Here is a 55,735-nt window from a genome sequence, read left to right on the forward strand (position 1 = left end):
TGGCACCGTGCCTCCAGTCCGACACGTGGCGGGGCAGATGCGCACGTCCGAGGAGCGGGGCGAAGGCTCCTCAGCTGACGACGGCCCGCAGGGCCGGCAACTCGCGGTCGGTCTCGGCGACCTGCGTGAGCTTCATGGCGACCGGTCGGAGCGGCCGTGACATCAGCACCTTGTTCAGGAGCCCGCGGAGTGCGAGAGCGAGTCGGGACTGCGGGTACGCCAGGGCCTTGAGCCCACGAGGCAGATCCTGCACATCGTCGACCAGTGGGCGCATCCACGTCTCGTAGGCGGTCAACGCTGCCTCCTGGTCCTGCGTCGCGTCGGAGAGCTCGGCGGCCAGGACGTAGCCGGCGGTGAGCGCGAGCGAGGCGCCGCCGCCACCCATGGGCGTGACGCACCATCCGGCATCCCCGGCCATGACGACGTGGCCGCGGTGCCAGGTCCGCATCCGGATCTGCTGGAGCTGGTCGATGTAGACGTCGGGCGACGTGTCGAGCGCGTCCAGGACCCGCGGCGCCTCCCACCCGACTCCGTCGTACCGGCGCCGCACCGCCGCCAGTGTCTGCTCACGACTCAGACCGATGACGTCGTCCCCGGGAGAGTAGGCGAGGATCGCACGGGTGGTGCCGTACGGGTCAGGTCGGAGGTGGACCTGGCGCCCTCGGACGGCGTTGTGCCACCGCCAACGGTCGTCGTCGCCGTCGGTCCGTGGGATGGTCCCGAACACCATGGTGACGTCGAGGTCGCGCTGGTCGACGTCGTCCTGGTCGAAGACCATCGCACGGGTGCGGGACCGCACACCCTCGGCGATGACGAACAGGTCGGCACGCAGGCGCTGGCCCTTCGCGGTCGTCACGGCGACTCCCGCGGCGTCGTCGTCGACGTCGACAACGGTGTCGCCGTAGACGAACGAGACGCCGGGCGGCAGGTTGTCGAGGATCGTCCGAGCGAGGTCGCCGCGCAGGATCTCGAGTTCCGCTGTCGCACCGCCGGCCCCGTCGGAGGGCAGCTCAGCGGTGACTGTTCCACGCCCGTCGACGAGGACGGTGCCCGTCTCGGTGGTGTTCCGTGCCTTCACGGCGTCGAACAAGCCCATCTTGCGGAGCACGTCGCGCGCGACGCCCCGGACGTCGACGTTCTGTCCGCCGTCACGGAACGCAGCGGCTCGTTCGATGACCGTCACGTCCCATCCGGTCCGGCGGAGCCAGTAGGCGGTCGAGAGGCCAGCGATACTGGCTCCTGAGATGACAGCGGTGCGGTTTGCCATGGTGTTCCTCCGTTGCAAGCTTTACAATAAAGATACTACACAGTAAAGGAGTCTGATGGACGACGTGTTCGGGATGGAGTGGGACGCGCCTCAGGTCGAGGTGATGGAGGCGCTCCAGACATGGGCGGTGGCGTTCGCGGAGCTCAACCAGCTGATGTCCTCCTGGCTCGACCTGCCGACCACCGATGCGAACGCCCTCGGACAGGTGCTCTGGGCAGACTCGTCCGGCGACCCGCTGTCACCCGCCCGGCTCGGGCAGCGGATCGGGATGACCTCCGGATCCGTGACCGTCCTGCTGAACCGCTTGGAGTCGGCAGGTCTGGTCGCACGCAGCCGCGAGCACACGGACCGGCGCCGGGTGACGCTCCGTCCGACACCGGCGGCACGGGAGCGTGCGCGGGCGTTCACGGAGCGGTCGACCGCCGAGATCGCTGCCGCCCTGCAACAGGTGCCTGCAGCAGAGCTCGAGCACCACGCCGCGTTCATCCGCCGCATGGTCGGTGCCGCGTCGGATGCCGCGGACCGGCTCCGCGGATAGACGCCGTCGAGGTCCGTCGATCGAGGACTGGCCTTCTCGTCGGCCGATCGACCACCCCACAGCGATGCGGAGTGGGAAGTGTCTTGCTCGCGGCGTCGCCGTCTGCCAGCGTTGGCGCATGGGCGAGGACGTGACCACGCTGCGCCGAGTACCCGGGTTCCGCTCGTACTGGTCCGCCGCGACCGTCTCATCGTTCGGATCAGCAGTCAGCGCGGTCGCCGTACCGGTTCTCGTGGTGACCGTGCTGCACGCCAGCCCGTTCGAGGTGGGGCTGGTGAACGCTGCCCAGTTCCTCCCGTACGCGTTGTTCGGGCTGATCGTCGGCGCGTACGTCGATCGATTCCGGCGCAAGCCACTCCTGATCTGGGCGAGTGTCGGTCGTGGCGTGTGCCTGGGCGCGATCCCGGTGCTCTGGTTCACCGGGCTCTTGAACCTCTGGGTGACGGCGGCGGCGTTGTTCGTGTTCGGCATCCTGTCCGTCATCGGATTCGCCGCGACGCAGTCCCTCCTCCCTCGAATCGTCCCTCGCCCGCTCCTCCTGGCGGCGAATGCGCGGGTCGACCAGAGTGATGCGGCAGCGCAGACGGTGGGCCCGGCTCTCGGAGGTGTCCTGGTCAGCATCGTGACCGCGCCGGTCGCGATCGCCCTCGACGCGGTGAGCTACTTCATCGACGCCGTCCTCATCGCGCGCGTCCGCGTCATCGAGCAGACGCCAGCGCGCACGGCGGGTGCGCGGTTGCGGAGCGACATCGCCGACGGTCTGCGGTGGACGTACGGTCATGCGACGCTCGCACCGCTGGCGCTGTCGACACATCTCTGGTTCCTCGCCAACGCCGCCGGACTGACGGTGTTCGCGACACTCGCGCTCCGCACCTTCGCGCTCCCAGCGGCCGTGTACGGGGGCATCCTCGCCGTCAGCGGTGTCGCGATGCTCCTCGGCGCCACCGCTGCGCCGCGCCTCGGTACCCGCTTCGGTGCCGGCCGGACGATCATCGCCGCTCGAGCCGCGTACCCGGTCGCCTGGGCCGCCGTCACGCTCACGACGGTCGGCACCGGCACCGCAGGAACACCGGCGACTGTCGCGGTGTTGTTCGTCGCCTTCGCCGTGCACGGCGCTGCAGCGGGCTGCGAGAACGCGAACGAGATGAGTCTCCGCCAGACCGTCACACCCGACGCGCTGCTCGGTCGGATGAACGGCACGATGCGCAGCGCGAACAGGACCGTCGCGGCTGCAGGAGCAGTGGGCGGCGGCGCGCTCATGACCGTCGCTGGAGATGGCGTCGCGCTGCTCGCGGTGACGCTCGTGTTCGCCGGCGCCGTCGTCGTGGCGATGTGCTCACCACTCAGGACGATCGCCGTTCGGTAACGGGGAGCTCGAGCACCACGCCGCGTTCATCCGCCGCATGGTCGGTGCCGCGTCGGACGCTGCGGATCGGCTCCGCGGGTGAGACCCCGCGGACACTCGGCTGAACGGTCAGGCTGGTGCAGCCTGGCGGCTCACGGACCGCTTCGACACTCACTCGCTCCCCGGAACGCGCTCGGCGCTCAAGCGGGGGAAGAGCTGCTCGGCGGCTGTTCGGTGCACCTCGCCCAGTCGTTCTGCGCCGGGGCCGTCGTAGGTGTCCAGGTCGTGGTCGAAGCGGGCGCTCCAATCGGGGTGCGCGTAGGGGAAGTCGCTGCCGTAGAGGACATGGCCGGGTTCCGCGAACGCCAGCAGTGACGGCAGCGAGGCGGGAGACGCGGACAGTGCGGTGTCGAAGTAGAACTTCCGGAGGCCCGCCTGGATGCTCTCCGGCGTGGTGTCGGGGTTGAACATCGCGGCGGCGCTGAATCGACTGGCTGCGTACGGCAGGAACCCGCCGGCGTGGGAGAGGATGACGCGGAGGTTCGGGTACCGGTCGAACACGCCGTGCGCGACGAGGTCCACGGCGGTGCGGGTGGTGTCGAACGGGAAGTCCAGCAATGCAGTCGGCATCCCCGGCAGCTGGGTGATCGGTGGTGCGGTGGGGTGCACGAAGACCACGGCCGAGCGCGCGGCGAGTTCTGCCCAGAGCGGCTCGTACGCGGGGTCGCCGAGGTACCGTCCGTGCGCGTTCGACAGCAGGAGCACCCCGTCGGCGTGGAGTTCGTCGAGTGCTCGCACGGCCTCGGCGACGGCACCATCGAAGTCCGGCAACGGCAGCACCGCGAAGTGCCCGAACCGGTCCGGCGCCTCACGGACCAGCTCGGCCTGGTAGTCGTTCAGTTCGCGGGCGAGTTCCCGCGCCGCGGCGTCGTCACCGAAGTGCACGCCGGGTGCGCTGATCGAGAGCATTCCGGTCTCGATCCCCGCCTCGTCCATCATCTCGATCGCCGCTCGGGGGCTCCACTCCGGCATCAGCCAGCCACCGATGGCCCGAGGCCCTCGTCGCGGTGCGGTCCCGCCGCTTCCACCCCACGGGTCCCACTGCGCGGACCCTCCGGTCGCAGCCGGCGCATCCCCCGGGGCGCCGGCCCCCATCGCTTTCGATCCTGCCGCTGCCAGCGCCTCGAAGTAGCGGGGCGGGAGCAGGTGCTGGTGGACATCGATCTTTCCTGGCATGGTGCGGTCCTCCGATCGTCCTCAGCAATGAGGGCTGGTTGTCGTGTGCAGGAGTGGGTGCCTCGAGGGATCCCCGCCAGTCGAGGACCCCTGTTGCATTCAGGGCGTTGGGGTCAACGGCAGCAAGGCCGCGTTGGGCGTGACTGCAGCGGCCTCGAGGTGGGAGCCCGAGGGTCCGGCCGTCTGGCGGGGATCGTGCTCGGAGCGGAGGCCGCCCTTCGGTCGAGCCGCGGCTTCGCGTCGGTTCCGGATGAGCATCGCCGTCAGCGTGAGCAGGATGCCTGCCACGGCCCAGATGCTCAGCCGGATGATCGGGGCGGCGACCGCGGCGCCGTCGAAGTACTGGACGGACCGCAGCAGGTCGAGCGCGTCGCCCTGTGGGAAGACGTGGTAGAGCGTCTGGAAGAAGTCGTTGAGGACGTGGATCCCGAGCGGGCCACCGGACGACGTGTTCCCGAGGATCACCAGGGCGAGCGTCATCACCAGAGCCGCGATGGTTCCGCCGAGTGCTGCGACGCCCGTGACCGCTCCCCCGATGGCGAGTCCGGTCAGCCAGAGGGTCCCGAACACGGCCCAGGGGCCGACGGTCACCGCTCCGAGTGCGGAGTCGATCCACAGGGTGATCAGTCCGGCGAGGAGACCGGTGTAGAGCACGAGGACGATGCTGCGCTCGATGAACTTCGCCGCCGTGTCGACAGTGCCGAGGACGCGTCCGAACACCGTCGCACCGAGGGCGGCCCCCAGGCCGGCGAAGAGGATCGCGTAGAACTCGATCGATCCGACCGGGTCCTGCTTCGGCAGGGGTGCGAGGTCTGCGGCCGTGTTGGTGGTCCGCAGTTTCGCTGCGATCGAGTCACCGATACCGGAGATCGCCTGTCCGAGGCCACGGCCGCCGCCGCTGGCGATGTAGGTGGTGACGCCGGCGCCCTTCCCCGGAGCAGGTAACACGACAGCGCCGTCGACGTCGCGGTCGAGCACCGCGGTCCGCGCCTGCTGGTCAGAGGCCACGACGGTGAGGTCCAGCGATCCTTGCTGCTCGAGCGCGACGATCGCGTCAACGTCGCCGGTGACCGCGAGGTGCACGTTGTTCGGCGTCGGGTCGCCGAACGCGCTCGAGTAGCTCGTCAGCATCGCCATCGCGAGGAGCAGGATCGCGATCCCGCCGAGGATCACGTTCCGGTAGCGATGAGCCGATCCCGGCCCTTCGGAGTTCAGCGTTCCGCCCGCGACCGCCGCTTCGAAGGCCGGGTGCTGCGGGCCGTCTCGCCGGTCCGGTGCGGGTTCGGTCACGTGCGTCATGATGTCCTTTACAGTTGTCCAGTAGATGACGAACGTACATCAGAGCTCTCAGTCTGGCAAGATGGACGCATGACGGAGGGAACGCCCACGGCGGCACTCGCGAGCCAGCGGGTGGACCCGCGCATCACCCGCACCCGCGCCGCCCTGATCCGGGCGTTGACCGCACTCGTGTCCGAGGCGCCGAAGGGCGAGACGATCTCGATGAGTGCAGTGGCGCAGCGAGCTGGCTTGAGCAGGCAGGCGCTCCACAACCACTACAGCAACGTCGGTGACCTCGCGACAGATGTCTGGATCAGTCGACTCCTCGAAGACCATCTTCCCCTCGACGAGGGCGCGGCGAACCTCGCGCAGGCCCTCACCGACGCCGTTCGCGAACGCGGGATCGAACCGCTGCTCACCGCAGGACGATCGGATCGGGAGTTCTTCGACAAGCTCCGTGCCATCCCGCGCGGCGAGCGGGTCACCGAGGTGCTGGCTTCGGCGATGACGACGTGGCTGACGGAGTCCGATTGCGATGGCCCCCGACCGGTGGTCGCACTCAGCGGGGACGCCCGCACCTTCACGATCGGCGGCATGATCGCGCTGGTGTCGACGTGGCAGATGGCCGACGCACCGCCGAGCACCGCGCAGCAGGTCGCCACGCTCCGCACGTTCGCAGCCGCGGCAGCCGGTGCCCGCACCGACTGACGTGCAGAGCGCCACCATGCAGAGTTCGCGGCAGCCACCCGTCCAGGCCGGCCGGCCCGGACGGGTGTGTCGTCAGCCGTCGTAGGCGACGTAGTGCAGTTCGGCGTCCCGCCGCTCGTCATGGAGCTTCACGTACGACTGCGCGATGACCGCGGGCTCCGCATCCGGTCGCCCACCTCCGATCAGGGCGGTGATCGCGACGAAACCGACGTAGACACCCTTCTCCGCGACGGCGGCACCGAGGTTGAGGATCCAGTTCCGGAGCCCTGCGGCTGCGATGTTGACGTTCCCGCGGACCGGAGTCCGGGCGAGCGCACCACCACCGGTCGTCACGAGGACCGTGCCTGTGCCCGCGGCGATCATGTCGGGCAGCACCGCACCGACGGCCGCGATGGCGCCACCGAGGTAGAAGTCGATCTGTGGCTGCAGGTTGTCCATCGTCACGTCCACGGCATCGACCGACTCCAGTGCCCGATCCGCCGGCGAGTACTCGAGGACGTCGATCGGACCGAGCGACTCCCGGATCGACCGGAGTGCGCCTCGGATCGTGTCGGGCTCGCTGACGTCGGCGGTGAACCCGCGAGCCTGGATGCCCTCCGCGACGAGCGCACTCGCCAGGGCATCCACCTTCGCCTGGCTGCGGGCAACGAGCGCGACGTCGAAGCCCTTCTTCCCGAAGGCGCGAGCGATCTCGAGACCCAGTCCGGGTCCCGCGCCGATGATGGTGATGAGGGGCATGATGTGTCCTTTCGTGGCCCACCGCCGGGCCCTGCAAGCTGGTGCGGTAAGTTGAGAACGTCCTCAAATCCACTGCAGCATATGTTGAGACCGCCCTCAAGATCCTTCGGAGTCGCTGTGAGCACCCCACCCCGTCTGCGTCGAGACGCGCAGGCGAACCTCCAGAAGCTGCGCGCCGCCGCCATCGCCGTGTTCTCGCAGCGAGGATTGTCCGCTCCCCTGGAGGACATCGCCCGGGAAGCCGGCGTGAGCATCGGCACGCTCTACAACCGCGTCGGGTCGCGCGAAGAACTCATCGACGCCGTCGTGCCCGACATCGCAGGGGCAAAACTCAAGACCCTGCGAGACCGGACACTGTCGCAGGACAGTCCCCGTTCCCAGTTGGAGACCTTCATCGCCGAGATGATCGACCTCCAACGAAGCGACCCGGCCATGAACGACGCAATGCTGCGGCGCTACCCGGACGCCGTGCTCCTCATCAACGCTTGCGAACGATCCATGGCGCTCGGCGCCGAACTCGTCGCCAACGCACACAGCGCCGGAGTGCTCGCCGAGGACTTCACCACCGACGACCTGATGGCCGTCCTGTGGCTGGCCGGGATGGCCAGCCACGACCCTGCAGCCCCGGAAGGATGGCGTCACGTCGTGGACCGGAGCGTGTCCGCAGCCTGGCTTGCCTGAGGGTCATGCCACGGCGATCGTCACGGAGTACCACTGACCCACCGGGCAGCCGCCCCGTGTCGCGCGAAGCCGATCGCACCCTGACCGTTCACCTGATTGCCGACGGGAGCGCCCCGATCTGCCCGAGGATGCTGAGCACGTCCGGCTGGCCGACCTCGTCGACGATCAGTCCCTCGTCGAAACGGTAGAAGTTGCTCGCGTTCGCAACCACCGTCCTCCCCGTAGCGGGGACACCGAGGAACTCGCCGTCGTGCGTGCCGCGCAGTTCGAAACATGCTGCGACTTCGTCGCCCTCGACGACGATCCGGTCGGTGCTCCACTGGATGTCGGAGAACGCGCCCCGCATGATCGTCAGGATCTGCATGTACCCCGGCAGCCCGCGCAGCGGCTCGGGCGAGAACGGCGTCAAGAACGCCGCTTCGGGTGCGATGACCGTCTCACCGATGGACGGGTCGGCGCTGTTGATGAAGTCGACGAATCGCAGGAAGGAGAGGCGTGTGTCTGTGGTCATGGACAACTACTTTACATAGCAAGTAGATGCCGTAGAGTCGAAGCATGAGCACGGACCTCGCACCCCTCCCTGGAATCGACGCCCCGGATGACCGGGCTGGGCGAGCGGCGCGTCTGCGGGAGTACTTCGCCGCGCTGGTGCGGCACGAGACCGACGTGTGGAACGCGGTCGAGAAGCGGATGCGGGGCGAGGGCGTGCTGAGCCTGGCCCGACTGGAGGTGTTGCGGATCGTCCAGGCAGCCCCATCGGGCGCCCGGGTGCAGGACGTCGCGACCGGCGTCGGGACGTCGATCGCTGCAGCCAGTCGCTTGCTCGACCGGCTCGCCGCCGATGGTTTCCTCGAACGTTCGACGGACCCGGACGATCGGCGCAGTGTCCGGAGCGTGCTCTCGTCCCAGGGGAGAGACGCCTTCGCCCTCGCGGACGAGCGGTTCGACCAAGCGCTGGACGCCGTGCTCTCGGATGCCGATGCCGCGGCGATCGCAGACGGCATCGCGGCACTCGAGCGCCTGCAGTCGACGTTGGAGGCAAGGCGATGACGGCGACCATGCGGGCCGTCGTGATCGACGCACCCGGTGGCCCCGACGTGTTGCACCTCCGTGAGCTGCCGGTCCCGATCCCAGGCCCGGGCCAGGTGCTGATCCGTGTGGAAGCGTTCGGGCTCAACCGGTCCGAGCTGCACTTCCGCCGCGGCATGGGCCATTCCGGGACCTTGCCACGGGTGCCCGGGATCGAAGCCGTCGGGACCGTGGAGGCAGCCCCGGGTGGAGAGTACCCCGCCGGTACCCAAGTAGCCGGACTGATGGGCGGGATGGGTCGCGACTTCGACGGGGGCTACGCCGAGTACACCGTCGTTCCGGCCAGCAGCGTCGTGCCGTTCCGGAGCAGCCTCGACTGGTCCGTGCTCGGCGCCGTCCCCGAGATGCTGCAGACCGCACACGGGTCGCTCACCGTGGGCGTCGGTGCCCGCCGGGGCGACACGATCCTGATCCGCGGTGGCACGTCGTCGATCGGCCTGGCGTGCATCGTGCTGGCGAAGCAGCAGGGCATGACCGTCATCGCAACCACTCGCAACCCGGACCGCGCCGAGCGACTGCACGCCACTGGTGCGGACCACGTCGTGGTGGACTCGGGCAGGATCGCCGACACGGTCCGTCGAATCGTGCCGGACGGCGTCAACGGAGCGGTCGAGTTGATCGGCACCGGCACGCTGCCCGACACACTCCGGGCGACAGCCGTCCACGGCACCGTGTCGTTCAGCGGGATGCTCTCCGACGTCTGGACCATCCCCGACTTCTACCCGATGGCGGTGATCCCCAACGGGGTGCGCCTCACCGCGTACTCCGGCGAAGCGAGCGACCTGCCGGCATCGGTACTGCAGGCGTTCCTCGACACCGTCGCAGCCGGCACCGTGCAGGTCCCGATCGCGAAGGTGTACGCGCTCGAGGAGATCGTTCAGGCCCACCGCGACATGGAGGACGGGATCCGGTCAGGCAAGCTCGTCGTCACCATCCGATGATGGGCACGGACTCCCCAGGACCCCGCTCTCGGGGTGGAACCCGTTCGTCCTCGACAAGGGCTCCAGCCAGTGCAATTCAGGAAGGTCGGATGTCTCCTCGCAGCTACAAGACCACCTTGGCCATCCTCGGCCTGGTCAGTCTCCTGCTCGTGCCGTTCTTGGTGCAGGGCGCCCTGCCGGCGATGTACGGCACGGTCGCACTCGTCGTTGTCGTCGCCTGGCTGCTCTACGGCGTCGTCAGCTCGAAGCTGACCCGACGATCCGGGCCCAGCTAGGCAGGTCCCAGGGTGCTGCCGTGTCCGGCAGCACCGTCCGGTCACCTCCAGGTCAAGGGCTGTTCACCCGCTGGCACTAACTCTGCTGGTCGGACCGCCGCCCGAGGGTCCCGATACCGGAGGACCCATGAACACCCGCACCGCACTGTCCTGCGTTGCCGTCGCTGCCGTCGCCTCGCTGGTGTTCGCGACACCGGCGCACGCCGACGAGGCCAGCTTCACCAGCAGCAAGCAGCCCTACATCGCCCCCAGCCAGTCGGACATCGACGCCTACTCACCTGCCCCGACGGGCTACTCCCCCGTCGCCACGGAGTCGGTCGCCCGGCACGGTTCCCGGGGGCTCTCCGCGTACAAGTACGACGCGCTGCTGCACCGTCTCGCCGCGACCGCGCAGGCCGAGAACGGGTTCCTGACGCCTGCGATCGGGAAGGAGTTCTCCGCGAACCTCGACGCCATCACGGCGGCGAACGTCGCGAACGGCTACGGCATGCTCACCGGTCAGGGCGCAGCCCAGCACCAGGGCATCGGAGCGCGAGCCGCGCAGCGCAACAAGCAGCTGTTCGCCCGTGCGGCGAAGACGGGCGGGCGTGTCGTCGCCGAGACCTCTGGTGAGTCTCGCGCCACGGAGTCGGGCGAGAACTTCTTGCGGGGCTTCGGGGCCCCAGGTGTCAAGCTCGAACCGCGCCCCGACCTGCTCTACTTCCACGAGGTCGAGAACCCGGACGGCACCGACAAGGCCGAGGGGTCACCCGAGCGCAAGCGCGCCCAGGCGTACGAGGACTACATCGCCGCACAGACCGGTGACGGCGGCACGATCGCTGCGGCCTTGCAGTACATCGAGGCGAAGCCGCGATCGGTCCAGGCGGCGCAGGACCTGCTCTCCGGCATCTTCACGCCCGGGTTCATCGCCGAGATCGGCACCGACAAGAAACACGTCTGGTACAACACCGCCGACGGCTCCAAGGGCGGCGCGGTGGCGTGCGCGCCCGGCGCCGACACGAAGGCCGATCCCGATGCCTGCGGCGACCCGAAGAAGTCGATCAAGAGCACCGTCGATGCGGCGATGTCGCTCTACAACCTGTACATCATCGCGGCCGACATGCAAGTGGAGAACGTCGCTCCGCACCGGTTCGACTTCGCGCAGTACTTCGCTGGCCGGCCGGCGGATGCCGAGTGGTTCGCGTACTTGCTCGACGCCGAGGACTTCTACGAGAAGGGCCCGAGCCTCGCCGGGCACGACGAGACCTACTCGATCGCCGAGCCCCTGCTCGACGACTTCTTCGCCACGATCGACGCCCGCGTCGCCGGCGGCGACGTCGTCGCGACCTTCCGTTTCGCGCACGCGGAGACGATCATCCCGTTCGCGGCGCTGCTGCGGCTGCCGGGATCCACCGTCGCCGCGCCCGACAACGCTGCTCCGGCGTCCGACGCCGACGTCTACGGGTACGCCACCAACCCGTGGCGAGGTTCTGCGGTGACGCCGATGGCTGCGAACGTGCAGTGGGACGTCGTCTCGCGAGCAGGCATCGACCCCGCCACCGGAGCGGCCTACACGCCGCTCGTGCGCATGCTCTACAACGAGCGGGAGATCGCGTTCGCCCCCGGGTGCCGTGCAGTCGCTGCAGGGTCGCACTGGGTCAAGGAGACCGAGCTCAAGCACTGCCTGACCGGCACGGCGATGGCGGAGAGCCCGCTGATCGCTGCAGCCACGCCACGACCGACCGCGACGCCCACTGCGGAGCCCACGCCGACCCCGACGACGACGCCGGCGGTGACTCCGGCGACGCAGGGTGCCGGCACACCGACGGCCCGCGCGACGGGCACGCTGGCCGCGACCGGCGCACAGTCGCCTGCCGGACCGGCGTTGCTCGCGACGCTGCTCCTCCTGGCCGGTGCCGGGACCCTGGTGCTGCGTCGCCGCCGTCGCCTGCGTCGTCACACCGACTGACGCCGGCGCACCGCGCCAGCGGGGTGACGGCCGTGCCTGGAGGTGGGCCCCACGTCGGCAGCCGAGGGGCAGTGACTCGACCGAGCCGCGGACCTCGGCCACCAGTGACAGATGTCATGCCGGGATCGTGACGTCCGGCCGAGGCACCGCGCGCGCGGCTGCACGAGGGTGGGTCCCATGAACGACACACCGGTCATCCAGCTCCGCGACCTCCGCAAACGCTTCGGCGAGGTGGCTGCGGTCGACGGCGTCGACCTGACGATCCGTCCGGGCGAGGTCGTCGCCCTCCTCGGCCCGAACGGCGCCGGCAAGACCACGACGGTCGACCTCGCGCTCGGGCTGTCCGTGCCGACGAGCGGCGAAGCCCGGCTCTTCGGTGAGGAGCCCCGCGCCGCGGTGGTCACGGGGCGGGTCGGCGCGATGCTCCAGGGCGGCGCGCTCCTGCCGGACATGACGGTCCGGGACGCGGTCGCCCTGGTTGCTGCAGCGCACCGTCGTCCGATGTCGGTCGACGAGGCCCTCCGCCGTGCGCGCTGCACAGAGATCGCCGGCCGCCGGGTGAACAAGCTCTCCGGCGGTCAGCTGCAGCGGGCGAGGTTCGCGGTCGCCGTGGTCTCCGACCCCGACCTGCTGGTGCTCGACGAACCGACCGCGGCGATGGACGTCGAGGCCCGGCACACGTTCTGGTCCTCGATGCGCGAGTTCACCGACGCCGGGCGCACGGTCGTCTTCGCCACCCACTACCTCGACGAGGCCGACACCTTCGCCGACCGCATCGTCATCATGCGCGCCGGTCGGATCGTTGCCGACGGCACACCCGCCCAGATCAAGGCGATCACCGCCACGCGTGCGGTCCGGTTCTCCGGGGTCACCACCGACGCGCACGTCGCGTTGCGCGGTCTCCCCGGTGTCCGCAGCCTGGAGGCCCGGCACGACTCCGTCACACTCCGTTCGGACCGCAGCGACGACACCCTCCGGGCCCTGCTCACGTCGTTCCCGCAGGCGCACGACATCCAGGTGGTCGCCTCGACCATGGACGACGCCTTCCTCGCGCTCACTGCCGACCCCGCCACCACCGACACCGCTCCCGAAGGGATCCCCGCATGACCACCGTCACCGCGTCCGGCCGGATGCCGATCCGTTACGTCTACCTCGAGACGAAGCGGCAGCTCCGCAACGTCCGTGCGATGGTGTTCACCTTCGCCGTCCCGGTGATCATGCTGCTCGTCTTCGGTTCGGCCTTCGGCTCCCAGACCGACCCGACGACCCGTCTGCAGTACCTCGTCGTCACGACGCTGCAGATGGCCGCGTACGGTGCGATGATGGCCGCGCTCAGCCAGGCGTTCGCGATCGTCAACGAGCGATCGATCGGCTGGAACCGGCAGCTGCGGGTGACGCCGCTCTCCGGGTGGGGCTTCATGGTGTCGAAGGTGATCGCCGCGATGGCCTTCGCCGCGGTGTCGATCGTCATCACGGTGCTCGTCGCGACCGTCGGCATGCACGCCTCGCTCGACCCGCTGCGCTGGTTCGCCGCCGGGTTCGGCATCTGGTGCGGAGTGATCCCGTTCGCGCTCATCGCGATCCTGATCGGACAGTTCGCGAAGCCGTCCTTCGCGCAGCCGCTCTTCATGGTGGTGTTCATGGGCATGGCGATCCTCGGCGGTCTGTGGGTCCCGCTATCGGTGATGCCGGAGTGGATGGGGACCGTCGCGCACCTGCTGCCCTCGTACTGGTTGAACCGGATCGGACAGATGGGGGCCGGGGCCACCGGTTCCTCGGGCATGGTCGAACCCGCGATGGTCCTGGCGTGCTGGGCGATCGTGCTGGCCGCGGTGATCGTGTGGCGCTACCGCCGCGACGCTGCACGGCAGTGACCGACGGCCCTACGCTGGCACCGATGTCCGAGGCGACCAGCACGACCGACGCAAGTGGCACGGACGACGCGTCACGCGCCTCCCGGCCATCCCCACGCTCGTTCCCGTGGGCCGTCCCGCCGGGGGCCAGCGACGACGACATCCGCATCGGACGCCGTCGGTGGTACACCGGCGCGGTGTTCGCGCTCCTGTGGCAGGTGCTCGAGATCATCGCCGTCTGGACCGACGGACGGAGCCTCCGCGCGCACGTCGTCTCCTCCATCGCCCTCGCCGTCGTGTACGCGGCGTACCTGTTCGCACCGGAGCTGATGTGGCGACGGAACCTGCGCGAGCGGGTGCTCGTGCTGGCCGGGGTCGCGCTGCTCGCCGGGCTCCTGCTCCTCGTGGTCGGGCCGCTCGCGGTCTGGACCTGGCTGCTCATCGCTGCACTCTCCGGGTTCGTCGCCGAGCGGTTCTGGGTGGCCGCTGTCGTGGTGCTCGGGATCGTCGGCGCGCAGCTCCTCGTCGCCGTGAGCACGGGCTGGGGCAACGCCGTGGACAACGGCATCCTCTTCGCCCCCGTCATCACCGTGTCCGTCGGGGCGTCGATGCTGTTCTTCGGACGGCAACGCGAGGCGGAGCAACGGCTCGGGGTCGCGCAGGACGAGATCACCCGCCTCGCCGTCGTCGAGGAACGCGCCCGGTTCTCCCGCGACCTGCACGACGTGCTCGGCCACTCCCTGACCGTCGTCGCGATGAAGTCCGAGCTCGCCACGCGGTTGGTGGACGTCGACCCGGCCCGGGCGAAGACCGAGATGCAGGACGTCGAACGACTCTCCCGCGAAGCGCTGCAGGGGCTCCGACGCGCGGTCAGCGGCTACCGCGAGGCCGACCTCGACGCCGAACTCGTGTCGGCGCGAGCAGCACTCGAGGCCGCAGCCATCGACGCAGCACTCCCCCGGGACGCCGACGCAGCAGCCGATGACGTTCGGAGCCTCTTCGCGTGGGTCCTCCGAGAAGGCGTCACGAACATCGTCCGGCACGCCGCCGCGAGCCGGGTCCGCGTGACACTGACCCGGACTGCGCTGACGGTCGAGGACGACGGCACCGGGGTGCTCGCTCCCCCGTCGACCGCGGCCGTGCTCGGCGGGAACGGGCTCCGCGGCCTCAGGGAACGCGCGGAAGCCGTCGGAGCAGTCCTGACCACCGGCACGAGCGACCTGGGCGGATTCCTGCTCCGGGTCGAGAGGAGTCAACGATGACCGACGTGATCCGAGTGCTCATCGCCGACGACCAGGCGCTCGTCCGTGGCGCACTCGCCTCGCTGCTCTCGCTCGAACGGGACATCGCGGTCGTCGCCCAGGTGGCCCGTGGCGACGAAGTGCTCGACGCAGCACAGGCGTCCGGCGCCACGGTGGCCCTGCTCGACGTCGAGATGCCGGGGGCGGACGGCCTCACGGCGGCGTCGATCCTGGCTCGCGAGCTGCCGACCTGCCGCTCGCTCATCGTCACGACGTTCGGCCGACCCGGGTACCTCCGGCGAGCGCTCGAAGCCGGGGCAGCCGGGTTCGTCGTGAAGGACACCCCCGCCGAACACCTCGCCGATGCCGTGCGCCGTGTCGAGGGGGGTTTCCGTGTCGTCGACCCCGTGCTCGCCGCCGAGTCCCTCGCTGCCGGGCCCTCCCCGCTCAGCCCGCGGGAGACCGACGTGCTCATCGCCTTCCGCACGGCGCCGACCGTGGCCGGGGTCGCCGGCACGCTGCACCTGTCCGAGGGCACCGTGCGGAACCACCTGTCGTCCGCGATCGGGAAGACCGCGGCGCGCAACGCGACCGAGGCCCTGCGGATCGCGGCGGACAACGGCTGGCTGCTCGGCACGGGACGGCCCTGATCCGGTCGCGGAACGATCGGCGCTCGGTCCGGTCCTTCGCGGTTCGGCGGCGGTCGCAGGCGTCAGTCAGCCGATCGACGGAGCGGCTCCGCCTGTCGCTTCCCTGCCGATGCCCGCACGGACTCCTTCACCGCGGCGACGAAGGACGTCCGGGTGCGCTCGTCGAGCAGGTCGAGCGACAGGTACGGGTTGAGGTCTTCCAGCTCCACGAGGAGCAGTGCTCCGTCTCGGGTGCGGCAGGCGTCGACGCGTTGGACACCGTGCTCGATCGTGTTCCACGCGATGAACTGCTGCGCGAAGGCCCAGTCGTCATCGCTCGCGCGGTACTGCTGCAACTCCCACCGTTTCGTCGGGTCGGGAGCGTTGAGCGCGTACTGCGGGACGTGGTCCACGTAGTAGAAGGAGACTTCGTACTGGAAGTCGATGCGGGGTTGCACGAGCAGGTTGTCGTAGTGCAGCCCGGCGAGCTCGTCACGGCCCACGACTCTCAGCCCGATCGAGTCCGCACCCAGCTTCGGCTTCGCGATGTAGTCCGCGGTGTCCGGGAGCTGCGCGATGTCCGAGGCGGCATCGATCGTGGGGATGACCGGGTACCCGGCTCGGAACAGGTCGAGGAGGTACTGCTTCCCCCTCTGGTCAGCTCGTCCTGTCAGGTCCGTGAACACAGGGATCCCACGAGTCCGCGCGGCTTCGCGGAACGCATCGTACGCAGCCAGGTAGTGCAGCACGGGTCCACTGTTGCGCACCACGACGACGTCGAACGCGTCCATCAGGTGCTCGGCAGCCAGCGGTGGGCAGATCGCGACGTCGAACTCCGCGCTGAGCTCGCCGGAGAGGTAGATGTCCTCGTCGCAGTAGCGTCGGCCCTTCGCCTCGTACCCGAGGTCACTCACGTAGAGGACGCGAAGGCGCTGGCGCTCTCCGTTCATGCCCGTGCGTCTTCCGCGGGCGACGGACCTGGTCCACGTCCATCGATCAGCAGGCGCCAGCCGGGGGCGAGTGGGCCGTGTTCAGTGCGCATCAGGATCTCCGGGTCGGAACGGGTGGGGACGGGTGGGGACGGGTGGCGAAGGCAGTGGGGAGACGATCGTACGAGTCAAGGTGACCTGCCGCCCTGAGAAGCACCGCAGCCCTCACCGTGTGGATGGGGCTCGGGATCGTCTCGACAGGCAGCCGTGCGTCTGTTGCGAAGCCCTGTCCTCGGAATGTCGCCGCATGTGGTGGCTGGCTTCGAGCACCGGGACGCCGTTGTCGTCCTGCCAGCCACCCCCCGTACCAACGGAGCCCGCCGTGTCCGGGCGGAGGTCCGTTCGACAAGCTGCTCCCTTCCTGGCATGTTAACGACTGAAGGGCTGGATATCAGTTCTCGGGAAGGAGTGGGAAATGAGCAAGAACGATCACCGATCTCGGCGGGTTGCCGCTGGCTTCGCCGCTGTGGCTGTCGGCGGGGCGGTGTTCCTCGGCGCGATCCCCGCACAGGCGCAGGACGGCGTCGGGAGCGAGGGGGTCATCGGTGGATGGTCAGAGAGCACCGGGACCGTCGACGGCGCAGGAACCGGAATGTCGGTGTTGGCGGTGAACCACCGCGGTGCAGCGGAGAAGAAGACCATCAGTGGGACGACGCACAAGCGTTCGCATGGTTGGACGACCTGGGCAGGCGTGCAGCACTACACGCGTGCGCGGCTCGAGCACGGCAGCAGCATCATCGCTGACTCTGGCCGGAAGTGGGGCAAGTCCGGCACGGAAGCAGTGACCGTGTGGAAGCCGTACCGGCCGAACCGGCCCGGCAACGGTGTCGGTACAGCGAAGACCTACTACGGCAGGTGACGCATCGCAGCGGGTGCGAGCCGACGGCTCGCACCCGCTGCTGCGTGAGGAGAAGACGTGACGAAGCAACAGACCACGGCGATCGCGGGCCTGCTCCTGCTGGCCATGCTGCTGACGGTGTTGATCGGGGTGTTCGACGCTCGCCGAGGTGTCATCGCTTCTGAAGGCAACGATCTCCGCAGCGGTCAAAGCGTGTGGGTGAACGCGACACTCGACGAACTCATGCGTGCCCGGAACGCATTCGAACCGGGAACGAAGGTGTTCGTGCGCCTCGAGGGCGATGTCCGCGCCGTCGCAATGTTGTCGGGACGGTGGACAGATGTCCCGCTGCACGACGGGCACGCACTGACCGGGCGCCCCGGCGAGGCCCTCGCCGGGGCTGACGTTGCCGTCCGCGGTGACGACATCGTCGTCGATGGCAAGCCCTACGACGTGGTGGGCCGTCTCGGCGTCCGGGCCGACAGTCTGCTGTCCGATGACGTCATCGTCGCCGATCCGTCGCGGTTCTCGGCGTCACCACAGCGGCTCCTCCTGGACGGCCCGAGCAGTGTCCGCCACTACAGCGCAGAGTTCCCTGGCCGAAGTGTCGAGATCGTCGACGACGGCACGAACCGCAGGACGAACGTCGACGCCGTGTCTCCGGTTCTGGTCACGCTCGGCGTGCTCGTCGTCATGCTCATCGGCGTGGTCGCAGGCCTGCAAGCTGGGCGATGGGAACTCCGCACTGCCGCCGTCCGCTTCACCACGGGGATCCGACCGCTGAGCACCCTCCGCAGCGCGGCCACCAGAGTCAGCGTGATCACCATCGCCGCCTGTACGACCGCTCTCGCGGGCGCGGCAGCGGTCAGGCAGGCCACCCTCCTCGACCTCGACGTCACCACTGTGGTCGTCTCGGTCGGAACCGTCGTGCTTGCCGTGTCCGTCGCTTCGTTCTGGCAGGGAACCCGTCGATGGAACTGCTGAACGACCTCCGGTCCAACTGGACGATCATCGTCGCCAAGATCGTCCTGCTCGTGCTGCTCGCACTCTGCTGGTACAACGTGGCGTCCTTCACCCAGTCCACCTCGCAGGCCGTGGCCCAGGGCTTGTCCGCCGATGCCGACGTCGACCTCTACACGGTGGTCGACGATCTCGGCCCGGATGCTTTCGAGGCGATCCGGCGAGACGAGCACGCACTCGACGACGTCGCCTCGTTCGTCGACCGCATCGACGACGAGCCCGGGTTCGACTTCATCTCCTCGTACGACCAGCCCGTCACCGTTCAGGACTTCCGCGGCGACGACCGCTTCGACGTCGGCTACGGCACCGAGTACACGCTCAACGGGAAGTACCAGGACGAGTCCGGCCGGAGCGTTCAGGACATCAAGTCCATCCAGCTCAACGAGAACGCGTACGAGTTCGCGGGGCTCTCCGTGCAGGACGGCAAGCCCATCGAGTGGAACGTTGTCGACTGGGGATCCGGTCGGATCCCGGTGCTGCTCGGCAACGAGTACCGCGGCGTGTACGAGCTCGGGGAGCGATTCACCGGAGCGGTCATCCTGCAGGAGCAGGAGCTCGAAGTCGTCGGTTTCCTCGAACCGGACAGTGCCATGTACTTCCGCGGTGAGGCAAACCACTACCTCGACGACACCGTCATCGTGCCCTACCCGCCAACACTCGCCGGACTCGACCGAGCAGCACTCGACCGGCTGGATCCCGAGCTGTTCGGACGCCTGGCGTTCCAGGTGCTCAACGCCGATCTCGCCGTCGATCACAGCCTCGATTTCGGGGACGTCGTCGCGCGTCTCGACGCGATCGGAGACGACACCGGCTTCCGGTCGTACACGTTGCTCGGAGTACCGGCCTACCTCGTGCAGCTCTCCCTCGTTCGCCAGCTCATCCAGGACAACCTGGTGCTCGTCACCGCGCTGCTGGTCGCCCTCACCGCTGGCGTGGGCATCATCACGGCGTTCCTCAACCGACTCCTGCATCACCGTCGAACGCCAGTGGCGCGGGTGCACCATCTTCTCGGGAGGAGCCCGAGTGCCACGAACCGGCTGTTCCGCGCAAGCCGCCTCACCGAGTTCACCGCGGCGCTCGGGCTGTTCCTCGCGACCAGCGCACTGCTCCCCAACGACAGCGAGATGGCTCGACTCGGCGCCGGCACCGCCCTGCTCCTCTGGTGCGTGGCGGACGGCGCACTCGGCCGGCGAGCCATCCGCATCGAACTGACCGCCCAACAGCGAAGAGGTACCTCACGATGATCGTGCTGCGTGACGTCTCGAAGACCATCACCGAGCCCGACGGATCGATCCGAGCACTGTTCGACCGGCTCGACTTCGACCTTCGCGACGACGATCGATCCGTGGCCATCACGGGGCGCAGCGGATCCGGCAAGAGCACGCTGCTCCGGATCCTCGCCGGACTCGACACCGACTTCGGCGGGACCTACGAGCACGACGGCCACGTGCTCGAGCGCACCGCACGGAGGATGGCGGAGCACCGACTCCGACACATCGGCATCGTCACCCAGGACCACAGCCTCCTCGGCGACCGCAGCGTGCTCGACAACGTCCGGCTCGGCGTTCCTGCTCGCGCTGACTCCACCGCCCGAGCACATGAGGCGCTCGACGCGGTCGGCATCAGCCACCTCGCTGGCAAGCGCCCACGACGACTGTCAGGAGGAGAAGCGCAGCGCGTCGCGATCGCTCGAGCCATCGCGAAGCGCCCTGCCGTCGTCCTCGCCGATGAGCCCACCGGCGCACTGGACGAGACGACCGAAGACGACGTGCTCGCCCTCTTCGACCGGCTGCAGCAAGCAGGAACCAAGTTCGTGATCGTCACCCACAGTGAGCGCGTTGCACAGCGATGCGAACGGCAACTCCAGCTGCACCACGAACGACTCATCGCGCGCGGCGCGTGACGGACGGGAGGCCGGCCCCACCAGCCGGTACCGGCGCACCGCGCCAGCGGGGTGACGGCCGAGCTTGGAGGTGGGCCCCACCAGCCGGTACCGGCGCACCGCGCCAGCGGGGTGACGGCCGAGCCTGGAGGTGGGCCCCACCCGCCGGTACCGGCGCACCGCGCCAGCGGGGTGACGGCCGAGCCTGGAGGGACGGTGCCAGCTGGCACCGGGCCTCCCGTCCGTCAGCGGTTGCGCTCCGAATCCCCGATCACGCGTGCGCAGTACGTTCGCGGCTGGAGAACTCGGCGAACATCTCCCGTTTCGCTGCGTGCGAGTCAGCCTCGAGCTCGAGTCCCTCCACGTTGACCGGTGCCTGATCGGCTACCGGACCAGCGCGCGTTCGTAGAGGCTGGAAGCGAGTTGCCGCCCACCGTCGGGGGCGCTGACCGTCACGTCGCGGACGTGCCGGAACCCCTGCTGTTCGTAGAAGCGCCGCAATCCGGGGTTGTCAGTCGCGCAATCCAGCCGCACGAGGGCCGCCCCGCGCCCGGCGGCTCGCTCTCCTACCCACACCAGCAGTCGCTGCCCCAGCCGACTGCCACGATGCGTCTGCGCCACGACCAGCCGGTGCACGTACACAGCGGGATCGTCCTCCACGCCCCACGTCTCGGAGTCCGAGTCGGACACCGTGACCATCGCCACGATCACCCGGTCCTGACGCACGACGAAGAGGTTCCCCTGCTCTGCGGCGCGCAGCAGAACCGCGTCCGGCACCCGGTCCTGCCACTGGTAGATCCCACGCGAGCGGAGCCACAGCCTCGCACCGTCGATGAGCACCTGAGCCGAAGGAACATCCGCGGCCGTGGCCGCTTCGACCGCCAACACGTCTTGATCCACGAGACGACGCTACGGGCTGACCTCAGCGGACACGAGCGGAAGTGGGCCTGATCCGGCATCCTCGTCTCGTGGAGTTCTCATGGTGGACGTGGTGGGGGCTCCTGCTCATCGCGCTGACGGGGCTCGGGCTGATCGGGCGCGCTGCTGTCGTCTCCTGCTGATCCCGTGGGTCATCGCACTCGACAGCTGACTGCAGACACACCGAGATCGGCTCGGTCGATGAGCGGCTGCCGGACGGCCGTGGGGCTGGTCGGCCCCGGGAGCGTCAGAAGAACATGCGCCCCCGCGCGATGTCCGACTCGGCCTGCCGAAGAGCCTCCGCGACTTCGGGGTCTGTCCCCTCGAACTCCGCCGCCCGAGAGCCGAAGTTGGTGTACCGGTGCATGACGAACCACAGCACGAGGAGCGCCGCCAAGACCACGCCGGTTCCGATCCACCACCACATGGGGGCAGCGTACGTGCGACCGACAGCGGGGGCAAGCGCTGCGATACGCCGTTGCAGGATCGGCGATCGGGGAGCTCCCGCGGGTTCGTACCTGAAGCGCTCGTCTACGCTGGGCTCCTCACGAGGGGGATGCAGTGGGTTTCGGAAGATCTGTGGTGCTGGCCAGCTTGGCGACTGCGAGCGCCATCGTGCTTGCTGGGTGCGCAGCGTTCCCTCCAGCTCCGAGCACGGTGGGCTCCGACTGGCCGAGCACCGGGGTGCCATCCGCCGTGCGATGGCCGTCCGACTGGGTCGACAGCCTGTCCGGTGATTCCGAAGCCGTGGGCGGTCCGATCGTCGGGCTCCGCCTTGAGTACGGAGCGGAGCACTGGGTCTGGCGGATCCGCAGCACCGACCCGGGAAAGACCGACGCCCTCGGCGAGTCCAACGCAGAACCGACCAGCGGTGTCGAGGCGCTCGTCGACGCCACGGACCTGAGCCTCGTGCGGCGACACGAGGTCACCCTGACCAAGGCTGAAGCCACGGGGACGGACACCAGCTACTACGACGCCGTGAAGGCCTCGGGTGAGGAGTGGCCCGGCCCACGACTGGTCGAGCTGGTGCGCGTCGTCGACGACGGCCGGCCGACGTGGCGCGTCACGACGTACGACACCGAGGACGGCCACCTCGCCCCGCGGACGCTCTGAGCACGCGCGCTGATCGATCTCGGGTGCGGAACCGAGTCGCTCACCCGATCAGCGCCGATGCCGCCGTCATGACTGGCAACAGCGGCCGTCGTCATCCGAGGCGAGAGCCTGCTCGTCATCGATTGATTGCAGGACGGTCGAAACTACTGGGTGATTCCCCGCACGAGCGCGGAACGCTGCCGCCGTCCCGGCCGGACTGATCCGGCTTCCGGAGGACGCGTCCCGCGCTCGCCAGTACCGCCTACCGAACGCCGTACACGACGTGGTCGTCGAGGTACTGCCAGACCGTTCCGACCTCGGCGAACCCAGCGCTGCGGAGCGACTCGATGTGGAAGCCGAGCGTCACCTTCGGCGGCGCTTCGTGGAGTTCCGCGCCCCACACCGCGTCGCGTCGCGCGATCGCTTCGGCGTACCGCGGCGTCTCCGCCACCGCTGCCCACCACGCGTCCCACGTGTCCGCGCCGGCCGCGAAACCATCTCGCTGCGTCACGGCGTCATCGCGCGCTGCGATGGCGGCCAGGGTGCTCTCGTCCCGCTGGTAGGACAGGTGGTCACCGTTGAGCAGGATGCCACCGGCGCGGAGGAGGTCCGCGGTCCGTCGGTGGACATCGACGAGCGTGCCCGGCTGGAGCCAGTGCAGGGCAGTCGAACTCACCACGGCGTCGAACGGTGCGTCCGCGATCGCAGGGTGCTCCGCCCAGCGCCGATCGGCGAGGTCGACCTCCGCGATCACGAGCCGACGGTCGGCGGCGGCGAGGTCCGCGGCGATGGCCAGGAGCGCTGGATCCTTGTCCGCCACCACTGCCGTGGCGCCAGGGACCGCGGCGAGGACTGCTTCCGCGAGCGCTCCGGTTCCGCCCGCGAGGTCGAGGATCCGCGGCGCGGTCGTCTCGGCGCAGACGTCGGCGACCACGCGGGCGATCGTGGCGAACCGCTCAGCCCGGTGCCGGATGTACGCGGTCTGCTGAGCATCCCACCGGGTCGCCAGGTCACGTGCCCGCGCGGTGTCGGCCTCGGTGGCGATCGGTGTGGTGGTTGTCGTCTCGGTCATGGGGTGGTTCCTTCCAGAGGGGCGAGTGGGACGGCCGGTGGTGCTGGCAGGCGGAATGTGAGGTGGATGTCACCGTCAGGGTCGTCGCGACGGGTGGTGTGGACGTCGTAGACCGAATCCAGGAGCGCGGGGCGGAGGACATCGGCGGGTGGGCCGGAGCCGACGACGCGGCCCGCGGCGAGGATCACCAGGTGGTCGCAGACGCGGGCGGCGGCCTCGAGGTCGTGCAGGACGACGACGACGGTCGGTGCGATGTGCGGCAGGAGTTCGAGGACTTCGAGCCGGTGTCGCAGGTCGAGGTGGTTGGTGGGTTCGTCGAGGAGGACATGGTCGGCACCGTGAGCGATCGCGCGGGCGAGGCCGACCCGCTGGAGTTCGCCGCCGGAGAGTGCGGCCAGGGAGTCGCCGGCTCGGTGCGTCAGTGCGACCGCGTCGAGGGCTGCCGCCACACGCTCGTCGGGGTCGACACCGTCGCCGCGGCCCGGGCCGACCTGGGCGAGGCCGCCGAGCGCGACCTCGTCCGCCACGGTGAGCGCCGGGTCCGGGTCGAGTCGCTGCGCCACGCTCGCGACGCGTTGCGCGATCCACCGGCGTGACCGGTGCCGGACATCCTGTCCGTCGATCTCGACACGGCCTTCCTGGATGGGGACGGCTCGGAGGAGCGCGCGGATCAGGGTGGTCTTGCCACTGCCGTTCGGGCCGACGATCCCGGTCACGGAGCCCGTCGGCGCATCCAGGTCGACGGTGTCCAGGAGCAGCCGCCGTCCGGCGCGCACCGTCACCGCGTGTGCGCGGATCACCGCAGTGCGTCGAGCTGCCGTGTGAGTTCAGCCGGGCCCGAGACCGACAGGGTCGAGGGCGGATCGGTGAACGGGAAGCGGAGTGCGACGATCCGGTGGTGGCGCACCGCGGAGAGGCCCGATGTACCCGGCGCCGTCAGGAAGCTGTCGATGGTGTCCTGCGCCGTGCCGCTCGAGTAGAGCAGGACGATCGTCTGCGGGTCGCGGGAGATGATGTCCTCGACACCTGCATCGAAGACGCGCTCGTGCGAGTCGGCGTACACGTTGCGCAGTCCGACCGCTCGGAACACCGGCGTCACCATGCTCGGACCGCCGTACGGCGAGAGGACGCTGCCGCCGGAGGACACGTAGAGGGCAGCGGCTGTTCCTCTGTCCTTCGGGGACTGCGTCGCGAGCGTGGCACGGCCCGAATCGATCGCATCGGAGGCCAGCGCCGGTTCGCCGAGCACTGTGCCGAGTGTCCGCAGTTCGCTCCAGACACGGCCGAACGTCGCCGTCCGGCTCAGGTCGGGACCGGGGTTCGCGCAGTACGCCGACGGGGTGTAGAGCGGGATCCCGGCAGCCTGGAGCGCGTCTCGGTCGACGGCGTTCGCGGGTGCGATCACCAGGTCCGGCTTCGCGCCGAGCAAGCTCTCCTGGGACACGACGGAGCCGCCTGTCGACGTCTGCTTCGTCGAGAGGGCGTGGAGGTCTGCGAGCTCGCGGTAGGTCTGCTTCGTGTAGAGGTCCGGAGCCAGCGGTGCGGTGACACCGACGATCCGGTCCACGGCGTGGAGCGCTTCGAGGTTCGGGAGTTCGTCGTTGTTCACGAGCACGATGCGTCGCGGGGTCGCGGTGATCGTCACCTGGGATCCGCAGTTCTGGATCGTGACGGGGAAGTGCGTGCCACCGCTCGAGCTCGTGCGCGGGTTCGGCTCGGTGGCTCCGGACGATGTCGTGCAGGCGCTCAGGCTGAGCACGGCGACGGTCGCCAGCAGACCGATCGCTGCTGCGACCGTGGTGGACCGGGTTCGGGTTCTCATGTGGGGCTTTCCGGTGGGGTGCGATGGACCGTGGGGTGGAAGGTCAGGGGGCTGTTGCGGGGGCGGTGCGACGCAGGAGGACCAACAGGAAGGGCGCACCGAGCACCCCGGTTACGACCCCGACGGGGATCTCCTGGGGCGCGAACGCGATGCGGGCCACGGTGTCAGCGATGACGAGCAGGGACCCACCGAGCAACGCCGACACCGGGAGCACCGCTCGGTGTCGTCCGCCGACGAGTCGGCGTGCCAGGTGCGGCACGACGAGACCGATGAAACCGACGCCGCCGACAGCCGCGACGATGACGCCGACCATCGCGGACACTGCGACCATCAGGCCGAGTCGCGCGCGTTCCGGGTCGATGCCCGCTGACCGGGCGGAATCGTCTCCGGAAGCGAGCGCGTCGATGAAGGGTGCGATCACCACGAGCGCGACCAGTCCGACACCACCCGTGATCGCCGCGGCGGCCAGGGCGATCGGCTGCACCGACGTGAGCGAACCCAGGAGCCAGAACAAGACCGACCGGGCGGCCTCCGGAGAGTCGCTCCAGAAGACGAGGAAGCTCGTCGCCGCGTTCAGGGCGTACCCGACCGCCAAACCGGCGAGCACGAGCCGAAGCGGCCCCCGACGGCTCGCGGTCCCGGCCAAGGCCACAACCAGGAGAACGGCACCGATCGCGCCCGCGAGCGCCGCACCGGAGAACACCAACGCGCTCCCCGACCCGATGACGAGCACCACGAGGGCGACGCCGGTACTGGCGCCGGAGTTGATGCCGAGCAGGTACGGATCGGCGAGGCTGTTCCGGACGAGCGCCTGCAGGACAGCTCCGGCCACAGCCAGCACGGCGCCGGCGATGATCCCCATCACGACGCGGGGTGCCCGCGTGCCCCACACGATCTCATCCGCCGACGCAGACCAGTGGCCCGCGCGGGCCCCGCTGACGTGCTCGACCAGGATGCCGATGACGTGCGTCGGTGCGATCGGCACCGGACCGATCATCATCGCTGCGACGGCGACCAGGGCGAGCACCACGGCGAGCAACGCGATCCGCACGGCCGCACGTCGACGGGCTCGACGCATCAGGCACAGGACCGCATCGATCCTGCCCGACCGCGACGGCGCCGGGAGGACCGTCGAGAACCGATCGGGCATGCGACTCCTTAGTGATAACGAGTCTCATTACTAGCAGGTCGGCCAGGGTCTCACCAAGTCCTCGACGGTGCCGACGGACGCCCTGCGGCCGCCCCCAGCACAACGTGCTGGGGCACACGCGGGCACCGACAGTGATGGCGGGTCCGAGAACTGATCGGGTCGGAACGATCCCTGGATGAGACAGCGGTCTTCCGGCCAGCGCAATGCGACTCGACTGAGCGAGAATCCCTCACTGCTCGACTCGCACCGACGGTCCGGTCGTCTCGTTGTTCCTTGCCCCGGCTCGCCGGGACGAGGTCGATCCCAACGGAAGAAGCCCACCGAGATCCTCGGTGGGCTTCTTCCGTTGTGTCAGACACGTTTCGGTCGGGCTGACAGGATTTGAACCTGCGACCCCTTGACCCCCAGTCAAGTGCGCTACCAAGCTGCGCCACAGCCCGCGAGTTCCGGAGAACCCAGGACCCCGGAGGATCCTCGCCCGCGTCCGACCGGAGCGCGAGCGACCGGTCCAGCATAGCGGACGTCAGCCCCCCTCCGTGCCACGGCGAGTCGCAGCAACGCGACCCGAACGACACGCTCAGCCCGGCCGCACCACCTCACGCCGCGCCGCCAACCACGGCAACCCGAGCCCCACGAGCAACCCACCGGCCCCGTCTGCCGCCAGGTCCCCGATCGTGTCGTCGTACCCGACGAAGATCTTCGCGTCGACGAAGTTGTGCCCGAGCCACTCCCCCATCTCCCAGACCGCCCCGACCGCGAGTCCCGCACACAGCGCGAGCACCGCGACGACCACCCGTCGCTCCCCGTGCGGGGCCGGCACAGCACGCAGGTCGGCACCGATGACGTACAGCACGGCCGCGAGCAGCCCGGTCAGCACGACGTGCATGAACTTGTCCCACAGGAAGACGGTCGTGTACCACTCGAGCACGCTCGACCACCCGGCGACGAGCACGAGCACGCACACCGCCAGGTCGAAGACGGGTCGCAGCCCGAGCATGCGCGGCACCACGACCCCGAGCAGCGCGAGCGCCATGACCGGGAACGCCGTCCCACCCCACCCGACACTCGCCACGACGACGCTCACGAGCGTCAGGGCGCGCACGACGTCGGCCACCAGGAACCGCGGCCGCAGGAAGGTCGACCCGAGCGCCCGGATCACGACGCCCACCGGACGACCGCGTGCACGGCGGCGTGGTCGGACGGCCACACGCCGCCCGGCCGCCGCACGTCGACCGCGACGCGGTCCACGGCCGCCCCAGTGGTCACGAGCACCCCGTCGATCCGCCGACCACCAACGCGCGGACTCCCGTAGTGCGGGTACGTCCCGTACGGCTCACCCACCTGCCTGGAGGCCCGCCCCCAGCTGTCCTCGACCCCCGCCTCCGCCAGGGCTCGCCACGGTGCGGAACCGGCGGGGCTGTTCCAGTCGGCCATGACCACGGCGGGCAGGCCGCGCTGCCGGACGATCCGGCCGAGCAGTTCGGCGGAGCGGAGTCGGGCCCACGACGAGGCGACGTCGAGGTGGGTGGCGATCGCCAGGAACCGGACGCCGGTCGCGCGGTCGTCGACCACGGCTCCGACGGCGTGCCGAGGGAAGGACGTGGCCCACGACCGCGAGCCGGGGCGGTGGGGTCTGCGGGAGAGCGCCCAGGTGCGGCGCTCGACGACGTCGAGGCGGGAGCGGTCGAGGAACAGGCCGACCTGTTCACCACCGCCGCGTGCTCCTCGCCCGGCCAGGACGGGCTCCCAACCCGACCCCAGGCCGGACGTCAGGTCGTCTGCCTGCGCGGGGAGGGCCTCCTGGACGGCGAGGACGGTGGGCGCTTCGGACGTGACGAGCGCGAGGACGGCGTCACGGCGGCGCTCCCAGGCGTCCGGGTGGGTCGACCGTCGCGGCACGCGGCGACGCACGTTGAGCGTCATGCAGTGCACCTCGGGCGACCGGACCGGTCCGATGAGCGGGCGGTCGTCGGGGTGGTGGGGCATGCATCCCTTCTACGAGACGACACCCGTCGGATTCTCAGGGACCTCTCCGCCTGGCTCGTAGGGTGGCCCGATGCGTTCTCGTTCCACCCCTCGTGTCCTCGTCGCGATCGCCGTCTCCGGCCTGCTGCTCGGAGCCGCCGGGTGCACGTCGAGCGAACCGGACACGAGCCGCCCGACCCTGGCGAAGGCCTCCGCCGACACCGTCACGGTGGCCGACGCTGCGGACGCCGCAGCGCGGTCGGTCCGGGTCAGCAAGGCGCTGTTCGCCAGCGCTCCGGGCGCGGTCGTCGCCCCGGCCGACGACGCCGACGGGATCCGCGACGCAGCGAAGACCGCGGCGAGCGCCCACGTCCCGGTGCTGCTGACGACCAAGAACAAGGACGCTGCCGTCGCCCGCGAGCTCGACCGGCTCGGTGCCGGCTGGTACCAGGCCGAGGGCGACGTGTCGCTCGACACGGACATCGAACAGCGGCAGGCGCCGGACGGCGGTGACGCGCCGGAGTCGACCGGGGCCTCCCGGCAGGCGACCGTGGTTGTGGCGGACACGCGTGCGGACGCTGCTGCCGTAGCAACCGCGAAGGCCGCCGGTGCGCGGGTCGTGACCATGCCGAAGGGCGTGACCGACCCGGCTGCCGCACCCGACGTGGTGACGGCGCTGCACGAGCGGGCGAAGCACCCGACGGTCCTGGTCGGTGCGGCGTTCGACGCCCTGCCGGACCCGGATTGGACGGTGCGGGCGGCCGAGGGCGGGTTCCAGCTGCGGAACGGCGGCCAGCGGCCGTTCGACGGGCACCGGTACGTCGCGCTGTACGGGGCCCCCGGGGCGCCGGCGCTGGGAGTGCTCGGCGAGCAGGGGCCGAAGCAGACCGTGCAGCGGGCCGAGCAGGTCGCGAAGCCGTACCGGGCCGAGTCCGACGAGCTGGTGACGCCCGCGATGGAGGTCATCGCGACCGTCGCCGCCGGGGACGCCGGCGCCGACGGCGACTACTCGACCGAACTGCCGGTCTCGACGCTCGAGCCCTACGTCGAGGCCGCCCACGATGCGGACATGCCGGTCATCATCGACCTGCAGCCCGGGCGGTCGGACTTCTTGTCGCAGGCGAAGAAGTACGAGTCGTTGCTGAAGCAGCCCGGTGTGTGGCTGGCGCTCGACCCGGAGTGGCGGCTCACGAAGGACCAGGTACCCCTGCAGCAGATCGGCAGCGTGTCGGCGTCCGAGGTGAACAAGGTCTCGTCGTGGCTGGCTGCGCTGGTCAAGCAGGAAGGGCTGCCGCCGAAGGCCCTGGTGCTGCACCAGTTCCGGCTGTCGATGATCCAGGACCGCTCAGCACTGCAGACCCACCCGGAGCTCGACATGCTCGTGCACGTCGACGGGCAGGGGTCGCAGCCGGACAAGCAGGCGACGTGGAAGGCGCTGCACCAGGGCGCGCCCGAGGGGCTGCACTGGGGCTGGAAGAACTTCACCGACGAGGACACGCCCATGCTGACGCCCGCGCAGACCATGCGGGACGTGCGGCCGACGCCGTCGCTGATCACGTACCAGTAGGGCCCGGTTGGTCCGGTTGTCCACAGCCGGGAGTCGCGACCCGCGTTTCGTCGGTCGGTGCTGACAGCATGGGGGCATGTCTGGTCTTGGTGTCGGGTCCACTGCGTCGTCTTCTGTCTCCCCCTCTGCGGACATCGCCGCCGAGGCGCAGCAGGCGCTCGCTGCGCTCACGGGGCGCCCCGACGCGGTGTTCCACCCCGGCCAGCTCGAGGCGATCTCCGCGCTGGTGGAGCACCGGCAGCGTGCCCTCGTCGTCCAGCGCACCGGCTGGGGCAAGTCGGCGGTGTACTTCCTGGCGACGCTGCTGCTGCGCCGACGCGGGGGCGGCCCGACGGTCCTGGTGTCGCCGCTGCTCGCCCTGATGCGCGACCAGGTCGCCGCTGCCGCGCGGGCCGGGGTCCGTGCGGTGTCGATCAACTCCGCGAACGCGCACGAGTGGGGTGAGACCCAGGCTGCCCTCGCCCGTGACGAGGTCGACGTGCTCCTCGTCTCCCCCGAGCGCTTGAACAACCCGAAGTTCCGCGACGAGCAGATGCCGACCCTGATCGCCCGGATGGGCATGCTCGTGGTCGACGAAGCGCACTGCATCTCGGACTGGGGCCACGACTTCCGGCCGGACTACCGGCGTCTGGCCGAGCTCATCCGGTCGCTCCCCCACGGCGTCCCCGTCCTGGCCACCACCGCGACGGCGAACGAGCGCGTGGTCGAGGACGTCGCCGAGCAGCTGACCGCCGGCCCGGCCGACCCGGTGTTCACGATCCGTGGGTCCCTGGCCCGCAAGTCCCTGCGCCTCGGCGTGCTGACGCTGCCCGATGCCCGGCAGCGGCTGGGGTGGCTCCTCGCCCACCTCGGCGACCTGCCCGGCAGCGGCATCATCTACACGCTCACGGTCTCGGCGGCCGAGGACATCGCCCGGCTGCTGCGCGACAACGGGTACGCCGTCCGCGCGTACACCGGGCGCACCGACACCGACGAGCGCGAGCAGCTCGAACAGCAACTCAAGGGCAACGAGCTGAAGGCCCTCGTCGCCACGAGTGCGCTCGGCATGGGGTTCGACAAGCCCGACCTGGGGTTCGTCGTGCACGTCGGCGCTCCGTCGTCGCCCGTCGCCTACTACCAGCAGATCGGTCGCGCGGGTCGTGCGACCGACAACGCCGACGTCCTGCTCCTGCCCGGGCGCGAGGACCGCGAGATCTGGCAGTACTTCGCCAGTGCCTCGATGCCGACCGAAGCCCGTGCCGCCGCCGTGCTGGGCGCCCTGTCGACCGACACCGCGATGTCCACCGTGGCGCTCGAGGGCCTGGTCGACATCAAGCGCTCCACCCTCGAACTCCTGCTCAAGGTGCTCGACGTCGACGGCGCCGTCCGACGCGTCACCGGCGGCTGGGTGTCGACCGGACAGCCGTGGGAGTACGACGCACCCCGGTACGAACGCGTCGCCGCGGCCCGTGCTGCCGAGGCCGCGTCGATGCTCGACTACGAGTCCACCTCGGCCTGCCGCATGCAGCTGCTGCAGCAGGACCTCGACGACCCCTCGGCCGAGCCCTGCGGCCGATGCGACAACTGCGCCGGGGCGTGGTTCCCGACCGCCGTGTCCGACACCGACTCGTCCGGGGCGGCGGCCGCGCTCGACAAGGTCGGCGTCGAGATCGCCCCGCGTGCCCAGTGGCCCTCGGGGATGTCGTCGCTCGGTGTCTCGGTGCGGGGCAAGATCGGTCCAGACGAGCTCGTGCAGCCCGGCCGTGCGGTGGCGCGTCTGACCGACCTCGGCTGGGGTGGTCCCCTGCGTGCACTGTTCGCGCCGTCCACCCCTGATGCACCGATCTCGCGCGAGCTCGTCGACGGCTGCGTCCGGGCGCTCAAGGACTGGCCGTGGGAGACCCGGCCGACCGGCGTCGTGGCGATGTCCTCGCGGTCACGGCCCGAGCTGGTGGGGTCCCTCGCCCAGGCGCTGTCCACGATCGGGCGGCTGCAGTTCCTCGGCACGCTCGGCCGTGCCGGCGGGACCCCTCGCGGCGACGGTGCGACGAACAGCGCCTACCGGTTGTCCGGCGTGTGGGACACCTTCGTGGTCGATCCGTCGCTCGCCGCCGCCCTGCAGTCGCACGAGGGCCCGGTGCTGCTCGTGGACGACCTGGTCGACAGCCGGTGGACGATGACCGTCGCCGGCCGGGAGCTCCGGCGCGCCGGGGCCTCCGCCGTGCTCCCGTTCGCCCTGGCCACGGTGGCGTAGCCCCCGCACCTGTTTTGCGACAGTCCACGTGTCGATCGACCCGTGGGTTGTCGCACACCTGGTCCGGCATCCACCGGAAACCGCTCCGGCGCGCAGCGGTCAGGACCCGCTCGACCCCAGTCCTGCGGCGAGCCACGACGAGAACACGCCGACGAAGAGGTCGAGCAGCAGCGCCCCACCCGCGACGAACAGTCCGGCGGCGGCCAGTCCGACGACGAACGCCCGCTGCGCACGGCCGACGATGAGCGCCACGAGGGTCATCACGAGGGCGACCAACGCCACGAACCCCGAGACCAACCACCACGCGAAGGAACCGCTGCTGGTGAACATGCTGACCAGTGCTCCGACGTTCCACAGCCCGGCTCCGAGCGCCACGACCGAGGGCACCACGAGCAACCACTGACCAGCCGAGTTCTCGCGCACCAGCCCATCGTGCCATGACGGTGCGCCACGGCGGCCGACGGCAGCCTCAGCGCCGCGCGGGCTTCGGGAACGTGGCCCGCATGTGGTCGCTCGTCAGCACGTCGCCGATGCCGACCATCAGCACCGAGAACAGGATCTGCTCGATGACCATCCAGAACGGGTAGAGCCCGGGGATCGCCGCGACGATCAGCGTCACGATCGGGAAGATCCGGCTGAACAACCGCAGCCGCTGGTACGCCCAGTAGTACCCGAGCTGCGCCCGCCAGGCGAACACGTAGAGCGTCAAGGTGATCAGCAGCACCACGGTGGACCGGAACCACACCGCCCACGACAGGGACTCCCCGGCGCGGGTCAGCAGCACGGCGACCACGATGGCGGTGAGGCCGACGACCGTCTCCGCGACGAGCAGCCACCGGATCCACCGGAACGAACGCACCGTGTCCGGGTGTTCGAGCATGTCCTCGCGGATCACGTACCCGGACTGCCGGCCTCCGGCCAACCGGTCGAGCCGAAGACGGCACCACACACGGTCGGCGAGCACACCGAGTCCGTCGTTCTGCTGCGTCACCAGTACATCGTGCCCCATCCCGAGGCCGACAGGAGACGCAGCCCCGAGCGGGGACGGCTCAGTCGGACGGGACGAGTGCCGCGCCGCCCAGCACGGTGCCGGTCCCGGCGTCGAGCAGGACCAGGGAGCGGACCTCGTCGGGCAGCGTCCACGGCTCGCCGAGCACGACGGTCAGCCCCTGTTCGACCCCGTCGGCCTGGAACAGGTCGTAGGACTCCCCGACCGGCGTCCACATCGGCTTCGAGCCACCGCGCACCGTCCCCGCGGACAGCACGACGTCGACCGGGCCGTCCCCACCGGTCTCCAGGTGGTCGATCTCCACCGCGAGGGTCTCGTCGCCCGTGTTCGCGGTGATCCGGACGTGCCCGGAGGCAGCCGCCCCGATGCCGACGATGTCACCGGAGACCGGCGGGACGCGCCGCCACCACGGGTCGATGGGTGAGCCGTCGACCGGACGGACGGGCTCAGGCTCGATCGGCTCCCCGAGGGCGTCGGACGGCTGCAGCCGGACGTCGGGCGACTGCGCCGGCTCGGGGCCCACTGCGTCGGCACGGGTGACCGGTTCGCCGTCGTCCGGTGCGTGCGAGCTCGTCCACAGGGACACCGAACCCACGACGACCACCCCGACGAGGACACCCACCAGGGCGAGCCGACGTCGGTCGGCTGCCCACCGCCCGGTACCCACGCCCCCATGATGCCGCACCGGCGCGCCGGACCGGCCCCGGGCCTCCAGGCCGACCGCGGACGCGAACGCAGAACGCGCCCCGACGGATCGGGGCGCGTTCTGCGTGACGGGTGGGGAGGCTCAGCGCTTCCGGCGCTCGCGCACCCGCATGTTGACGTTGATCGGCGTGCCGGAGAAGCCCCAGACCTCGCGGAGTCGACGCGTGATGAAGCGTCGGTACTGCGGGTCGAGGAACGCCGACGTGAAGAGCACGAAGGTCGGCGGCTGGCTCGACGCCTGGGTGCCGAACAGGATGCGGGGCTGCTTGCCGCCGCGCACGGGGTGGGGGTGCTCCTGCACGAGCTCGGCGATGAAGGCGTTGACCTTGCCGGTCGGGATGCGGGTGTCCCACGACTCGAGGGCGGTCTCGAGCGCCGGCACGAGCTTCTCGAGGTGACGGCCGGTGCGGGCCGAGATGTTCACGCGCGGGGCCCAGGCGACGTGCGCCAGGTCCTGCTCGATCTCGCGCTCCAGGTAGCGGCGGCGTTCGTCGTCGAGCAGGTCCCACTTGTTGTAGGCCAGCACGAGGGCGCGGCCGGACTCGAGGACGAGGTCGATGATGCGCAGGTCCTGCACGGACACCGGCTCGGTGACGTCGAGGACGACGACGGCGACCTCGGCCTTCTCGAGCGCGGCGGTGGTGCGGAGCGACGCGTAGAAGTCCGCGCCCTGCTGCATGTGGACGCGCTTGCGGATGCCGGCGGTGTCGACGAAGCGCCACACCTTGCCGCCGAGCTCGATCTGCTCGTCCACCGGGTCGCGGGTGGTGCCGGCGATGTCGTTCACGACGACCCGCTCTTCACCGGCGGCCTTGTTGAGCAGCGAGCTCTTGCCGACGTTCGGGCGGCCGAGGATGGCCACGCGGCGGGGGCCACCGACCTCCTGCTTGGCGACGGCCGAGGTGTCGGGGAGCGTCTTGATGATCAGGTCGAGCAGGTCCGCGACGCCGCGGCCGTGCAGGGCGGACACCGGGTGCGGCTCGCCGAGGCCCAGGTTCCAGAGCTCGGAGGCTTCGAGTTCACGGCGCTCGTCGTCGGCCTTGTTCGCGACGACGATGACGGGGCGGTCGGTGCCGCGGAGCATCTTCACGACGTGCTCGTCGGTGGCGGTGATGCCGACCGTGACGTCCACCACGAACAGCACGGCGTCGGCGAGGTCGATCGCGACCTCGGCCTGGGCGGCGACGGAGGCGTTGATGCCCTCGGCGCCGGGCTCCCAGCCGCCGGTGTCGACGAGCGTGAAGCGCTTGTCGTTCCAGTCGGCCTTGTAGCTGACGCGGTCGCGGGTGACCCCGGGGACGTCCTGCACGACGGCTTCACGGCGACCGAGGATGCGGTTGACGAGCGCCGACTTGCCGACGTTCGGGCGACCGACGATCGCGAGCACCGGGTAGGCCGGCAGGTAGTGGACGCCGTCTTCGCCGATCTGGCCCGCTTCGAGCAGGGCGAGGTCCTCGTCCTCGAGGTCGTACTCTTCGAGGCCGGCGCGGAGCGCGGTGGCACGCTGCTCGGCCTCTGCCTCGTCGAGTCCGGCGAGACGCTCGCCGAGGGCGTCGTCGTACTCCGGGAAGTCGTCGTTGTCAGGATTGTCCAGCTGAGCCATCTTGTGTTCCTCGCGAGCGGCCGGGGCCGCGGTGTCGGTGGCCGTTGCCGGCCGGGCCGGGGGTCCGGCCGTGGTTGACCGTCCCGCCGGAGCGTTCTGGTCTGCGTCAGTGCGTGAGCGGCCCGCCGAGGCGGTCCGGTCTGCGTCAGTGCGTGGCCGCGCGGGCCAGGTCGACGACCGCCTGCACGGTCTGGTCGAAGTCGAGGTCGGTGGAGTCGAGCGTCGTGACGCCGTCGGCGGCGTTCATGAAGTCGACGACCTTCGCGTCCGCCGCGTCGCGACGAGCGAGTGCTGCGGAGGTCTCGGCGGCCGACTGGGTCGTGACCTCTGCCGAGCGTCGGGCCATTCTAACGGACTCGTCGGCCGTCAGCAGGATCCGGACTTCGGCGTCGGGTGCGACGACCGTGGTGATGTCCCGGCCCTCGGTGATGATGCCGGGGGCGTCGGTCTTCCGCATGACGGTGCGGAACAGCTGGACCAGGCGCTTCCGGACGTCCGGGAGCTTCGCGATGTGGGCCACCGCGCCGGTGACGTCGGGGGTGCGGATGGCCTCGGTCACGTCGGTCTCCCCCACCTTGACGTAGTAGTCGTCGGGGTCGGTGCCGATGGCGTAGTCGAAGGTGTCCCAGCTGGCCAGGACCGCCGCGGCGTCGTCGAGGTCGACCCGCTGCTGCAGGGCGTGCCACGCGAGTGCACGGTAGGCGGCGCCGGTGTCCTGGTAGCCGTAGCCCAGGGCGCGGGCGGCCGCACGGGAGACGCTCGACTTGCCGCTGCCGGCGGGGCCGTCGACGGCGATGACGATCTTCGCCACGTAGGCGCCGTCGGCCAGGCCGGACGGCATCGGGGCGCTGGTCGAGCCGGGCTCGCCGCCGGGCTCGCCGAGGCCGCCTGCCGGACCGCCGAGTGCGCCGCCGTCGCCGCTGCCGCTCAGCGGGCCGCCGGCACCACCCTGGCCCGGGGTCGGGAGGCCGGAGTCGGGCCCGTCCGGTCCGCCGGTCACACCGGAGTCGTTCGTCGCTGCGTTCGTGTCGTCGTTCAGGCCCATGCTGCTGCGATCCTCCATCCGCGCCCCTCGAGTTCCTCGACGAGTCGCTGTTCCTGCTCGGGCAGCACCGACACCTCGACGATGCCGATCTGTGCGCCCGGTGAGTGCTCGAGGCGCATGTCCTCGAGGTTGATGCCGATCTCCCCGATGAACGTCAGGAGTGCGGCGATCTGCCCGGGGGTGTCGTCGACCAGGACGACCACCTGGGCGAAGCGCTTGGTGGTGCCGTGCTTGCCCGGCAGCCGTTCGACCCCGCGGTTGCCGTCGGCGATCGTCTCGGCGATGGCACGCGGCGAGCCGGCACCGTCCGGGTCGCCGAGCGCGTCGATCACGCGGGTCAGGTCGTCGCGCAGGTCGGTGAGCACCGGCCGGATGTGCCCGGCGTTCGCGCCGATGATCTGCACCCAGAGCCCGGGGTCGCTCGCGGCGATCCGGGTGACGTCGCGCACGCCGCCGCCGGCCAGGCCGAGCGACCCGTCGGGGGCATCGCGGAGGCGCGAGGCCATCAGCGTCGACACGAGCTGCGGCGCGTGCGAGACGTACGCCACGGCGAGGTCGTGCGACTCGGGGTCCATCGGCACCACGGTCGCGCCGACGTCCAGCGCGAGGTCCTCGACCACCGCAGCTCGCTGGTACGTGATGCCGTCGTGTCCCGCGATCACCCACGGGCGTCCGACGAACAGGTCGGCGCGGGCGGCGGTCGGACCGCTGCGCTCGCGTCCGGCCATCGGGTGCGACCCGATGTAGCGGGAGACGTCGGCCCCGGCCGCCACCAGGGCGGCGAGCGGCCCGGACTTCACGCTGGCGACGTCGGTCACGACGGCGTCGGGGTGGGCGGCGAGCTCACGCTCGACCACCGTCGCGACGACGTCCGGCGGCACCGCGACGACGACGAGCTCCGGCTGGTCGCCGGCTGCCGGGCGACGCCCGGCGCCGTAGTCCACGGCGAGCGCCAGCGCGGCGGGCGAGACGTCGTCGAGGACGACGTCCACACCCTTCTCACGCAGGGCCAGACCGATCGAGGCGCCGAGCAACCCGGCACCGACGACCCGGACCGGGCCGCGCAGACGGCGGTCGATGTCGGTCGGGGTCACGTCGGTCACCGGGCAAGCCTACCGATCGAGGCTCGGGCATCGGTCGATGCCCGAGCGTCGGGGTCGGTCAGTCCGCCGACTCGTCCTCGTACTCGTCGTCGTCCTGGTCGAGTTCGACGTCGCGGTCGTCACGAGCGGACGGCTTCGCGTCGCGGACGGTGCTGAGCAGCTTGCCGACCTCGACCGTGCCGAGCTCGCGCATCTTGCCCGGCGGCAGGCTGCCCAGGTGCAGCGGCCCGAACGACCGGCGGACGAGTTCGAGGACCGGGTGGTCGACGGCCTCGAGCATGCGTCGGACGATGCGGTTGCGGCCGGAGTGCAGGGTGATCTCGACGAGCGACTCACCCCGCGAGGACTCAAGCAGCCGCACCTTGTCGGCCTTGATCGGACCGTCCTCGAGCTCGACGCCCTCGGTCAGGCGCTGCACCACGGCGGGGTTCACGTTGCCGTGGACCTTCGCGATGTACGTCTTCTGCACGCCGAACGACGGGTGCGCCAGCACGTGCGCCAGGTCGCCGTCGTTCGTCAGGACGAGCAGCCCGGAGGTCTCGGCGTCGAGACGGCCGACGTTGAACAGGCGCTCCTCGTAGCGGTCCACGAACTCGGTCAGGTCGCGGCGACCGCGCTCGTCCTGCAGGCTCGAGACGACGCCGGTCGGCTTGTTCAGCACGATGTAGCGCCGAGACGAGTCGATCTGCACCGGCACACCGTCGACGCTGATCGCGTCCTTCTCGGGGTCGACGCGACGCCCGAGGGCGTCCACGACCTCGCCGTTGACCGTCACGCGGCCCTCGACGATCAGGTTCTCCGCGACCCGGCGGGATGCCACGCCGGCAGCGGCGATCACCTTCTGCAGGCGCTCGCCCTCTGCCTGGAGGCCCGGCTCGGCCCCGGCAGGCGCCGTTCCGTCCGCCGCGTCCCAGTCCTCGATGATCGGCCGCTCGGGCGTGCCCTCGGCCGGGTTGCCCCGGTCGTCGCGCTGCCCGCTCGGCTTCGGCGTGGTGCGGTCGCTGTTGCGGACGCTCGTGGTGCCGCCGACGTAGCGGCGGCCGTTGTGCCAGACGCGGCTCTGCTGGCCGTCGGGGGTGCGGCGGTCGTCGCGGCCTCGGTCGTCCCGACGGTCGTCACGGGGTGCCGAGCTGGTGCGGTCGTCACGACCCCGGTAGCCACCACGGTCGTCACGCGGAGCGGAGTTGCCGCGGTACCCACCGCGGTCGCCGCCACCGGATCGGTCGTCGCGACCCCGGTACCCGCCGCGGTCGTCACGTGGAGCCGGAGCCCCGCGGTCGTCACGGCCGCGGTAGCCACCACGGTCGTCACGCGGAGCCGAGTTGCCGCGGTAGCCACCACGGTCGTCACGCGGAGCCGAGCTCCCACGGTCGTCACGACCCCGGTAGCCGCCGCGGTCGTCACGCGGAGCGGAGTTGCCCCGGTACCCACCACGGTCATCGCGCGGAGCCGAAGCGCCACGGTCGTCACGGCCGCGGTAGCCACCACGGTCGTCACGCGGAGCGGAGTTGCCGCGGTACCCACCGCGGTCGCCGCCACCGGATCGGTCGTCGCGACCCCGGTAGCCGCCGCGGTCGTCACGCGGAGCCGAAGCCCCGCGGTACCCACCACGGTCGCCGCCACCGGAACGGTCATCGCGGCCCCGGTAGCCACCACGGTCATCGCGCGGAGCCGAAGCCCCGCGGTACCCACCACGGTCACCACCACGGTCGTCACGCGGAGCCGAAGCCCCGCGGTACCCACCACGGTCGTCACGCGGAGCCGAAGCCCCGCGGTACCCACCACGGTCACCACCACGGTCGTCACGCGGAGCCGAAGCCCCGCGGTACCCACCACGGTCGCCACCACGGTCGTCACGCGGAGCCGAAGCCCCGCGGTACCCACCACGGTCGCCGCCACGGTCGCCGCCACGGTCGCCGCCACGGTCGTCACGCGACGGGTACCCGCCACGACGGTCGTCGTCCCGCGGCGGGCGTGCGCCCCCACGGTCGTCGCGACCGTACCCGCCCGAGCGGCCACCGGCACTGGAGCCGGCCCCGCCGCGTCCGCCGGCCGGGCGGCCGGGGCGATCTGGGCCTCCTGAGCGTCCGTTGCGGTCGTCTCGGTCTCGGGGCGCGCCGCGCCCCCGGTCGTCAAACCCTGCCATCGGGGATCCTTTCGTTCTGCTCGAAGCCGTCCGCACCGTCGTCCAGGAGGGGCGAGATGAGCGGCAGCTCGTCGAGCGAGTTGATGCCGAGCTGCTGCAGGAGCAGGTCGGACGTGACGTAGTTGATGGCGCCGGTCTCGGCGTCGGTGAACGACTCCTCGATGAGGCCGCGTGCCACCAGGGTCCGGACGACGCCGTCGACGTTGACGGCGCGGATCGCAGCGATCTGCGATCGGGTGATCGGCTGCTTGTAGGCGACGACCGCCAGGGTCTCGAGCGCGGCCTGCGACAACCGCGAGGGTCGCTCGGCCTCGACGAACTGCTCGACCACGGGGTCCAGGTCAGCACGGACGTAGAAGCGCCAACCGCCACCGACCTCGCGCAGTTCGAAGCCGCGGCGGATCGTGCCGTCGACACCGTCGAAGTCCGCGACCAGGCGTTCGATCGCCTGGCGCACGGCGGGGACGGGCGAACCGACGGCGGCACCGAGCGCGACGAGCGACTGGGGCTCGTCCGCGATCATCAGGATGGCCTCGAGCTGGCGGTCGAGCGGGATGGCGGGGTCGTGGATCTCGTGCTCGATCGCGCGGGCGTCGGCCATCTCGTCGGCGCCGCCGGGTTCGGCGCTGGACGTGTCGTGCACGTCATCCGTCATAGTCGGCTCCCAGGTTCGCGAGGCTCTCGTCGGACCAGTCCTCGGCGGTCCACCGCAGTGTCAGCTCCCCGAGCGGCTCGAGCTGCTCGAACGAGATCGACGCGTTCCGGTACAGCTCGAGGATCGCGAGGAAGCGAGCCACCACGATACCGGTCTGGTCGACGCCCGCGACCAGTTCGCGGAACGAGACACCCTCACCATCACGGGTGCGGAGGATCGAGACGACGATCGCGGCCTGCTCACGGATGCTGATGAGCGGCGCGTGCAGGTGGTCGAGGCCGACGGTCGGGATCTCCCGCGGGGCGAAGGCGAGCGTGGCGAGGGCGGCGAAGTCCTGCACGGACAGGGTCCAGACGAGCTCCGGCGTCCGCGCGCGGAACCGCTCCTCGAGCCGGACGCTGCGGACGTGCCGGCGCGACTCGATGCCCCACCGCTCCCCGAACCAGTCGGCGGCCTGCTTGAACGCCCGGTACTGCAGCAGTCGGGCGAACAGCAGGTCGCGGGCTTCGAGCAGGGCGACGTCCTCGGCGTCCACGAGCTCACCCTGCGGCAGCAGCCCGACGATCTTCAGGTCGAGCAGGGTCGCCGCGACGACCAGGAACTCGCTGGCCTCGTCGAGCTCGTCGGCGGACTCGGCCTGCCGGACGTACTGGATGAACTCCCCCGTCACGGCACCGAGCGAGACCTCGGTGATGTCGAGCTCGTGCTTCGTGATGAGCGACAGCAGGAGGTCGAACGGTCCGTCGAAGTTGGTGAGCCGGACCCGGAACCCCGGCTCAGGCGACGGCGCCACGCTGGACGAGCTCTCGTGCGAGCTGCCGGTAGGCGTGGGCGGCAGGGTGGTCCGGCGCGGTCTGCGTGATCGGTCGTGCGGACACCGTGGCGTCCGGGAACTTCACGGTGCGGCCGATGACGGTGTCGAGCACGCGGTCGTCGAAGGTGTCGACGACCCGCTCCATGACCTCGCGCGAGTGCAGCGTGCGCGAGTCGTACATGGTCGCCAGGATGCCGTCGAGCTTGAGCGCCGGGTTCAGGCGGTCGCGCACCTTGTCGATCGTCTCGATGAGCAGCGCGACACCGCGCAGCGCGAAGAACTCGCACTCGAGCGGGATGAGCACGCCGTGTGCAGCGGTCAGGGCGTTCACGGTGAGCAGGCCGAGCGACGGCTGGCAGTCGACCAGGATCACGTCGTAGTCGTTCGCGACCTTGCGCAGCACGCTCGCCAGGATCTGCTCGCGGGCGACCTCGTTGACCAGGTGCACCTCGGCCGCGGACAGGTCGATGTTCGCCGGGATGACGTCGAGGCCGGGGGTGTTCGTCGGCTGGATGACCTGGTTCGGGTCCTTCACGGCACCCATGAGCAGGTCGTAGACGGTGTGGATGTCGTGGGTGCGGACACCGAGGCCGGCAGACAGCGCACCCTGCGGGTCGAAGTCCACGGCGAGCACCTTGCGGCCGTACTCCGCGAGCGCGGCACCCAGGTTGATGGCGGTCGTGGTCTTGCCGACGCCGCCCTTCTGGTTGCAGAGCGCGATGATGCGGGCGGGTCCGGTGCTGTCGAGCTCCTCGGGCACGGGGAAGTCCCGGACGGGACGCCCCGTCGGACCGTGGGTGGTCGCGCCGGTGGGGTTGGTCGTCGGGTTCGGGCTCACCCCGTCATCGTACCGGCGACGTCGGGGTGGGCCGGGTCGCACCGCCGCACTGCTGCTCGTCAGGCAGCGCGCAGGGCGACGCGCATGCTGTCGACCCGCTCCGCGATCACGGGGTCGGCCGACCACCGCTGCTGCAGCCGGCCGACGAGCTCGCCGACCTGCTCGCGGTCGAGCCCCGGGTGCAGCGCCAGGCCCACCGTCAGCTCCGGTCCGGCGAACCGGCCGACCGGGTCGCCCGGCGCGAGTTCGACACGGGCCACGCTGGGCTCCCCTTCGACCGAGGCCGCGAAGGCACGGGCCACCTCGGGGTCCTCGAAGCACGGGGTCCACGGCAGGTCCTGCCCGAGTGCCCACACCGCCGGACGACGCAGCACGAACTCGGTCGGCGACTTCGGGTCGAGCACGACGAGCTGGGTGTCCTCGCTCGCCGCGGCCATCGCCACGCGGCGGGACTCCACCGGCACGGGGCGCGCGTCCGGGTCCCACGCGTGCACGGCGTCGACCGAGGTGAACGCGGGCATCACGCTGCGACCGTCGGGGCCGGCGACCGTCACGATCGAGAGTTCCTGGGTCTTGTCGACGAGCTTGCCCGCGTCGGTCTCCCCCACGTCGCCGGCCTCGGCGATGAGCGGGATGAGCAGGCGGGCGGAGCGGAGCGCATCGACGATCGCGGCCTGGGACGCACCGTCGGCGAGTGAGCCGATGGCCGCGACCACCGCGGGGTCGGCGAGTCCGTCGTCGTCCGCGAACGCGGTGTCGTGGTGGTCGAACGTGCGGCCTTCCCACGAGAACCCCGCCGAGTCCGCCGCCCCACCCGGGGTGTGCGCGTCGTCGGTCTCCGGCCCGGTGCCACGACCGTTCGAGATGCCCGCCACGGCGTTACTCCGAGGCGATGTCGAGAGCGGCGGGCAGCGTGAACGCCCCGGAGTACAGCGCCTTGCCGATGATCGCGCCTTCGAGCCCGTACGGCACGAGTTCGCGGAGCGCACGGAGGTCATCGAGGGTGGAGATCCCGCCCGAGGCCACCACGGGCTGGTCGGTCCGGTCGCACACCTGGCGGAGCAGTTCGACGTTCGGGCCCTGCAGCGTGCCGTCCTTCGTGACGTCGGTCACCACGTAGCGGGCACACCCGGCGGCTTCGAGGCGGTCGAGCACCTCCCACAGGTCACCGGCATCCTCGGTCCAGCCGCGGCTCGACAGCGTGGTGCCGCGGACGTCCAGCCCGACGGCGATCTGCTCGCCGTACTCGCCGATCACCCGCGCGGCCCAGTCGGGGTTCTCGAGCGCCGCGGTGCCGAGGTTCACGCGCGCCGCGCCGGTCGCCAGTGCCGCTTCGAGCGAGGCGTCGTCGCGGATCCCGCCGGACAGCTCGACCGAGACACCCTCGACCTCGCGGACGGCGTGCGCGATCACCCGGCGGTTGTCGCCACGGCCGAAGGCGGCGTCGAGGTCGACGAGGTGGATCCACTCAGCACCCTGGTCACGCCAGGTGCGGGCAGCGGCGACGGGGTCGCCGTAGCCGGTCTCGCTGCCCGCCTCGCCCTGGGTGAGTCGCACGGCCTGTCCGTCGACGACGTCGACGGCCGGCAGCAGGACGAGGGGCGGGGTGTCGGTGAGGTCGGTCATGGTCCTGTCGGTTTCGTTGCGGTGGAGAAGGGGCTGCGGACAGCCGGGAGGCCCGGGGCGCGTCCGGCACGACCGTCGCGCCCGGTGCAGGCCGGGTTCAGAGCGAGCGGACCCAGTTGGAGAGCAGGCGGATGCCCGGCTCGCCGGACTTCTCGGGGTGGAACTGCGTGGCGGTGAGCGGTCCGTTCTCGACCGCGGCGATGAACGGCTGCCCGTGCTCGGCCCAGGTCAGGCGGGGCGCGCGGAACGGCCCGTACGCCTCGAGCGGGAAGTCGGTCACGCCGTAGGAGTGCACGAAGTAGAAGCGCTCGTCGTGCAGGCCGTCGAACAGCACGGAGTCCTCGGGCGCCTGCACGGTGTTCCAGCCCATGTGCGGGAGCACCTCGGCCTGGATCTCCTGCACGGTGCCGGGCCACTGGCCGAGCCCTTCGACGTCGGCACCACGCTCGATGCCCCGCGAGAACAGGACCTGCATGCCGACGCAGATGCCGAGCACCGGGCGCCCGCCTGCCAGGCGGTGGTCGACGATCTCGCCGCCCTGCACGCCCTCGAGCTGGTCGATGACGGCCGCGAACGCCCCGACACCGGGGACGAGCAGGCCGTCAGCCTTGAGCGCCGCCTGCTTGTCCGAGGTCAGGGTGACGTCAGCCCCGGCGCGCTCGAGCGCCTTGGCGGCGGAGTGGACGTTGCCCGACCCGTAGTCGAGGACGACGACGTTCGGCTTGGCGGCGGTCACAGGGCGCCCTTCGTGGACGGGATGCCGTCGACGCGCGGGTCCAGCTCGACCGCCTTGCGCATGGCCCGGGCGAACGCCTTGAACTCGGCTTCGGCGATGTGGTGGGGGTCGCGGCCCTCGAACACGCGGACGTGGACGGTGATGCCGGCGTTGAACGTGATCGCCTCGAACACGTGACGGACCATCGAGCCGGTGAAGTGCCCACCGATGCGGTGGAACTCGAAGCCCGCGGGCTCGCCGGAGTGCACCAGGAACGGACGCCCGGAGACGTCGACGACGGCCTGGGCCAGCGCTTCGTCCAACGGGACCAGGGCATCGCCGTACCGGCCGATGCCGGAGCGGTCGCCGAGGGCCTGCTTGATCGCCTGTCCGAGCACGATGCCAGTGTCCTCGACCGTGTGGTGCACGTCGATGTCGGTGTCACCCGTGGAGCGCACACGCAGGTCGATCAGGGAGTGCTTGCTGAACGCGGTCAGCATGTGGTCGAAGAACGGGACGGAGGTCGAGATCGACGAGGTCCCGGTGCCGTCCAGGTCGAGCTCGAGTTCGACACTCGATTCGCTCGTCGAACGGCTGATCGAGGCGGTGCGGGCGGTCATGCGTCAACCCTAACCGGCGGCTGCTCGGCGGCGACCTGCCGCATGGCGTCGAGGAACGCGGTCGTCTCGGCTTCGGTCCCCGCACTCACCCGCAGGTGGTTCGGGATCCCGAGGTCGCGCACGATGACGTCGCGCTCGAGCAGCGCCTCGAACGCAGCGTTCGGGTCGGCGACACCGCCGAAGAGGACGAAGTTCGACCAGGTCTCGTAGGTCCGGTACCCCATGGCCCGCAGCTCGGTGACCATGCGGTCGCGCTGCGCCTTGATGTCGTCGACCATCGCCAGCATCTCGGGGGCGTGCCGGAGTGCCGCGATCGCTGCCGCCTGCGTCAGCGCGGACAGGTGGTACGGCAGCCGGACCAACCGGACGGCGTCGATGACGGCCGGGTGCGCGGCCATGTACCCGACCCGGGCACCGGCGAACGCGAACGCCTTGCTCATCGTGCGGGAGACCACCAAGCGCTCACGACCGGGCAGCAGTGTGAGGGCGCTCGGGGCGTCGGACGGCATGAACTCGGCGTAGGCCTCGTCAACCATCACGATGCCGTCGGTCGCGTCGTAGGCCGCCGCGATCGTCTCGATGTCGAGCGGGGTACCCGTCGGGTTGTTCGGCCCGCACAGGAACACGATGTCGGGCTTGTGGTCGCGGATGGCTGCGACGACGGTCTCGGGCGAGATGCGAAACTCGTCGTCCCGCTGGGCCGGGATCCACGTGGTGCCGGTACCCGACGCGAGGATCGAGTGCATCGAGTAGGTGGGCGGGAACCCGAGGACCGAGCGACCGGGCCCGCCGAACGCCTGCAGGAGCTGCTGCAACACCTCGTTCGACCCGTTCGCCGCCCAGAGCTGCTCGGCGGTCAGGTCGTGCCCGAGGTAGTCCGCCAGGGACTGGCGGAGCTCGGTGAACTCACGATCCGGGTACCGGTTGACCGTCAGCAGGGCCTGCCGGATCGACTCGACGATGTCGGCGGCGACGTCGTCCGGAACGGGATGCGTGTTCTCGTTGACGTTCAGCTGCACGCGGACGTGCTTCTGCGGGGCGCCGTAGGGGCTCTGCCCGCGCAGGTCGTCTCGGATCGGGAGGTCTTCGAGCGTGAATGCCACCGATCCATCGTAGGCCGCTGTCACCGTGCGACGACCAGCCGTCTGGACGGGGCTGCCCGAGTGACTACTCGCCGTCGGTGTACTTGGTGGGGATGGAGAGCTCTTCGCCGGCCTGCAGCGCCGAACCGTCGAGCGCGTTGAGACTGACGACGTCCTGCACGAAGTCGCGCGGGTCGGAGTCGGGGGCGGTCTGCTCGGCGAGCTGCCAGAGCGTCTCGCCCGGCTGGACCGTCACGGTCTCGAAGTGGGTGCGGGCGCCGCCGGCGGTGGCGTCACCGGCCGAGGCCTGTCCACCGTTCAGCACGCCGAGGGCGACGACGACGAGGAGCGGGATCGCGGCGAGCGTCGTGAAGACGATGCGGCCGCGACGCGTCAGACGCAGGCGGGTACGCACGGCGGGCGCCGCGGTGCGCTGGATGTCAGCGATGGCGATGGTGCTCATGTCGTTCTTGCCTTCCCGTTCGGTGGAACCGAAGTCCTGTACCGAACATAGTTTCGAATCAGACGACGCACAAGTCCTGGGAGAGGATTTCTGCGGGGTTTTCTTGCGACACGCTCGAACAGGTGTTTGTCCGGCCCTGGCTGGTCGGATACTGTTTCGATCGACTGGGACAAGCCTGACGGGGACCACCGACATTCCCGCCGCGGCCGGACCGGCACCGACGAAAGCGAGACGACGTGGTGGACGAACTGCGGGGCCAGAAGCCGCTGACGCCGAAGCAGCAGGCGATCTTCGACGCGATCCGTGCATCGATCGCCTCGCGGGGCTACCCGCCGAGCATGCGCGAGATCGGCGACGCCGCCGGGCTCTCCTCGCTCTCCAGCGTCTCCCACCAGCTCGGCCAGCTCGAGCTCGGTGGCTGGATCCGCCGCGACCCGAACCGCCCGCGTGCGCTCGAGGTCCTGGTTGACGAGCCGACCTCCGACGTCGGCGGCCCGGACATCGACGCCACGACGCTCGTGCCGCTCGTCGGCCGGATCGCCGCCGGTGTCCCGATCACCGCCGAGCAGCACGTCGACGAGATCATCCCGCTCCCCCGTCAGCTCGTCGGCACCGGCGAGCTCTTCATGCTCAAGGTCGTCGGCGAGTCGATGATCGACGCCGCGATCTGCGACGGCGACTGGGTCGTCGTCCGGTCGCAGCAGACCGCCGAAAACGGGGACATCGTCGCGGCCATGCTCGACGAAGAGGCGACCGTCAAGGTCTTCCGCCAGCGCGACGGCCACACGTGGCTGCTGCCTCGGAACTCCGCCTTCGAGCCGATCCTCGGCGACGCGGCCTCGGTGCTCGGCAAGGTCGTCGCGGTCCTCCGCTCCCTCTGACCACTGCTCGCGCCGCACCGGCGCGGGACGCCGTCGTCACCGTACGACGCCCCCTGCACGACGAAACGCCGCCGGATTCGGCGGCGTTTCGTGTGTTCCGGGGTGTCTCGGTGACACGACGGCGTCTGACGGACCTGTGACGGGCCTCCAGGCCGCGCGGCAGCGCTCACCAGCGCCAGCCAGTTGCCAGCGCCAGTCGGAGCCGAGGGTCAGACGGTCGGGACGGGCGTGACCACGTAGGGCTCGAGGTCGGTGACCTGCCGTTGGAAGACGCGCACCCGCAGGCGCGTGCCGTCCTCGACGTAGTCGACGGACTCGACCGAGCCGGTGTCGTGCAGCGACGACACCAGGTCACCGCGGTCGTACGGCACCACGATCGTCAGGTCCACGTCGGGCTCGGGCAGGCGGTCCTCGATGACGCTGAGGAGCTCCGGGATGCCCTCACCGGTGCGCGCCGAAACGAACACCGCGTCCGGCACGAGCCCGATGAGCACGAGGCGCTGCGCGTCGTCGATCAGGTCGGCCTTGTTGAACACGACGACCTCCGGGATGTCGCCCGCACCGACGTCACCGATGACCTCGCGCACGGTGGACAGCTGCGCCCCGGGGTCGGGGTGCGAGCCGTCGACCACGTGCACGATGACGTCGGCGTCGCCGACCTCTTCGAGGGTGGAGCGGAAGGCCTCGACCAGCTGGTGCGGCAGGTTGCGCACGAAGCCGACGGTGTCGGCGAACGTGTACTCGCGGCCCTTGGTGCTCTCGGTCCGGCGGACCGTCGCGTCCAGCGTCGCGAACAGCTGGTTCTGCACGAGCACACCCGCGCTCGTCAGTCGGTTGAGCAGTGACGACTTGCCGGCGTTGGTGTAGCCCGCGATCGCGACGCTCGGCACCTCGTTGCGGTTGCGCTCAGCACGCTTGGCCTCACGGGCCGGGGTGAACCCGGCGATCTGCCGACGGAGCTTCGCCATCCGCGTGTGGATCTTGCGGCGGTCGAGCTCCATCTTCGTCTCACCGGGGCCACGAGAGCCCATGCCAGCGCCTCCGGAAACCTGGCCACCGGCCTGCCGGGACATCGAGTCACCCCAACCGCGCAGTCGAGGCAGCAGGTACTGCAGCTGGGCGAGTTCGACCTGCGCCTTCCCCTCGCGGGTCTTCGCGTGCTGGCTGAAGATGTCGAGGATCACGGCCGTGCGGTCGATGACCTTCACCTTCACGACGTCCTCGAGCGCACGACGCTGCGAGGGTGCCAGTTCGGTGTCGGCGATGACGGTGTCGGCGCCGGTGGCCTTGACGACCATCGCGAGCTCCTGGGCTTTGCCCTTGCCCAGGTAGGTGGCCGGGTCCGGGTTCGGCCGGCGCTGGAGGAGCCCGTCGAGCACCACGGCACCCGCGGTCTCGGCGAGTGCCGCGAGCTCGCGGAGGGAGTTCTCGGCGTCCTGCGCGTCGCCCTGGGGGTACACGCCGATCAGGACGACCTGCTCGAGCCGCAGCTGGCGGTACTCGACCTCGGTGACGTCCTCGAGCTCGGTGGAGAGGCCGGCGACACGGCGCAGCGCCGCACGGTCCTCACGGTCGTACTGGTCGCCGTCGCCCGTCCAGCTGCGATCGTCGGTCGACCGCGTCTGGATCGCCTGGGCGGGCGCGAAGATGGACGATGCTGCGCGGTGGTCTGCGTTGCGCAACACCCTCTCGACGACACCGTCTGCGCTGTCGTCGTTGGTCTGGTGGTTCTGCTGATGGGTATCCGTCATCCTGTGCACAGGCTACCTCCGCAGGCCCGTCGACACACTCGGTTGCCGGTACGGTTCATCCATGGCGAACGACCACTACTTCTCGGCCAACCCCGAGAGCGACGTCCGGCCCCGCCAGGTGGACGTCACGCTCGCCGGTCAGCCCCTCACCCTGTCGACCGCGGCGGGGGTCTTCAGTCCCGACGGCGTCGACCGCGGCACGAAGGTCCTGCTCGGTTCGGTGCCGGCACCCGCTGCTGACGGAGCGCTGCTCGACATCGGCTGCGGCTGGGGGCCGATCGCGATCACCATGGCGCTGCAGTCCCCCGACGCCCACGTCTGGGGCGTCGACGTCAACGAGCGGGTGCTGGGACTCGCCCGGGCCAACGCAGCGACGGCCGGAGCTGCGAACGTCACGATCGCGCTGCCCGACGACGTGCCGGCAGACCTGCGGTTCCGGACGATCTGGTCGAACCCGCCGATCCGGGTCGGCAAGGACGAGCTGCACCAGATCCTGCTGACGTGGCTGCCCCGGCTCGAGGTCGGGGGCGATGCCTGGCTCGTCGTGTCGAAGGACCTCGGGGGTGACTCCCTGCAGAAGTGGCTCGTCGGCGCCCTCGGTCCGGGCTTCGCAGTCACGCGCGAGTCGACGGCCAAGGGCTTCCGCGTCCTCCGGGTGCAGCACAGCGCGTAGGGCGCGCGCGACGCGCCCGCGCCGCGCAGCGCGTCAGACCGTCAGGTCGCCGGAGAACACGAGCTCGGCGGGCCCGGACAGCGACACGTGCTCGCCGTCCTCGGTCGCCGTCATCCGCACCGTGAGCAGCCCGCCCGGTACCCGCACGCGCCAGGAGTCCGGCGCCCCCGCACCGACCCAGTAGCGCGTGGCGAGGGCAGCCGCCACGGCACCGGTGCCGCACGACAGGGTCTCACCGCTCCCCCGCTCGTGCACCCGCATCGTGATCTCGCCGACGCCGTCCTTGATGAGCGGGTCGCCGGGCAGCACGAACTCGACGTTCGCACCGTGCTCGGGCGCCGGTTCGAGCACCGGCAGGAACGTCAGGTCGAGGTCGGCCAGTTCGTCCTCGGTCTCGACGGCGACGACCACGTGCGGGTTGCCCACGTCGATGCCGATGCCGGGGCGCGCCCCATCGAGGTTCTTCGCCCGGACGAGCACGTCGTCGGATCCGCCGCCCTCGATGCCCAGGCCCCAGCGGCCGAGGTCGGCCGCGAACCCGTTCGTGGTGCGCTGGATGTCGACCAGCCCCTTGCGGCTGCCGACCGTCAGCGTCTCGCCGGGCGCCAGTTCGACCAGGCCGGACTCGGTCAGGTACCGGGCGAACACGCGGATGCCGTTGCCGCACATCTCGGCGACCGTGCCGTCGGCGTTGTGGTAATCCATGAACCACGTCGCCTCGGGTTCGACGGCGACGAGCGCGCGGCCCTCGGGGATCGCTTCGGACCGCACCGCGCGGATCACGCCGTCCCCGCCCACGCCGAAGCGTCGGTCCGCGATGGCACGGATCCGCTCGGGGGTCAGGTCGACGGTGGCGTCGGGGTCGGCGAACAGGACGAAGTCGTTGCCGGTCCCCTGGCCCTTGGTGAAGTGCAACTCGGTCACGGCACGATCCTACGGGCCAGTTCCGTCAGGTCACCGCGGTCGGCCCCGGTGACGTCGAGCGTCTCGGCGTCGGCGTACCGGCGGAACCACGACACCTGCCGGCGGGCGTACTTGCGGGTCGCGATGCCCGTCGCCTCGACGGCCTGCTCGCGGGTCGACGTACCGGCGAGCACCTCGAGCGCCTGCGAGTACCCGATGGCGCCGCGCGCGGTCCGGCCCTGCTCGAGTCCCAGCCCGCGGAGCGCCGCGACCTCGTCGACGAGTCCGGCGTCGAACATCCGCGCCGCGCGCTCGTGCAGCGCCGACACGAGCTGCTCCCGGTCGCGTCGCAGGTGCAGGATGCGGGACGGTCGCCAGGCGCGGGGCGCGGCCGGGAGGCTCGGGGTCACGACCTCGGATCGGCTCGCGATCTCGAGTGCACGGATCAACCGCCGTGGGTTGCGTGCGTCGATCGTCGCGGCGGCCGCCGCGTCGAGGGCGCGGAGCCGTTCGAGCAGGATGCCCGGGCCGAGCGCGTCGTGCTCGCGCTCCAGCTGCGCACGGAGCTCGGGGTCGGTGCCGGGGAACGCCAGGTCGAACAGCACCGCGGAGACGTAGAGCCCGCTGCCCCCGACCAGGACGGCCACCCCACCGTCGGCCTGGATCCGGTCGACGTCGGTGCGTGCAGCCACCTGGTACGCGGCGACGCTCGCCTCATCGGTGACGTCGAGCACGTCGAGCTGGTGGTGCGGGATGCCGTGCCGCTCGGCCAGCGGGAGCTTCGCGGTGCCGATGTCCATGCCGCGGTACAGCTGCATGGCGTCCGCGTTGATGATCTCCGCGTTGCGACCGGTGGCACGCAGGCGCTCGGCGATCGCGATGCCGAGGTCGGACTTCCCCGTGCCCGTGGCTCCGACGACCGCGATCAGGTCGGCCTCGACGCCGGTACCGGACCCGAGCGTCGAGCCGCTCGACGGCACGCCAGCGGTGGGCTCAGCGTCCGACACGGAGCGTGGGCAGCCCGAGCGAGACCGGACGTGGGCCGTCGGCTGCGGCGCCGGCCGGGGTGGGCACGCCGCAGCTCTCGGCCTGCGCGCGGTCCCAGGCATCTCCGGCCCGGGTTCGTCGGATGCGCAGCGGGGCGTCGTCGTCGGCGAGCAGGAAGTGCGGTGCCGCCCGGGTGATGTCGACGGTGACGACGTCGCCGGGGCGCGGGACATCGGACCCGGCGGGCACCGTGAAGTGCACGAGCCGGGAGTCCTCCGCACGACCGGAGAGCCGGCGGGTGGCGTCGTCCTTGCGGCCTTCACCCGAGGCGACGAGCACCTCGACGCTCCGGCCGACCTGCTGTGCGTTCTCTTCCGCCGTGATGCGTTCCTGCAGGGCGACGAGTCGCTCGTACCGCTCCTGCACGATGTGCTTCGGCAGCTGGTCGTCCATCGTCGCCGCGGGCGTGCCGGGGCGGATCGAGTACTGGAACGTGAACGCCGAGGCGAACCGTGCCTGCTCGACGACGCGCAGGGTGTCCTCGAAGTCGGCGTCGGTCTCGCCGGGGAAGCCGACGATGATGTCGGTGGAGATCGCCGCGTGCGGGATCTTCGCGCGGACGCGGTCGAGGATGCCGAGGAACCGCTCGCTGCGGTAGCTCCGGCGCATGGCCTTGAGCACCCGGTCGGAGCCCGACTGCAGCGGCATGTGCAGCTGGGGCATCACGTTCGGGGTCTCGGCCATCGCGTCGATGACGTCGTCGGTGAACGCTGCCGGGTGCGGGCTGGTGAAACGCACGCGCTCCAGCCCCTGGATGCCACCGGTAGCCCGCAGCAGCTTGCCGAACGCCTGCCGGTCGCCGAACTCGACGCCGTAGGAGTTCACGTTCTGCCCGAGCAGGGTGACCTCGATCGCACCGTCGTCGACGAGCGCCTGGATCTCGGCCAGGACGTCACCGGGGCGGCGGTCCTTCTCCTTGCCACGCAGCGAGGGGACGATGCAGAACGTGCAGGTGTTGTTGCAACCGACCGAGATCGAGACCCAGCCGCTGTGCGTCGAGTCGCGCTTGGTGGGCAGCGTCGACGGGAAGACGTCGAGTGCCTCGAGGATCTCGATCTGCGCCTCGTCGTTGTGCCGCGCCCGCTCGAGCAGGGTCGGCAGCGATCCCATGTTGTGCGTGCCGAAGACCACGTCGACCCACGGCGCCTTCTCGAGGATGACGTTCTTGTCCTTCTGCGCCAGGCACCCGCCGACGGCGATCTGCATGCCGGGGTGATCGCGCTTGATGCCCGCGAGTTGTCCGAGGTTGCCGTACAGCCGGTTGTCCGCGTTCTCGCGCACCGCACAGGTGTTGATGACGACGACGTCGGCCTGTTCGCCGTCCGCCGCGGTGTAGCCCGCGGCCTGCAACGACCCGCTCAACCGCTCGGAGTCGTGCACGTTCATCTGGCACCCGTAGGTGCGGACTTCGTAGGTGCGGGGGCGCGCTGCGACGGTGTCCATGGTCGTCCCAGTGTAGGTCGGAGCGGCTACTCGAACCGCACGGTCCCGCGGCCGGAAGGCGGCCGTCTGCCGCCGCCGTCGAGTGCGCGTGCGACAGCGATCCGGACGACGCCGGAGCTGTAGCCCTTGCGCATCAGGAAGCCGGACAGCCGACGTTCCGCGGTGGCCCGGTCGAGGCCGCGCATCTGCGGCGCTCGCTTGTCGGCGAGTTCCTGCGCGCGGAGGAACTCGTCGTCCTCGTCGTCGGCGGCTTCGTCGAGTGCGGTGTCGATCGCCACCTGGTCGATCCCCCGGCGTCGGAGTTCGGTGACGACCCCCTGGCGGCCGAGGCCCTTGCGCGCGTGCAGCCGGTCGACCAGGTCGGTGGCGAGGGCGACGTCGTCCAGGAGCCCGACACGGGTCAACCGTTCGATCTCGTGCTCGACCACGTCGGTGTCGAGGTCCTGCTGCAGCAGCAGGGTCCGCATCTCGGACTCGCTCACGCCCTTGCGACCGAGGGCACGGAGGCTGAGCCGTTCGGCGTCCGCGCGCTGTTCGTCGAGCGGACGGGGTGCGTCGGCCGGGTCGATCTCCTCGCCGCCGGCGATGGAGAACACCGACGCGGTGGTGGCGTCGGCGGTCTCGGAGTCGTAGCCGTCCTGCTCGGCACGGGTCGAGCGCCCGCTGCCGTCACCGATCACGGGCGACACCCATGCTGCCGGACCCCGGGCACCGCGCAGGGGCACCGGCGAATCGGCGTCGAAGGGTGCCGGGATCTCGTCCGGCCGAGCGTCGCCGGACTCGGGCACTGCCCACCCGTCGACGTCCCGTGGTTCGTCCGGTGACACCGGCGGTGCGGGGATCGCGGGCGTCACCGGTGTGACGGGAGCGCGACGACGCGACCTCGCACCGAACAGGTCGGTGACCGGTGCGAGGCCGTCGTCGTCGTGGTCGGTGCTCACGCGCCCTTGCGCTCCGCGAGCTTCGGCGCGATCGACTCGACCGGGGCATCCTCGGCCTTGGAACCGCCGACGCCGAGCTTGGCGAGGATCTTGCCTTCGATGTCGGCAGCGATCTCGGGGTTCTGGATCAGGAAGGAACGCGAGTTCTCCTTGCCCTGCCCGAGCTGGTCGCCGTCGTACGTGTACCAGGCGCCCGACTTCTTGACGATGCCGTGGTCGACACCGAAGTCGAGCAGCGAGCCTTCGCGCGAGATGCCGACGCCGTACAGGATGTCGAACTCGGCCTGCTTGAAGGGCGGCGCCATCTTGTTCTTGACGACCTTGACGCGCGTTCGGTTGCCCACCGCGTCGGTACCGCTCTTGAGTGTCTCGATGCGACGGATGTCGAGGCGGACGGACGCGTAGAACTTCAGCGCCTTACCGCCCGAGGTGGTCTCCGGCGAACCGAAGAACACGCCGATCTTCTCGCGCAGCTGGTTGATGAAGATCATCGTGGTCTGCGTCTGGTTCAGGCCACCGGCGAGCTTCCGCAGTGCCTGCGACATGAGGCGGGCCTGCAGACCGACGTGCGAGTCACCCATCTCGCCCTCGATCTCGGCACGGGGCACGAGGGCCGCGACGGAGTCGATGACGATGAGGTCGATGGAGCCGGAGCGGACCAGCATGTCCGCGATCTCGAGCGCCTGCTCGGCGGTGTCGGGCTGCGACACAAGCAGGGCGTCGATGTCGACACCGAGCTTCTTGGCGTACTCGGGGTCGAGCGCGTGCTCGGCGTCGATGAAGGCCGCGATGCCACCGGCGCGCTGGGCGTTGGCGATGGCATGGATGGTGAGGGTCGTCTTACCCGACGACTCCGGGCCGTAGATCTCGACGATGCGGCCACGGGGCAGGCCACCGATGCCGAGCGCGACGTCCAGCGCCACCGACCCGGTCTGGATGACGTTGACGGGGGCGCGTTCGTCCGAACCGAGGCGCATGATCGCACCCTTGCCGAACTGCCTGTCGATCTGTGCGAGTGCGGTCTCGAGGGCCTTTTCGCGGTCTGCCGGTGATGGCATGGGGTGCTCCTTCGTGCTCGTGTTCGGCCGCCTGTAGGCTGTCGCGTCCACGCCGGCCGATGGTGCAAGGCCGATGGTTCTGCGACAAGGCTTCGGGCTGTTCCCGATGTCCATCAACCTATGGCGAGCCACCGACATCACTGCCGACGGTCACGCGATCTGTGGATGGAGCATCCGGGCGACGCCGCTGTGGAGGAAGTTACCACCGATCGAACACGCGTTCGAGCAACACGCCGAACACAGTTTCGGGTGCCGGACCCGCAGGACCGCGCTCAGTCCTGGGGTTCGGCCAGGCCCTT

General features: G+C 70.4%; 58 protein-coding genes and 1 tRNA gene (1 of these 59 cut by a window edge). 21 read left to right on the forward strand and 38 right to left on the reverse strand.

Annotated features, from left to right (window positions below):
* Positions 1 to 70: 70 nt before the first annotated feature.
* Positions 71 to 1,267 (reverse strand): FAD-dependent monooxygenase, encoded by a 1,197-nt coding sequence (locus H489_RS22205; RefSeq protein WP_031259164.1) that lies wholly within the window; start codon positions 1,265 to 1,267, stop codon positions 71 to 73.
* Between the two features lie 55 nt (positions 1,268 to 1,322).
* Here H489_RS22205 and H489_RS22210 point away from each other — a divergent pair, with 55 nt between their 5' ends.
* Positions 1,323 to 1,805 carry a MarR family winged helix-turn-helix transcriptional regulator gene (locus tag H489_RS22210; RefSeq protein WP_017885858.1) on the forward strand — a complete coding sequence of 161 codons (483 nt, stop codon included), beginning with the start codon at positions 1,323 to 1,325 and terminating at the stop codon, positions 1,803 to 1,805.
* A 118-nt stretch (positions 1,806 to 1,923) separates the two neighbouring features.
* A complete protein-coding gene (locus H489_RS22215; RefSeq protein WP_017885859.1) occupies positions 1,924 to 3,171 on the forward strand; it encodes an MFS transporter in 1,248 nt (415 codons plus the stop codon).
* Between the two features lie 150 nt (positions 3,172 to 3,321).
* Here the strand turns inward: H489_RS22215 and H489_RS22220 are convergent, their stop codons facing one another.
* Positions 3,322 to 4,386 (reverse strand): amidohydrolase family protein, encoded by a 1,065-nt coding sequence (locus H489_RS22220; RefSeq protein ID WP_081612183.1) that lies wholly within the window; start codon positions 4,384 to 4,386, stop codon positions 3,322 to 3,324.
* Positions 4,387 to 4,485: 99 nt separating this feature from the next.
* The gene (locus H489_RS0118275; RefSeq protein WP_152427144.1) at positions 4,486 to 5,676 is read right to left on the reverse strand and encodes a hypothetical protein; all 1,191 of its coding nucleotides are present in this window, start codon (positions 5,674 to 5,676) and stop codon (positions 4,486 to 4,488) included.
* Positions 5,677 to 5,754: 78 nt separating this feature from the next.
* Between H489_RS0118275 and H489_RS22225 the strand changes: the two genes are divergently transcribed.
* Positions 5,755 to 6,372 carry a TetR/AcrR family transcriptional regulator gene (locus tag H489_RS22225; RefSeq protein WP_017885862.1) on the forward strand — a complete coding sequence of 206 codons (618 nt, stop codon included), beginning with the start codon at positions 5,755 to 5,757 and terminating at the stop codon, positions 6,370 to 6,372.
* Between the two features lie 72 nt (positions 6,373 to 6,444).
* Here H489_RS22225 and H489_RS22230 read toward each other — a convergent pair whose 3' ends face one another.
* The gene (locus tag H489_RS22230; RefSeq protein ID WP_017885863.1) at positions 6,445 to 7,110 is read right to left on the reverse strand and encodes an SDR family NAD(P)-dependent oxidoreductase; all 666 of its coding nucleotides are present in this window, start codon (positions 7,108 to 7,110) and stop codon (positions 6,445 to 6,447) included.
* 81 nt (positions 7,111 to 7,191) lie between these two features.
* On the opposite strand from H489_RS22230, the gene H489_RS22235 reads away from it, so the two are divergent.
* Positions 7,192 to 7,791 carry a TetR/AcrR family transcriptional regulator gene (locus H489_RS22235; protein WP_031259166.1) on the forward strand — a complete coding sequence of 200 codons (600 nt, stop codon included), beginning with the start codon at positions 7,192 to 7,194 and terminating at the stop codon, positions 7,789 to 7,791.
* 88 nt (positions 7,792 to 7,879) lie between these two features.
* On the opposite strand, the gene H489_RS22240 is transcribed toward H489_RS22235, so the two are convergent.
* A complete protein-coding gene (locus H489_RS22240) occupies positions 7,880 to 8,302 on the reverse strand; it encodes an ester cyclase (protein WP_017885865.1) in 423 nt (140 codons plus the stop codon).
* A gap of 44 nt (positions 8,303 to 8,346) precedes the next feature.
* Between H489_RS22240 and H489_RS22245 the strand changes: the two genes are divergently transcribed.
* The 8 genes from H489_RS22245 to H489_RS22280 all read left to right on the forward strand — a co-directional run bounded on the left by H489_RS22245 (position 8,347) and on the right by H489_RS22280 (position 15,788).
* Complete coding sequence (locus H489_RS22245; RefSeq protein ID WP_017885866.1) at positions 8,347 to 8,841, forward strand: MarR family transcriptional regulator; 495 nt, start codon at positions 8,347 to 8,349, stop codon at positions 8,839 to 8,841.
* On the forward strand, positions 8,838 to 9,821 hold the full coding sequence (locus H489_RS22250) for a zinc-binding alcohol dehydrogenase family protein (protein WP_017885867.1): 984 nt from the start codon (positions 8,838 to 8,840) through the stop codon (positions 9,819 to 9,821). Before H489_RS22245 ends, H489_RS22250 begins: the two co-directional genes overlap by 4 nt.
* An 89-nt stretch (positions 9,822 to 9,910) precedes the next feature.
* On the forward strand, positions 9,911 to 10,096 hold the full coding sequence (locus H489_RS22255; RefSeq protein WP_017885868.1) for a hypothetical protein: 186 nt from the start codon (positions 9,911 to 9,913) through the stop codon (positions 10,094 to 10,096).
* 127 nt (positions 10,097 to 10,223) lie between these two features.
* Positions 10,224 to 12,044: a histidine-type phosphatase gene (locus H489_RS38005; RefSeq protein ID WP_017885869.1), complete on the forward strand. Its 1,821-nt coding sequence runs from the start codon at positions 10,224 to 10,226 to the stop codon at positions 12,042 to 12,044.
* Positions 12,045 to 12,221: 177 nt separating this feature from the next.
* Positions 12,222 to 13,151 carry an ABC transporter ATP-binding protein gene (locus H489_RS22265; RefSeq protein WP_017885870.1) on the forward strand — a complete coding sequence of 310 codons (930 nt, stop codon included), beginning with the start codon at positions 12,222 to 12,224 and terminating at the stop codon, positions 13,149 to 13,151.
* Positions 13,148 to 13,918: an ABC transporter permease gene (locus H489_RS22270; protein WP_017885871.1), complete on the forward strand. Its 771-nt coding sequence runs from the start codon at positions 13,148 to 13,150 to the stop codon at positions 13,916 to 13,918. The genes H489_RS22265 and H489_RS22270 overlap by 4 nt, the downstream gene beginning before the upstream one ends.
* 23 nt (positions 13,919 to 13,941) lie before the next feature.
* Positions 13,942 to 15,159 (forward strand): sensor histidine kinase, encoded by a 1,218-nt coding sequence (locus tag H489_RS22275; protein ID WP_017885872.1) that lies wholly within the window; start codon positions 13,942 to 13,944, stop codon positions 15,157 to 15,159.
* Positions 15,160 to 15,164: 5 nt separating this feature from the next.
* A complete protein-coding gene (locus tag H489_RS22280; RefSeq protein WP_200860507.1) occupies positions 15,165 to 15,788 on the forward strand; it encodes a response regulator in 624 nt (207 codons plus the stop codon).
* A 62-nt stretch (positions 15,789 to 15,850) separates the two neighbouring features.
* Here the strand turns inward: H489_RS22280 and H489_RS22285 are convergent, their stop codons facing one another.
* Positions 15,851 to 16,717, reverse strand: a complete 867-nt coding sequence (locus tag H489_RS22285; RefSeq protein ID WP_017885874.1) for a hypothetical protein — start codon at positions 16,715 to 16,717, stop codon at positions 15,851 to 15,853.
* 454 nt (positions 16,718 to 17,171) lie between these two features.
* On the opposite strand from H489_RS22285, the gene H489_RS22290 reads away from it, so the two are divergent.
* From H489_RS22290 to H489_RS22305, 4 genes are read left to right on the forward strand one after another with little or no spacing between them, the layout of a single operon-like run.
* A complete protein-coding gene (locus H489_RS22290) occupies positions 17,172 to 17,615 on the forward strand; it encodes a hypothetical protein (protein ID WP_139179885.1) in 444 nt (147 codons plus the stop codon).
* A gap of 57 nt (positions 17,616 to 17,672) precedes the next feature.
* The gene (locus H489_RS22295; protein WP_017885876.1) at positions 17,673 to 18,578 is read left to right on the forward strand and encodes a hypothetical protein; all 906 of its coding nucleotides are present in this window, start codon (positions 17,673 to 17,675) and stop codon (positions 18,576 to 18,578) included.
* The gene (locus tag H489_RS22300) at positions 18,566 to 19,858 is read left to right on the forward strand and encodes a hypothetical protein (RefSeq protein WP_017885877.1); all 1,293 of its coding nucleotides are present in this window, start codon (positions 18,566 to 18,568) and stop codon (positions 19,856 to 19,858) included. Before H489_RS22295 ends, H489_RS22300 begins: the two co-directional genes overlap by 13 nt.
* A complete protein-coding gene (locus H489_RS22305; protein WP_017885878.1) occupies positions 19,855 to 20,517 on the forward strand; it encodes an ABC transporter ATP-binding protein in 663 nt (220 codons plus the stop codon). Before H489_RS22300 ends, H489_RS22305 begins: the two co-directional genes overlap by 4 nt.
* Positions 20,518 to 20,880: 363 nt before the next feature.
* Here the strand turns inward: H489_RS22305 and H489_RS22310 are convergent, their stop codons facing one another.
* Positions 20,881 to 21,396, reverse strand: coding sequence for a GNAT family N-acetyltransferase (locus H489_RS22310; protein ID WP_152427145.1), 516 nt, complete (start codon positions 21,394 to 21,396; stop codon positions 20,881 to 20,883).
* 265 nt (positions 21,397 to 21,661) lie between these two features.
* Complete coding sequence (locus tag H489_RS22315; protein WP_017885881.1) at positions 21,662 to 21,841, reverse strand: hypothetical protein; 180 nt, start codon at positions 21,839 to 21,841, stop codon at positions 21,662 to 21,664.
* A gap of 269 nt (positions 21,842 to 22,110) precedes the next feature.
* Here H489_RS22315 and H489_RS22320 point away from each other — a divergent pair, with 269 nt between their 5' ends.
* Complete coding sequence (locus H489_RS22320; protein ID WP_152427146.1) at positions 22,111 to 22,527, forward strand: hypothetical protein; 417 nt, start codon at positions 22,111 to 22,113, stop codon at positions 22,525 to 22,527.
* A gap of 241 nt (positions 22,528 to 22,768) precedes the next feature.
* Here H489_RS22320 and H489_RS22325 read toward each other — a convergent pair whose 3' ends face one another.
* The 7 genes from H489_RS22325 to H489_RS22355 all read right to left on the reverse strand — a co-directional run bounded on the left by H489_RS22325 (position 22,769) and on the right by H489_RS22355 (position 28,536).
* A complete protein-coding gene (locus H489_RS22325) occupies positions 22,769 to 23,578 on the reverse strand; it encodes a class I SAM-dependent methyltransferase (protein WP_017885883.1) in 810 nt (269 codons plus the stop codon).
* A complete protein-coding gene (locus tag H489_RS22330; RefSeq protein WP_017885884.1) occupies positions 23,575 to 24,378 on the reverse strand; it encodes an ABC transporter ATP-binding protein in 804 nt (267 codons plus the stop codon). The genes H489_RS22325 and H489_RS22330 overlap by 4 nt, the downstream gene beginning before the upstream one ends.
* Positions 24,375 to 25,400, reverse strand: coding sequence for an ABC transporter substrate-binding protein (locus H489_RS22335; RefSeq protein ID WP_017885885.1), 1,026 nt, complete (start codon positions 25,398 to 25,400; stop codon positions 24,375 to 24,377). Before H489_RS22335 ends, H489_RS22330 begins: the two co-directional genes overlap by 4 nt.
* A gap of 43 nt (positions 25,401 to 25,443) precedes the next feature.
* The gene (locus tag H489_RS22340) at positions 25,444 to 26,550 is read right to left on the reverse strand and encodes a FecCD family ABC transporter permease (RefSeq protein WP_017885886.1); all 1,107 of its coding nucleotides are present in this window, start codon (positions 26,548 to 26,550) and stop codon (positions 25,444 to 25,446) included.
* Positions 26,551 to 26,916: 366 nt separating this feature from the next.
* Positions 26,917 to 26,990 (reverse strand) — tRNA-Pro (locus H489_RS22345).
* A 137-nt stretch (positions 26,991 to 27,127) separates the two neighbouring features.
* Positions 27,128 to 27,709: a hypothetical protein gene (locus H489_RS22350; RefSeq protein WP_152427147.1), complete on the reverse strand. Its 582-nt coding sequence runs from the start codon at positions 27,707 to 27,709 to the stop codon at positions 27,128 to 27,130.
* Entirely contained in the window at positions 27,706 to 28,536 is an 831-nt protein-coding gene (locus tag H489_RS22355) for an endonuclease/exonuclease/phosphatase family protein (protein WP_017885888.1), read from the reverse strand. Before H489_RS22355 ends, H489_RS22350 begins: the two co-directional genes overlap by 4 nt.
* Before the next feature lie 70 nt (positions 28,537 to 28,606).
* On the opposite strand from H489_RS22355, the gene H489_RS22360 reads away from it, so the two are divergent.
* Positions 28,607 to 30,082, forward strand: coding sequence for a hypothetical protein (locus H489_RS22360; protein WP_017885889.1), 1,476 nt, complete (start codon positions 28,607 to 28,609; stop codon positions 30,080 to 30,082).
* Between the two features lie 76 nt (positions 30,083 to 30,158).
* Positions 30,159 to 32,315 (forward strand): RecQ family ATP-dependent DNA helicase, encoded by a 2,157-nt coding sequence (locus H489_RS22365; protein ID WP_031259180.1) that lies wholly within the window; start codon positions 30,159 to 30,161, stop codon positions 32,313 to 32,315.
* A 99-nt stretch (positions 32,316 to 32,414) separates the two neighbouring features.
* Here the strand turns inward: H489_RS22365 and H489_RS22370 are convergent, their stop codons facing one another.
* The 16 genes from H489_RS22370 to H489_RS22435 all read right to left on the reverse strand — a co-directional run bounded on the left by H489_RS22370 (position 32,415) and on the right by H489_RS22435 (position 46,739).
* Positions 32,415 to 32,738: a hypothetical protein gene (locus H489_RS22370; RefSeq protein ID WP_017885891.1), complete on the reverse strand. Its 324-nt coding sequence runs from the start codon at positions 32,736 to 32,738 to the stop codon at positions 32,415 to 32,417.
* A gap of 46 nt (positions 32,739 to 32,784) precedes the next feature.
* On the reverse strand, positions 32,785 to 33,306 hold the full coding sequence (locus tag H489_RS22375; protein ID WP_017885892.1) for a hypothetical protein: 522 nt from the start codon (positions 33,304 to 33,306) through the stop codon (positions 32,785 to 32,787).
* A 58-nt stretch (positions 33,307 to 33,364) separates the two neighbouring features.
* Positions 33,365 to 33,991: a hypothetical protein gene (locus H489_RS22380; protein WP_152427148.1), complete on the reverse strand. Its 627-nt coding sequence runs from the start codon at positions 33,989 to 33,991 to the stop codon at positions 33,365 to 33,367.
* Positions 33,992 to 34,111: 120 nt separating this feature from the next.
* Positions 34,112 to 35,632 (reverse strand): ribosome biogenesis GTPase Der, encoded by a 1,521-nt coding sequence (gene der, locus H489_RS22385; protein ID WP_017885894.1) that lies wholly within the window; start codon positions 35,630 to 35,632, stop codon positions 34,112 to 34,114.
* Between the two features lie 145 nt (positions 35,633 to 35,777).
* Positions 35,778 to 36,473 (reverse strand): (d)CMP kinase, encoded by a 696-nt coding sequence (gene cmk, locus H489_RS0118285; protein WP_042538571.1) that lies wholly within the window; start codon positions 36,471 to 36,473, stop codon positions 35,778 to 35,780.
* A 194-nt stretch (positions 36,474 to 36,667) separates the two neighbouring features.
* Positions 36,668 to 37,780 (reverse strand): prephenate dehydrogenase, encoded by a 1,113-nt coding sequence (locus H489_RS22390; protein WP_017885896.1) that lies wholly within the window; start codon positions 37,778 to 37,780, stop codon positions 36,668 to 36,670.
* A gap of 58 nt (positions 37,781 to 37,838) precedes the next feature.
* Complete coding sequence (locus tag H489_RS38590; protein WP_235045652.1) at positions 37,839 to 38,627, reverse strand: pseudouridine synthase; 789 nt, start codon at positions 38,625 to 38,627, stop codon at positions 37,839 to 37,841.
* 1,285 nt (positions 38,628 to 39,912) lie between these two features.
* Positions 39,913 to 40,581, reverse strand: a complete 669-nt coding sequence (gene scpB / locus H489_RS22395; RefSeq protein ID WP_017885898.1) for an SMC-Scp complex subunit ScpB — start codon at positions 40,579 to 40,581, stop codon at positions 39,913 to 39,915.
* On the reverse strand, positions 40,571 to 41,374 hold the full coding sequence (locus H489_RS22400; RefSeq protein WP_017885899.1) for a segregation and condensation protein A: 804 nt from the start codon (positions 41,372 to 41,374) through the stop codon (positions 40,571 to 40,573). The genes scpB and H489_RS22400 overlap by 11 nt, the downstream gene beginning before the upstream one ends.
* Positions 41,358 to 42,233, reverse strand: coding sequence for a ParA family protein (locus tag H489_RS22405; RefSeq protein WP_017885900.1), 876 nt, complete (start codon positions 42,231 to 42,233; stop codon positions 41,358 to 41,360). Before H489_RS22405 ends, H489_RS22400 begins: the two co-directional genes overlap by 17 nt.
* Positions 42,234 to 42,292: 59 nt before the next feature.
* Positions 42,293 to 43,108 carry an SseB family protein gene (locus tag H489_RS22410; protein ID WP_017885901.1) on the reverse strand — a complete coding sequence of 272 codons (816 nt, stop codon included), beginning with the start codon at positions 43,106 to 43,108 and terminating at the stop codon, positions 42,293 to 42,295.
* A gap of 4 nt (positions 43,109 to 43,112) precedes the next feature.
* A complete protein-coding gene (gene priA / locus H489_RS22415; protein WP_017885902.1) occupies positions 43,113 to 43,859 on the reverse strand; it encodes a bifunctional 1-(5-phosphoribosyl)-5-((5-phosphoribosylamino)methylideneamino)imidazole-4-carboxamide isomerase/phosphoribosylanthranilate isomerase PriA in 747 nt (248 codons plus the stop codon).
* 97 nt (positions 43,860 to 43,956) lie between these two features.
* Positions 43,957 to 44,595, reverse strand: coding sequence for an imidazole glycerol phosphate synthase subunit HisH (gene hisH, locus H489_RS22420; RefSeq protein ID WP_017885903.1), 639 nt, complete (start codon positions 44,593 to 44,595; stop codon positions 43,957 to 43,959).
* Positions 44,592 to 45,194 (reverse strand): imidazoleglycerol-phosphate dehydratase HisB, encoded by a 603-nt coding sequence (gene hisB / locus H489_RS22425; protein ID WP_017885904.1) that lies wholly within the window; start codon positions 45,192 to 45,194, stop codon positions 44,592 to 44,594. The genes hisH and hisB overlap by 4 nt, the downstream gene beginning before the upstream one ends.
* Positions 45,191 to 46,297 (reverse strand): histidinol-phosphate transaminase, encoded by a 1,107-nt coding sequence (locus H489_RS22430; protein WP_017885905.1) that lies wholly within the window; start codon positions 46,295 to 46,297, stop codon positions 45,191 to 45,193. The genes hisB and H489_RS22430 overlap by 4 nt, the downstream gene beginning before the upstream one ends.
* Positions 46,298 to 46,361: 64 nt before the next feature.
* A complete protein-coding gene (locus H489_RS22435) occupies positions 46,362 to 46,739 on the reverse strand; it encodes a LysM peptidoglycan-binding domain-containing protein (protein ID WP_017885906.1) in 378 nt (125 codons plus the stop codon).
* Between the two features lie 236 nt (positions 46,740 to 46,975).
* On the opposite strand from H489_RS22435, the gene lexA reads away from it, so the two are divergent.
* Entirely contained in the window at positions 46,976 to 47,620 is a 645-nt protein-coding gene (gene lexA, locus H489_RS22440) for a transcriptional repressor LexA (protein ID WP_017885907.1), read from the forward strand.
* A 209-nt stretch (positions 47,621 to 47,829) separates the two neighbouring features.
* Here lexA and hflX read toward each other — a convergent pair whose 3' ends face one another.
* Entirely contained in the window at positions 47,830 to 49,371 is a 1,542-nt protein-coding gene (gene hflX / locus H489_RS22445; protein WP_017885908.1) for a GTPase HflX, read from the reverse strand.
* Positions 49,372 to 49,432: 61 nt separating this feature from the next.
* Between hflX and H489_RS22450 the strand changes: the two genes are divergently transcribed.
* Positions 49,433 to 50,044 carry a class I SAM-dependent methyltransferase gene (locus tag H489_RS22450; protein WP_017885909.1) on the forward strand — a complete coding sequence of 204 codons (612 nt, stop codon included), beginning with the start codon at positions 49,433 to 49,435 and terminating at the stop codon, positions 50,042 to 50,044.
* A 33-nt stretch (positions 50,045 to 50,077) separates the two neighbouring features.
* On the opposite strand, the gene dapF is transcribed toward H489_RS22450, so the two are convergent.
* The 6 genes from dapF to H489_RS22475 all read right to left on the reverse strand — a co-directional run.
* Positions 50,078 to 50,968: a diaminopimelate epimerase gene (gene dapF, locus H489_RS22455; RefSeq protein WP_017885910.1), complete on the reverse strand. Its 891-nt coding sequence runs from the start codon at positions 50,966 to 50,968 to the stop codon at positions 50,078 to 50,080.
* Positions 50,965 to 51,954, reverse strand: coding sequence for a tRNA (adenosine(37)-N6)-dimethylallyltransferase MiaA (gene miaA, locus H489_RS22460; RefSeq protein ID WP_017885911.1), 990 nt, complete (start codon positions 51,952 to 51,954; stop codon positions 50,965 to 50,967). Before miaA ends, dapF begins: the two co-directional genes overlap by 4 nt.
* Entirely contained in the window at positions 51,941 to 53,437 is a 1,497-nt protein-coding gene (gene miaB / locus H489_RS22465) for a tRNA (N6-isopentenyl adenosine(37)-C2)-methylthiotransferase MiaB (protein WP_017885912.1), read from the reverse strand. Before miaB ends, miaA begins: the two co-directional genes overlap by 14 nt.
* 26 nt (positions 53,438 to 53,463) lie before the next feature.
* Entirely contained in the window at positions 53,464 to 54,378 is a 915-nt protein-coding gene (locus H489_RS36590) for a regulatory protein RecX (protein WP_017885913.1), read from the reverse strand.
* Positions 54,375 to 55,436 (reverse strand): recombinase RecA, encoded by a 1,062-nt coding sequence (gene recA / locus H489_RS22470; RefSeq protein ID WP_017885914.1) that lies wholly within the window; start codon positions 55,434 to 55,436, stop codon positions 54,375 to 54,377. The genes H489_RS36590 and recA overlap by 4 nt, the downstream gene beginning before the upstream one ends.
* Before the next feature lie 272 nt (positions 55,437 to 55,708).
* Positions 55,709 to 55,735 carry the end of a DUF3046 domain-containing protein gene (locus tag H489_RS22475; protein WP_017885915.1) on the reverse strand. It continues 198 nt past the right edge of the window, so 27 of the gene's 225 nt are visible here — the last part of the coding sequence; the start codon falls outside the window, past its right edge; it ends in the stop codon at positions 55,709 to 55,711.

The organism is Curtobacterium flaccumfaciens UCD-AKU, assembly GCF_000349565.1.
GTDB classification, from domain to species: domain Bacteria; phylum Actinomycetota; class Actinomycetes; order Actinomycetales; family Microbacteriaceae; genus Curtobacterium; species Curtobacterium poinsettiae.

Bases quoted from the DNA above. Each gene is read 5' to 3' on its own strand.
- H489_RS22245 (WP_017885866.1), top strand. From the start codon at position 8,347: ATGAGCACGGACCTCGCACCCCTCCCTGGAATCGACGCCCCGGATGAC.
- H489_RS22220 (WP_081612183.1), bottom strand. From the start codon at position 4,386: ATGCCAGGAAAGATCGATGTCCACCAGCACCTGCTCCCGCCCCGCTAC.
- H489_RS22265 (WP_017885870.1), top strand. From the start codon at position 12,222: ATGAACGACACACCGGTCATCCAGCTCCGCGACCTCCGCAAACGCTTC.
- H489_RS22435 (WP_017885906.1), bottom strand. From the start codon at position 46,739: ATGAGCACCATCGCCATCGCTGACATCCAGCGCACCGCGGCGCCCGCC.
- cmk (WP_042538571.1), bottom strand. From the start codon at position 36,473: ATGCCGTCCGGCCTGGCCGACGGCGCCTACGTGGCGAAGATCGTCATC.
- priA (WP_017885902.1), bottom strand. From the start codon at position 43,859: ATGACCGACCTCACCGACACCCCGCCCCTCGTCCTGCTGCCGGCCGTC.
- miaB (WP_017885912.1), bottom strand. From the start codon at position 53,437: ATGGACACCGTCGCAGCGCGCCCCCGCACCTACGAAGTCCGCACCTAC.
- H489_RS22300 (WP_017885877.1), top strand. From the start codon at position 18,566: ATGGAACTGCTGAACGACCTCCGGTCCAACTGGACGATCATCGTCGCC.
- H489_RS22275 (WP_017885872.1), top strand. From the start codon at position 13,942: ATGTCCGAGGCGACCAGCACGACCGACGCAAGTGGCACGGACGACGCG.
- H489_RS22335 (WP_017885885.1), bottom strand. From the start codon at position 25,400: ATGAGAACCCGAACCCGGTCCACCACGGTCGCAGCAGCGATCGGTCTG.
- H489_RS22285 (WP_017885874.1), bottom strand. From the start codon at position 16,717: ATGAACGGAGAGCGCCAGCGCCTTCGCGTCCTCTACGTGAGTGACCTC.
- H489_RS22205 (WP_031259164.1), bottom strand. From the start codon at position 1,267: ATGGCAAACCGCACCGCTGTCATCTCAGGAGCCAGTATCGCTGGCCTC.
- H489_RS22305 (WP_017885878.1), top strand. From the start codon at position 19,855: ATGATCGTGCTGCGTGACGTCTCGAAGACCATCACCGAGCCCGACGGA.
- H489_RS22290 (WP_139179885.1), top strand. From the start codon at position 17,172: ATGAGCAAGAACGATCACCGATCTCGGCGGGTTGCCGCTGGCTTCGCC.
- H489_RS22215 (WP_017885859.1), top strand. From the start codon at position 1,924: ATGGGCGAGGACGTGACCACGCTGCGCCGAGTACCCGGGTTCCGCTCG.
- H489_RS22240 (WP_017885865.1), bottom strand. From the start codon at position 8,302: ATGACCACAGACACACGCCTCTCCTTCCTGCGATTCGTCGACTTCATC.
- H489_RS22270 (WP_017885871.1), top strand. From the start codon at position 13,148: ATGACCACCGTCACCGCGTCCGGCCGGATGCCGATCCGTTACGTCTAC.
- H489_RS22235 (WP_031259166.1), top strand. From the start codon at position 7,192: ATGTTGAGACCGCCCTCAAGATCCTTCGGAGTCGCTGTGAGCACCCCA.
- H489_RS22250 (WP_017885867.1), top strand. From the start codon at position 8,838: ATGACGGCGACCATGCGGGCCGTCGTGATCGACGCACCCGGTGGCCCC.
- H489_RS22360 (WP_017885889.1), top strand. From the start codon at position 28,607: ATGCGTTCTCGTTCCACCCCTCGTGTCCTCGTCGCGATCGCCGTCTCC.
- hflX (WP_017885908.1), bottom strand. From the start codon at position 49,371: ATGACGGATACCCATCAGCAGAACCACCAGACCAACGACGACAGCGCA.
- H489_RS22365 (WP_031259180.1), top strand. From the start codon at position 30,159: ATGTCTGGTCTTGGTGTCGGGTCCACTGCGTCGTCTTCTGTCTCCCCC.
- recA (WP_017885914.1), bottom strand. From the start codon at position 55,436: ATGCCATCACCGGCAGACCGCGAAAAGGCCCTCGAGACCGCACTCGCA.
- hisB (WP_017885904.1), bottom strand. From the start codon at position 45,194: ATGACCGCCCGCACCGCCTCGATCAGCCGTTCGACGAGCGAATCGAGT.
- H489_RS22255 (WP_017885868.1), top strand. From the start codon at position 9,911: ATGTCTCCTCGCAGCTACAAGACCACCTTGGCCATCCTCGGCCTGGTC.
- H489_RS22230 (WP_017885863.1), bottom strand. From the start codon at position 7,110: ATGCCCCTCATCACCATCATCGGCGCGGGACCCGGACTGGGTCTCGAG.
- H489_RS22315 (WP_017885881.1), bottom strand. From the start codon at position 21,841: ATGTGGTGGTGGATCGGAACCGGCGTGGTCTTGGCGGCGCTCCTCGTG.
- H489_RS22450 (WP_017885909.1), top strand. From the start codon at position 49,433: ATGGCGAACGACCACTACTTCTCGGCCAACCCCGAGAGCGACGTCCGG.
- scpB (WP_017885898.1), bottom strand. From the start codon at position 40,581: ATGACGGATGACGTGCACGACACGTCCAGCGCCGAACCCGGCGGCGCC.
- H489_RS38005 (WP_017885869.1), top strand. From the start codon at position 10,224: ATGAACACCCGCACCGCACTGTCCTGCGTTGCCGTCGCTGCCGTCGCC.
- H489_RS22355 (WP_017885888.1), bottom strand. From the start codon at position 28,536: ATGCCCCACCACCCCGACGACCGCCCGCTCATCGGACCGGTCCGGTCG.
- H489_RS22225 (WP_017885862.1), top strand. From the start codon at position 5,755: ATGACGGAGGGAACGCCCACGGCGGCACTCGCGAGCCAGCGGGTGGAC.
- der (WP_017885894.1), bottom strand. From the start codon at position 35,632: ATGGCTCAGCTGGACAATCCTGACAACGACGACTTCCCGGAGTACGAC.
- H489_RS22340 (WP_017885886.1), bottom strand. From the start codon at position 26,550: ATGCCCGATCGGTTCTCGACGGTCCTCCCGGCGCCGTCGCGGTCGGGC.
- H489_RS22210 (WP_017885858.1), top strand. From the start codon at position 1,323: ATGGACGACGTGTTCGGGATGGAGTGGGACGCGCCTCAGGTCGAGGTG.
- H489_RS22325 (WP_017885883.1), bottom strand. From the start codon at position 23,578: ATGACCGAGACGACAACCACCACACCGATCGCCACCGAGGCCGACACC.